This window comes from Pseudomonas sp. PB106, assembly GCF_009764645.1.
GTDB lineage: Bacteria > Pseudomonadota > Gammaproteobacteria > Pseudomonadales > Pseudomonadaceae > Aquipseudomonas.
In genome coordinates this window covers 1-47,003 of the sequence record NZ_RWIM01000121.1, presented here as the reverse complement: position 1 = coordinate 47,003, position 47,003 = coordinate 1, and the positions used below count along the sequence as shown (strand labels likewise).

Annotated in this window: 46 protein-coding genes and 1 riboswitch; of the genes, 37 read left to right on the top strand and 9 right to left on the bottom strand. The window is 59.1% G+C overall.

All coding sequences use genetic code 11. The features are described from left to right. Positions 1 to 504: 504 nt before the first annotated feature. Positions 505 to 1,794, bottom strand: a complete 1,290-nt coding sequence (gene gltA, locus EJA71_RS16625) for a citrate synthase (protein ID WP_007919904.1) — start codon at positions 1,792 to 1,794, stop codon at positions 505 to 507. A 362-nt stretch (positions 1,795 to 2,156) separates the two neighbouring features. Here gltA and sdhC point away from each other — a divergent pair, with 362 nt between their 5' ends. The 12 genes from sdhC to EJA71_RS16565 all read left to right on the top strand — a co-directional run bounded on the left by sdhC (position 2,157) and on the right by EJA71_RS16565 (position 16,529). After that, on the top strand, positions 2,157 to 2,531 hold the full coding sequence (sdhC, locus tag EJA71_RS16620; RefSeq protein ID WP_034156251.1) for a succinate dehydrogenase, cytochrome b556 subunit: 375 nt from the start codon (positions 2,157 to 2,159) through the stop codon (positions 2,529 to 2,531). Beyond that, the gene (gene sdhD / locus EJA71_RS16615; protein ID WP_007919900.1) at positions 2,525 to 2,893 is read left to right on the top strand and encodes a succinate dehydrogenase, hydrophobic membrane anchor protein; all 369 of its coding nucleotides are present in this window, start codon (positions 2,525 to 2,527) and stop codon (positions 2,891 to 2,893) included. The genes sdhC and sdhD overlap by 7 nt, the downstream gene beginning before the upstream one ends. A gap of 3 nt (positions 2,894 to 2,896) precedes the next feature. Further along, on the top strand, positions 2,897 to 4,669 hold the full coding sequence (gene sdhA / locus EJA71_RS16610) for a succinate dehydrogenase flavoprotein subunit (protein ID WP_158958539.1): 1,773 nt from the start codon (positions 2,897 to 2,899) through the stop codon (positions 4,667 to 4,669). Positions 4,670 to 4,680: 11 nt separating this feature from the next. Next, entirely contained in the window at positions 4,681 to 5,385 is a 705-nt protein-coding gene (locus EJA71_RS16605) for a succinate dehydrogenase iron-sulfur subunit (protein ID WP_007919888.1), read from the top strand. Positions 5,386 to 5,636: 251 nt separating this feature from the next. Beyond that, positions 5,637 to 8,468 (top strand): 2-oxoglutarate dehydrogenase E1 component, encoded by a 2,832-nt coding sequence (locus tag EJA71_RS16600; RefSeq protein ID WP_093439917.1) that lies wholly within the window; start codon positions 5,637 to 5,639, stop codon positions 8,466 to 8,468. 42 nt (positions 8,469 to 8,510) lie between these two features. Next, positions 8,511 to 9,746 (top strand): 2-oxoglutarate dehydrogenase complex dihydrolipoyllysine-residue succinyltransferase, encoded by a 1,236-nt coding sequence (gene odhB / locus EJA71_RS16595; protein ID WP_158958537.1) that lies wholly within the window; start codon positions 8,511 to 8,513, stop codon positions 9,744 to 9,746. A 108-nt stretch (positions 9,747 to 9,854) separates the two neighbouring features. Continuing rightward, entirely contained in the window at positions 9,855 to 11,291 is a 1,437-nt protein-coding gene (gene lpdA, locus EJA71_RS16590) for a dihydrolipoyl dehydrogenase (protein WP_034156249.1), read from the top strand. Between the two features lie 182 nt (positions 11,292 to 11,473). Next, entirely contained in the window at positions 11,474 to 12,640 is a 1,167-nt protein-coding gene (sucC, locus tag EJA71_RS16585; RefSeq protein ID WP_007919879.1) for an ADP-forming succinate--CoA ligase subunit beta, read from the top strand. Continuing rightward, on the top strand, positions 12,640 to 13,521 hold the full coding sequence (gene sucD / locus EJA71_RS16580) for a succinate--CoA ligase subunit alpha (RefSeq protein ID WP_008082972.1): 882 nt from the start codon (positions 12,640 to 12,642) through the stop codon (positions 13,519 to 13,521). Before sucC ends, sucD begins: the two co-directional genes overlap by 1 nt. Before the next feature lie 363 nt (positions 13,522 to 13,884). Further along, entirely contained in the window at positions 13,885 to 15,198 is a 1,314-nt protein-coding gene (brnQ, locus tag EJA71_RS16575; RefSeq protein ID WP_158958535.1) for a branched-chain amino acid transport system II carrier protein, read from the top strand. A 192-nt stretch (positions 15,199 to 15,390) separates the two neighbouring features. After that, a complete protein-coding gene (locus EJA71_RS16570; RefSeq protein ID WP_158958533.1) occupies positions 15,391 to 16,128 on the top strand; it encodes a DUF599 domain-containing protein in 738 nt (245 codons plus the stop codon). Continuing rightward, complete coding sequence (locus EJA71_RS16565) at positions 16,128 to 16,529, top strand: MAPEG family protein (RefSeq protein ID WP_158958531.1); 402 nt, start codon at positions 16,128 to 16,130, stop codon at positions 16,527 to 16,529. Before EJA71_RS16570 ends, EJA71_RS16565 begins: the two co-directional genes overlap by 1 nt. Before the next feature lie 77 nt (positions 16,530 to 16,606). Here EJA71_RS16565 and EJA71_RS16560 read toward each other — a convergent pair whose 3' ends face one another. Continuing rightward, positions 16,607 to 16,843, bottom strand: coding sequence for a hypothetical protein (locus tag EJA71_RS16560; protein WP_158958529.1), 237 nt, complete (start codon positions 16,841 to 16,843; stop codon positions 16,607 to 16,609). Positions 16,844 to 17,001: 158 nt separating this feature from the next. Here EJA71_RS16560 and EJA71_RS16555 point away from each other — a divergent pair, with 158 nt between their 5' ends. The 4 genes from EJA71_RS16555 (at position 17,002) to EJA71_RS16540 (ending at position 20,711) form a co-directional block, all read left to right on the top strand. Next, entirely contained in the window at positions 17,002 to 17,478 is a 477-nt protein-coding gene (locus EJA71_RS16555; RefSeq protein WP_158958527.1) for a PaaI family thioesterase, read from the top strand. Further along, positions 17,475 to 17,927, top strand: coding sequence for a PaaI family thioesterase (locus EJA71_RS16550; RefSeq protein ID WP_158958525.1), 453 nt, complete (start codon positions 17,475 to 17,477; stop codon positions 17,925 to 17,927). Before EJA71_RS16555 ends, EJA71_RS16550 begins: the two co-directional genes overlap by 4 nt. Before the next feature lie 82 nt (positions 17,928 to 18,009). Beyond that, the gene (gene htpG, locus EJA71_RS16545) at positions 18,010 to 19,914 is read left to right on the top strand and encodes a molecular chaperone HtpG (protein WP_158958523.1); all 1,905 of its coding nucleotides are present in this window, start codon (positions 18,010 to 18,012) and stop codon (positions 19,912 to 19,914) included. 68 nt (positions 19,915 to 19,982) lie between these two features. Next, positions 19,983 to 20,711 carry a dienelactone hydrolase family protein gene (locus EJA71_RS16540; RefSeq protein WP_158958521.1) on the top strand — a complete coding sequence of 243 codons (729 nt, stop codon included), beginning with the start codon at positions 19,983 to 19,985 and terminating at the stop codon, positions 20,709 to 20,711. Positions 20,712 to 20,870: 159 nt separating this feature from the next. Here EJA71_RS16540 and EJA71_RS16535 read toward each other — a convergent pair whose 3' ends face one another. Together EJA71_RS16535 and EJA71_RS16530 are read right to left on the bottom strand one after the other, a co-directional pair. After that, positions 20,871 to 21,734, bottom strand: coding sequence for a pirin family protein (locus tag EJA71_RS16535; RefSeq protein WP_158958519.1), 864 nt, complete (start codon positions 21,732 to 21,734; stop codon positions 20,871 to 20,873). A 61-nt stretch (positions 21,735 to 21,795) separates the two neighbouring features. Next, the gene (locus tag EJA71_RS16530; protein WP_016986397.1) at positions 21,796 to 22,212 is read right to left on the bottom strand and encodes an OsmC family protein; all 417 of its coding nucleotides are present in this window, start codon (positions 22,210 to 22,212) and stop codon (positions 21,796 to 21,798) included. Positions 22,213 to 22,341: 129 nt separating this feature from the next. On the opposite strand from EJA71_RS16530, the gene EJA71_RS16525 reads away from it, so the two are divergent. Together EJA71_RS16525 and EJA71_RS16520 are read left to right on the top strand one after the other, a co-directional pair. Beyond that, a complete protein-coding gene (locus EJA71_RS16525; RefSeq protein ID WP_158958517.1) occupies positions 22,342 to 23,397 on the top strand; it encodes an amidohydrolase family protein in 1,056 nt (351 codons plus the stop codon). A 129-nt stretch (positions 23,398 to 23,526) separates the two neighbouring features. Next, entirely contained in the window at positions 23,527 to 25,152 is a 1,626-nt protein-coding gene (locus tag EJA71_RS16520) for a methyl-accepting chemotaxis protein (RefSeq protein ID WP_158958515.1), read from the top strand. 153 nt (positions 25,153 to 25,305) lie between these two features. Here EJA71_RS16520 and EJA71_RS16515 read toward each other — a convergent pair whose 3' ends face one another. From EJA71_RS16515 to purM, 3 genes are read right to left on the bottom strand one after another with little or no spacing between them, the layout of a single operon-like run. Further along, positions 25,306 to 26,019, bottom strand: a complete 714-nt coding sequence (locus EJA71_RS16515; protein ID WP_122593510.1) for a DUF3108 domain-containing protein — start codon at positions 26,017 to 26,019, stop codon at positions 25,306 to 25,308. Positions 26,020 to 26,027: 8 nt separating this feature from the next. Continuing rightward, positions 26,028 to 26,678 (bottom strand): phosphoribosylglycinamide formyltransferase, encoded by a 651-nt coding sequence (gene purN, locus EJA71_RS16510; RefSeq protein WP_158958513.1) that lies wholly within the window; start codon positions 26,676 to 26,678, stop codon positions 26,028 to 26,030. Further along, positions 26,678 to 27,736 carry a phosphoribosylformylglycinamidine cyclo-ligase gene (gene purM, locus EJA71_RS16505; protein WP_158958511.1) on the bottom strand — a complete coding sequence of 353 codons (1,059 nt, stop codon included), beginning with the start codon at positions 27,734 to 27,736 and terminating at the stop codon, positions 26,678 to 26,680. The genes purN and purM overlap by 1 nt, the downstream gene beginning before the upstream one ends. Positions 27,737 to 28,108: 372 nt before the next feature. Between purM and EJA71_RS16500 the strand changes: the two genes are divergently transcribed. The 5 genes from EJA71_RS16500 (at position 28,109) to EJA71_RS16480 (ending at position 32,770) form a co-directional block, all read left to right on the top strand. Then, complete coding sequence (locus EJA71_RS16500) at positions 28,109 to 29,167, top strand: DUF2066 domain-containing protein (RefSeq protein WP_158958509.1); 1,059 nt, start codon at positions 28,109 to 28,111, stop codon at positions 29,165 to 29,167. 34 nt (positions 29,168 to 29,201) lie between these two features. Next, positions 29,202 to 30,275 (top strand): AI-2E family transporter, encoded by a 1,074-nt coding sequence (locus tag EJA71_RS16495; protein WP_158958507.1) that lies wholly within the window; start codon positions 29,202 to 29,204, stop codon positions 30,273 to 30,275. Positions 30,276 to 30,480: 205 nt separating this feature from the next. Next, positions 30,481 to 31,185, top strand: coding sequence for a DnaA regulatory inactivator Hda (gene hda / locus EJA71_RS16490; RefSeq protein WP_008082931.1), 705 nt, complete (start codon positions 30,481 to 30,483; stop codon positions 31,183 to 31,185). Between the two features lie 210 nt (positions 31,186 to 31,395). Next, positions 31,396 to 32,013, top strand: a complete 618-nt coding sequence (locus EJA71_RS16485; protein ID WP_122593519.1) for a C40 family peptidase — start codon at positions 31,396 to 31,398, stop codon at positions 32,011 to 32,013. Positions 32,014 to 32,233: 220 nt separating this feature from the next. Next, positions 32,234 to 32,770: a C40 family peptidase gene (locus EJA71_RS16480; protein ID WP_158958505.1), complete on the top strand. Its 537-nt coding sequence runs from the start codon at positions 32,234 to 32,236 to the stop codon at positions 32,768 to 32,770. Between the two features lie 134 nt (positions 32,771 to 32,904). On the opposite strand, the gene EJA71_RS16475 is transcribed toward EJA71_RS16480, so the two are convergent. Continuing rightward, entirely contained in the window at positions 32,905 to 34,218 is a 1,314-nt protein-coding gene (locus EJA71_RS16475) for a sorbosone dehydrogenase family protein (protein WP_158958503.1), read from the bottom strand. Between the two features lie 64 nt (positions 34,219 to 34,282). Then, a complete protein-coding gene (locus EJA71_RS16470; protein ID WP_158958501.1) occupies positions 34,283 to 34,867 on the bottom strand; it encodes a hypothetical protein in 585 nt (194 codons plus the stop codon). Between the two features lie 162 nt (positions 34,868 to 35,029). Further along, positions 35,030 to 35,256, top strand: a riboswitch (cobalamin riboswitch). Between the two features lie 80 nt (positions 35,257 to 35,336). On the opposite strand from EJA71_RS16470, the gene cobO reads away from it, so the two are divergent. From cobO to EJA71_RS16405, 14 genes are all read left to right on the top strand, one after another. Then, the gene (gene cobO / locus EJA71_RS16465) at positions 35,337 to 35,948 is read left to right on the top strand and encodes a cob(I)yrinic acid a,c-diamide adenosyltransferase (protein WP_003223053.1); all 612 of its coding nucleotides are present in this window, start codon (positions 35,337 to 35,339) and stop codon (positions 35,946 to 35,948) included. Next, positions 35,945 to 37,345 (top strand): cobyrinate a,c-diamide synthase, encoded by a 1,401-nt coding sequence (locus tag EJA71_RS16460; RefSeq protein WP_158958499.1) that lies wholly within the window; start codon positions 35,945 to 35,947, stop codon positions 37,343 to 37,345. The genes cobO and EJA71_RS16460 overlap by 4 nt, the downstream gene beginning before the upstream one ends. Further along, positions 37,342 to 37,992 (top strand): 5,6-dimethylbenzimidazole synthase, encoded by a 651-nt coding sequence (gene bluB, locus EJA71_RS16455; RefSeq protein WP_158958497.1) that lies wholly within the window; start codon positions 37,342 to 37,344, stop codon positions 37,990 to 37,992. The genes EJA71_RS16460 and bluB overlap by 4 nt, the downstream gene beginning before the upstream one ends. Further along, positions 37,989 to 38,897 (top strand): adenosylcobinamide-phosphate synthase CbiB, encoded by a 909-nt coding sequence (gene cbiB / locus EJA71_RS16450; RefSeq protein ID WP_064117343.1) that lies wholly within the window; start codon positions 37,989 to 37,991, stop codon positions 38,895 to 38,897. The genes bluB and cbiB overlap by 4 nt, the downstream gene beginning before the upstream one ends. Further along, complete coding sequence (gene cobD, locus EJA71_RS16445) at positions 38,890 to 39,882, top strand: threonine-phosphate decarboxylase CobD (protein WP_158958495.1); 993 nt, start codon at positions 38,890 to 38,892, stop codon at positions 39,880 to 39,882. Before cbiB ends, cobD begins: the two co-directional genes overlap by 8 nt. Then, positions 39,879 to 41,330, top strand: a complete 1,452-nt coding sequence (locus EJA71_RS16440) for a cobyric acid synthase (RefSeq protein WP_158958493.1) — start codon at positions 39,879 to 39,881, stop codon at positions 41,328 to 41,330. The genes cobD and EJA71_RS16440 overlap by 4 nt, the downstream gene beginning before the upstream one ends. Before the next feature lie 122 nt (positions 41,331 to 41,452). Continuing rightward, positions 41,453 to 41,974: a bifunctional adenosylcobinamide kinase/adenosylcobinamide-phosphate guanylyltransferase gene (gene cobU / locus EJA71_RS16435; RefSeq protein WP_158958491.1), complete on the top strand. Its 522-nt coding sequence runs from the start codon at positions 41,453 to 41,455 to the stop codon at positions 41,972 to 41,974. After that, a complete protein-coding gene (gene cobT, locus EJA71_RS16430; protein WP_158958489.1) occupies positions 41,971 to 43,026 on the top strand; it encodes a nicotinate-nucleotide--dimethylbenzimidazole phosphoribosyltransferase in 1,056 nt (351 codons plus the stop codon). The genes cobU and cobT overlap by 4 nt, the downstream gene beginning before the upstream one ends. Beyond that, positions 43,023 to 43,598, top strand: a complete 576-nt coding sequence (gene cobC, locus EJA71_RS16425) for an alpha-ribazole phosphatase family protein (protein ID WP_158958487.1) — start codon at positions 43,023 to 43,025, stop codon at positions 43,596 to 43,598. Before cobT ends, cobC begins: the two co-directional genes overlap by 4 nt. Position 43,599: 1 nt before the next feature. Then, entirely contained in the window at positions 43,600 to 44,331 is a 732-nt protein-coding gene (locus EJA71_RS16420; RefSeq protein ID WP_158958485.1) for an adenosylcobinamide-GDP ribazoletransferase, read from the top strand. Between the two features lie 199 nt (positions 44,332 to 44,530). Further along, a complete protein-coding gene (locus EJA71_RS16415) occupies positions 44,531 to 44,935 on the top strand; it encodes a MarR family winged helix-turn-helix transcriptional regulator (protein ID WP_158958483.1) in 405 nt (134 codons plus the stop codon). A gap of 53 nt (positions 44,936 to 44,988) precedes the next feature. After that, the gene (locus tag EJA71_RS16410) at positions 44,989 to 46,197 is read left to right on the top strand and encodes an MFS transporter (RefSeq protein WP_158958481.1); all 1,209 of its coding nucleotides are present in this window, start codon (positions 44,989 to 44,991) and stop codon (positions 46,195 to 46,197) included. Then, positions 46,194 to 46,316 (top strand): hypothetical protein, encoded by a 123-nt coding sequence (locus tag EJA71_RS27580; protein WP_256671764.1) that lies wholly within the window; start codon positions 46,194 to 46,196, stop codon positions 46,314 to 46,316. Before EJA71_RS16410 ends, EJA71_RS27580 begins: the two co-directional genes overlap by 4 nt. 54 nt (positions 46,317 to 46,370) lie before the next feature. Then, positions 46,371 to 46,931 carry a glutathione peroxidase gene (locus tag EJA71_RS16405; protein WP_158958479.1) on the top strand — a complete coding sequence of 187 codons (561 nt, stop codon included), beginning with the start codon at positions 46,371 to 46,373 and terminating at the stop codon, positions 46,929 to 46,931. Positions 46,932 to 47,003: the final 72 nt, after the last annotated feature.

The following is a 47,003-nucleotide window of genomic DNA, read 5'->3' as shown; positions in this document are numbered from 1 at the left end:
GTAGGAGCTGCCGAAGGCTGCGATCTTTTGATCTGCTTTGGCTTTGGCTTTGGCTTTGGCTTTGGCTTTGGCTTTGGCTTTGGCTTTGGCTTTGGCTTTGGCTTTGGCTTTTGATGTGGCTTTTGATTTTTTGCCCCTTCGGCAGGCCGAGCGAAGGTGTTCATCAGGGGGTGGGAGCGCAGCGACCGTGCGGCGTAGCCGCATACATCGAGAGGAGGTGCAGCGAAGCAAACCGGAGGCGATGCCCCCGGATGGACACCGTAGCGAGGGAACACTGAGCCTAGGCGAAGTGCCGTACGCCGGGGGCAAAGCCTTTTGCTTACTTTTCGCTGGGCCGGCATTCCGGCGTTTGGAAAAGTGAGTCGCTGTAAGAGCGAAACCGCCAGCGGCAGCACCCGCAGCAACGGATATGCCCCCAACCAAAAAACCAGCACAAACAAAACGGCCCCTATATAAATAGAGGCCGTTCCCGGTACAACTTAAGACGTTATCGCAAGACAGGTCTTATTTGCGATCTTCCAGCTTGGAAATATCACGCGACTCATAACCCGTGTACAGCTGGCGCGGACGGCCAATCTTGTACGGGCTGGAGAGCATTTCTTTCCAGTGAGAGATCCAGCCAACAGTACGTGCCAGCGCGAAAATCACGGTGAACATGCTGGTCGGAATGCCGATCGCCTTGAGGATGATCCCCGAGTAGAAGTCGACGTTCGGGTACAGCGAGCGCTCGATGAAGTACGGGTCGGTCAGGGCGATCTCTTCCAGGCGCATGGCCAGTTCGAGTTGCGGATCGTTGTTGATGCCCAGTTCCTTCAGTACTTCGTCGCAGGTCTGCTTCATTACAGTCGCGCGAGGATCGCGGTTCTTGTAAACGCGGTGACCGAAGCCCATCAGTTTGAACGGATCGTTCTTGTCCTTGGCCTTGGCGATGAACTTGTCGATGTTGGAAACATCGCCAATCTCGTCAAGCATGGTCAGTACGGCTTCGTTCGCACCACCGTGGGCAGGGCCCCACAGTGCGGCGATACCGGCGGCGATACAGGCGAACGGGTTGGCACCCGAAGAGCCGGCCAGGCGCACGGTGGAAGTCGATGCGTTCTGCTCGTGGTCGGCATGGAGGATGAAGATCCGGTCCATGGCCTTGGCGAGTACCGGGCTGATCGGTTTGATCTCGCACGGGGTGTTGAACATCATGTGCAGGAAGTTTTCCGCGTACGTCAGGTCGTTGCGCGGGTACATCATGGGTTGGCCCATGGAGTACTTGTAAACCATCGCTGCCAGGGTCGGCATCTTGGCAACCAGACGGATCGCGGAGATTTCGCGATGCTGCGGGTTATTGATGTCGAGGGAGTCGTGGTAGAAGGCCGAGAGGGCGCCGACTACACCGCACATGACGGCCATCGGGTGGGCGTCACGACGGAAGCCGTTGAAGAAGGTTTTCAGCTGCTCGTGAACCATGGTGTGGTTTTTCACGGTGCTGACGAACTGGGCCTTTTGTTCTGCGGTCGGCAGTTCGCCGTTGAGCAGCAGATAGCAGGTTTCCAGGTAGTCCGACTTTTCAGCCAGCTGTTCGATCGGGTAGCCGCGGTGCAACAGAATGCCGTTGTCGCCGTCGATATAGGTGATCTTCGATTCGCACGAGGCGGTCGACATGAAACCCGGGTCGAAAGTGAAGCGGCCCGTGGCCGTCAGGCCCCGAACATCAATAACATCGGGACCAACGGTGCCGGTTAAAATGGGCAGCTCGACGGGGGCTGCGCCCTCGATGATCAACTGCGCTTTTTTGTCAGCCATGTGGCCTCCTATTTATGCTTGAACCATCAGACAGACCCCCCACGCAGGGCCCGCACCACTATAGTGAGATAAATTCGAATGTCAATTTGCCTAAAGTCTTGCTCCAGAAGGCTTTAAGCGGACTTTTTCCTCGAAATTGACTGCCATTTACGCCTTTTATGCAACTTGTGCAATCAGCTATTGGGGGTAGGTGATTGCGTTGTCATTAGTAGCCTAACTGTCTATACTCGGCCACCGACCGCCAAGGGCTTTTGGGCCTGCTTTATTGGGGGTCGCATCCCTGGGTGGTGGTTACCTGACCAGTGCACTCCCCAACAACTTTGCCCTGATTGTTAGGGGCTCTTCAGTGTGAAAAAAAAGCCGTGAAAAGCCAACGACCTGTAAACCTAGACCTAAGGACCATCAAACTCCCCATCACCGGCGTTACGTCGTTTCTTCACCGTGTTTCCGGCATCATCCTCTTCCTGGGTATCGGCTTCATGCTTTATGCATTGGGCAAATCTCTGGGTTCCGAGGAAGGTTTTGCCGAGGTGAAGGCATGCTTGACCAGCCCGCTGGCCAAGTTCGTAGCATGGGGCCTCCTGTCCGCTCTGCTGTATCACCTGGTAGCCGGTGTGCGCCACTTGATCATGGACATGGGCATCGGTGAGACGCTGGAAGGCGGCCGCCTGGGCTCGAAAATTATCATCGCCGTTTCCGTGGTGTTGATCGTTCTGGCAGGAGTTTGGATATGGTAACCAGCGTTACGAACCTTTCGCGTTCGGGCCTCTATGACTGGATGGCGCAACGTGTGTCTGCGGTTGTTCTCGCGGCTTATTTCATCTTCCTGATCGGATACCTTGCAGCGAATCCGGGCATTGGCTACGACCAGTGGCACGGCCTGTTCGCTCACAACGGGATGCGTATCTTCAGTCTGCTGGCCCTCGTTGCCCTTGGCGCTCACGCCTGGGTCGGCATGTGGACCATCGCGACCGACTACCTGACGCCAATGGCGCTGGGCAAGTCCGCGACCGCAGTACGTTTCCTTTTCCAGGCAGTTTGCGGCATCGCGATGTTCGCTTACTTCGTCTGGGGTGTGCAGATTCTCTGGGGTATCTGATTCATGGCTAACATTCCAACGATTTCTTTCGACGCCATCATTATTGGTGGTGGCGGTGCCGGCATGCGCGCTGCGCTGCAACTGGCGCAGGGCGGTCACAAGACTGCCGTGATCACCAAGGTTTTCCCGACCCGTTCGCACACTGTATCCGCTCAGGGCGGCATCACCTGCGCCATCGCGTCCGCTGATCCGAACGATGACTGGCGCTGGCACATGTACGATACCGTCAAAGGTTCCGACTACATCGGTGACCAGGACGCTATCGAATACATGTGTCAGGAAGGCCCGGCTGCAGTTTTCGAACTGGACCACATGGGTCTGCCGTTCTCGCGTACCGAGCAAGGCCGTATCTACCAGCGTCCGTTCGGTGGTCAGTCCAAGGACTACGGTAAAGGTGGCCAGGCTGCGCGTACTTGCGCTGCTTCCGACCGTACCGGTCACGCCCTGCTGCACACCCTTTATCAGGGCAACCTGAAAGCCGGTACCACGTTCCTGAACGAGTACTACGCTGTCGATCTGGTGAAAAACCAGGAAGGCGACTTCGTCGGTGTGATCGCGATCTGCATCGAAACCGGCGAAACCACCTACATCCGCGCCAAGGCCACCGTACTGGCTACCGGCGGTGCTGGTCGTATCTACGCTTCCACCACCAACGCCCTGATCAACACCGGTGACGGCGTCGGCATGGCTCTGCGTGCTGGCGTGCCGGTACAGGACATCGAAATGTGGCAGTTCCACCCGACCGGCATCGCCGGCGCCGGTGTACTGGTTACAGAAGGTTGCCGTGGTGAAGGTGGTTACCTGATCAACAAGCACGGCGAGCGTTTCATGGAGCGTTATGCTCCGAACGCCAAAGACCTTGCCGGTCGTGACGTGGTTGCTCGCTCGATGGTTAAAGAAATCATCGCCGGCAACGGTTGCGGTCCGAATGGCGACCACGTAATGCTCAAACTCGACCATTTGGGCGAGGAAGTGCTGCACAGCCGTCTGCCAGGCATCTGCGAACTGTCGAAGACTTTCGCTCACGTTGACCCGGTTGTTGCGCCGGTTCCGGTTGTCCCGACTTGCCACTATATGATGGGCGGCGTTGCCACCAACATTCACGGCCAGGCGATCACCCAGAACGCCGAAGGCGTGGATCAGATCATTCCTGGTCTGTTCGCGGTAGGTGAAGTGGCTTGCGTATCGGTTCACGGTGCCAACCGTCTGGGCGGCAACTCGCTGCTCGACCTGGTGGTATTCGGTCGCGCTGCCGGCCTGCACCTGGAAAAAGCACTGACCGACGGCATCGAATATGACGACGCTACCGAAGCTGACATCGAAGCTGCCCTGTCGCGTCTGAACGCGCTGAACAGCCGTACCGACGGCGAAGACGTCGCTACCCTGCGTCGCGAGCTGCAAAGCTGCATGCAGAACTACTTCGGCGTATTCCGTACCGGTGAATACATGCAGAAAGGTATCGCTCAGCTTGCTGACCTGCGTACCCGCATCGCCAACGTGAAGATCAACGATAAGTCGCAGGCGTTCAACACTGCCCGTATCGAAGCGCTGGAGCTGCAAAACCTGCTGGAAGTGGCTGAAGCTACCGCCATCGCGGCCGAAGTACGTAAAGAGTCGCGCGGTGCTCACGCCCGTGAAGACTTCGAAGATCGTGACGACGAAAACTGGCTGTGCCACACCCTGTACTTCCCGGGTGACAAGCGCGTCACCAAGCGTGCCGTGAACTTCTCGCCGAAGACTGTTCCGACTTTCGAACCTAAAGTCCGGACTTATTAAGGGTGACCGCCATGTTGAAAGTCAGTGTTTATCGCTACAACCCTGATCAGGACGCTGCGCCGTTCATGCAGGAATTCCAGGTCGATACCGGTGGTAAAGACCTGATGGTGCTGGACGTGCTGGCCCTGATCAAAGAGCAGGACGAAGGTTTCTCCTATCGTCGCTCTTGCCGTGAAGGCGTCTGCGGGTCCGACGGCATGAACATCAACGGCAAGAACGGTCTGGCGTGCATCACGCCACTGTCCGCCGTTGTAAAAGGTAACAAGTTGATCGTTCGTCCGCTGCCAGGTTTGCCGGTTATCCGTGACCTGGTCGTCGATATGAGCATCTTCTACAAGCAATACGAGAAGGTGAAGCCTTACCTGCAGAACGACACGCCGGCTCCGGCCATCGAGCGTCTGCAGTCGCCAGAAGAGCGCGAAAAGCTCGACGGTCTGTACGAGTGCATCCTGTGCGCTTGCTGCTCGACTTCTTGCCCGTCCTTCTGGTGGAACCCGGACAAGTTCCTGGGTCCAGCTGCGCTGCTGCAAGCTTATCGCTTCCTGGCAGACAGCCGTGACACCAAGACCAACGAGCGTCTGGCTTCGCTCGATGATCCGTTCAGCGTATTCCGCTGCCGGGGCATCATGAACTGCGTCAACGTATGTCCGAAAGGCCTGAACCCGACTAAGGCCATCGGTCACATCCGTAACATGCTGCTTTCGAGCGGCGTGTGATTCAGCTGCTGTAACCGCTGTACCGTAGAGGCTGTGGCGCGGGCTTCAACCCGCGTCATGGCTATAACCAGAGCAGTAGTCATAAGCTGCGGCTCTTATTTTGAAGAAATGAGACAAGCAGGGGCATCCGGGCTGGTACCCGGACTATCAGTGTGATCCTAAGTGGCTTGTTTTAGTCGCTGCATTCGGACTTCTGCAAGTTTGCTCGGTGTCGACATCGATGGTGTTCCCCTAACCGAGGGTGACCAAGCATGCAAGAAAGCGTGATGCAGCGCATGTGGAACAGCGCCTACCTTTCAGGTGGAAACGCTGCCTATGTGGAAGAGCTTTATGAGCTCTACCTGCACGACCCTAACGCTGTGCCAGAAGAGTGGCGCACCTACTTTCAGAAGTTGCCTGCCGACGGCAACTCTGCCACTGATGTTTCGCACTCGACAATTCGCGATCATTTCGTGCTGCTGGCAAAGAACCAGCGCCGCGCTCAACCGGTTTCCGCCGGCAGCGTGAGCAGTGAGCACGAGAAGAAGCAAGTTGAAGTGCTGCGATTGATCCAGGCCTACCGTATGCGTGGCCACCAGGCAGCCCAGCTTGACCCGCTGGGGCTGTGGCAGCGTCCTGCACCTGCAGACCTGTCGATCAATCATTACGGCTTGACCAATGCCGATCTTGATACGACCTTCCGTGCCGGCGACCTGTTCATCGGCAAAGAGGAAGCGAGCCTACGCGAAATTCACGAAGCGTTGCAGCAGACATATTGCCGCACCATCGGCGCTGAATTTACGCACATCACCGATTCCGAGCAGCGCCAGTGGTTCCAGCAGCGTCTGGAAAGCGTGCGTGGTCGTCCGACGTACTCCGCCGACATCAAGAGCCACCTGCTTGAGCGCGTGACTGCCGGTGAAGGCCTGGAAAAATACCTGGGCACCAAATACCCGGGCACCAAGCGTTTCGGTCTGGAAGGCGGCGAAAGCCTGATTCCGATGCTCGACGAACTGATCCAGCGTTCCGGTTCCTACGGCACCAAGGAAGTCGTCATCGGCATGGCCCACCGTGGCCGTCTGAACGTACTGGTCAACACCTTCGGCAAGAACCCGCGCGAGCTGTTCGACGAGTTCGAAGGCAAGAAGAAGGTCGAGCTCGGTTCCGGTGACGTTAAATACCACCAGGGCTTCTCGTCCAACGTGATGACCGCCGGCGGTGAAGTTCACCTGGCCATGGCGTTCAACCCGTCCCACCTGGAAATCGTTTCCCCGGTGGTCGAAGGTTCGGTTCGCGCCCGTCAGGATCGTCGTAACGACGCCACTGGCGAGAAGGTTCTGCCGATCTCCATCCACGGTGACGCGGCTTTCGCCGGTCAAGGCGTGGTCATGGAAACCTTCCAGATGTCGCAGACCCGCGGTTTCAAGACCGGCGGCACCGTGCACATCGTGATCAACAACCAGGTTGGCTTCACCATCAGCAACCCGCTGGACTCGCGTTCCACCGAGTACGCCACCGACGTTGCCAAGATGATCCAGGCGCCGATTCTCCATGTGAATGGTGATGATCCGGAAGCCGTGTTGTTCGTGACCCAGCTGGCTATCGATTACCGCATGCAGTTCAAGCGTGACGTGGTGATCGACCTGGTCTGCTACCGTCGTCGCGGCCACAACGAAGCTGACGAGCCAAGCGGCACCCAGCCTCTGATGTATCAGCAGATCACCAAACAGCGCACCACCCGTGAGCTGTACGCTGATCGTCTGACCCAGGGCGGTGTGCTCGACGCAGAGCGTGTTCAGGCGAAAGTCGACGAATACCGCAACGCGCTGGACAACGGTCTGCACGTAGTGAAATCGCTGGTCAAAGAGCCGAACAAAGAGTTGTTCGTGGACTGGCGTCCGTATCTGGGTCACGCCTGGACTGCGCGTCACGACACGCGTTTCGATCTGAAGACCCTGCAGGAACTGTCCGCCAAGCTGCTGGAAATTCCGGAAGGCTTCGTGGTTCAGCGTCAAGTGTCGAAGATCTACGAAGACCGTCAGAAGATGCAAGCCGGCGGCCTGCCGATCAACTGGGGTTACGCCGAAACCATGGCGTACGCGACCCTGGCGTTCGAAGGTCACCCGATCCGCATGACCGGTCAGGACATCGGCCGTGGCACGTTCTCGCACCGTCACGCTGTGTTGCACAACCAGAAAGACGCGGGCACCTACATTCCGCTGCAACACTTGTACGACGGTCAGCCGCGCTTTGACCTGTACGACTCGTTCCTGTCGGAAGAAGCGGTACTGGCGTTCGAATACGGTTACTCGACCACCACGCCGGATGCGTTGGTGATCTGGGAAGCCCAGTTCGGCGACTTCGCCAACGGTGCACAGGTTGTAATCGACCAGTTCATCACCAGCGGCGAGCACAAGTGGGGCCGTCTCTGCGGTCTGACCATGTTGCTGCCACACGGTTACGAAGGTCAGGGCCCTGAGCACAGCTCGGCACGTCTTGAGCGTTACCTGCAATTGTGCGCCGAGCACAACATTCAGGTAGCTGTACCGACCACGCCAGCACAGATCTACCACTTGCTGCGTCGTCAGGTGATTCGTCCGCTGCGCAAGCCGTTGATCGTGCTGACGCCGAAGTCGCTGCTGCGCCACAAGCTGGCCATCTCGACGCTGGAAGATCTGGCCGAAGGTTCGTTCCAGACCGTGATCCCGGAAATCGATGCTCTGGACCCGAAAAAGGTCGAGCGCGTTGTTCTGTGTAGCGGCAAGGTCTACTACGACCTGTTGGAAAAACGCCGTGCCGAAGGCCGTGAAGATATCGCCATCGTGCGTATCGAGCAGCTGTACCCATTCCCTGAGGACGACTTGAAAGAAGTCCTGGCTCCATACACCAACGTCAAAAATGCCGTTTGGTGTCAGGAAGAGCCGATGAACCAGGGCGCCTGGTACTGCAGCCAGCACCACTTGCGTCGCAGCATCGGGAACCTCGACAAGTCTCTCGTACTTGAGTACGCGGGCCGTGAGGCTTCTGCTGCACCTGCTTGTGGTTACGCATCGATGCACGCCGAGCAGCAGGAAAAACTCCTGCAAGACGCGTTTACCATTTAACGCCTTCGCGCACCTGAAACCGAATTTAAGGAACCACAGATAATGGCTATCGAGATCAAAGCCCCCACTTTCCCGGAATCGGTTGCCGATGGCACCGTTGCCACCTGGCACAAACAACCGGGCGACGCCGTCAAGCGCGACGAACTGATCGTCGACATCGAAACTGACAAAGTCGTACTGGAAGTTCTGGCTACCGCTGATGGCGTGCTGGGCGCAATCGTCAAGGGCGAGGGCGAAACCGTCCTGTCCGACGAAGTGCTGGGCTCCATCCAGGAAGGTGGCGCTGCTGCCGCCGCTCCAGCCGCCGCTCCAGCCGCCGCTGCTGCTCCGGCCGCTGCTGCCGCTGCACCGGCTGCCGCTGAAGGCGAAGACGATCCTGTTGCTGCTCCTGCTGCGCGCAAGCTGGCTGAAGAAAACGGCATCAACATCGCTTCCGTTGCCGGCACTGGCAAAGGCGGTCGTGTTACCAAGGAAGACGTGGTTGCAGCTGTTGCTGCGAAGAAAGCCGCTCCGGCTGCCGCGCCTGCCAAGGCTGCTGCTCCTTCGGCCGCCGCTCCTGTGTTCGCCGCTGGCGACCGCATCGAGAAGCGCGTACCGATGACCCGCGTTCGCGCCACCGTGGCCAAGCGTCTGGTTGAAGCGCAGTCGAACATGGCGATGCTGACCACGTTCAACGAAGTCGACATGACTGAAGTCATGGCCCTGCGTTCGAAGTACAAGGACCTGTTCGAGAAGTCCCACAACGGCGTACGCCTGGGCTTCATGTCGTTCTTCGTCAAAGCAGCGACCGAAGCGCTGAAACGCTTCCCGGCTGTCAACGCGTCGATCGACGGCGGCGACATCGTTTACCACGGCTATGCGGACATCGGCGTTGCCGTTTCCAGCGACCGTGGCCTGGTTGTTCCGGTTCTGCGTAACGCCGAACTGATGAGCCTGGCTGAAATCGAAGGCGGCATCGCAACATTCGGCAAAAAAGCCCGTGACGGCAAACTGTCGATGGACGAGATGACCGGTGGTACCTTCACCATCACCAACGGTGGTACCTTCGGTTCGATGATGTCGACCCCGATCGTCAACCCGCCGCAGGCAGCGATTCTGGGCATGCACAACATCATCCAGCGTCCTATGGCGATCAACGGTCAGGTCGTTATCCGTCCGATGATGTACCTGGCACTGTCCTACGATCACCGTCTGATCGATGGCAAAGAAGCTGTGACCTTCCTGGTGACCATCAAGAACCTGCTGGAAGATCCGGCTCGTCTGTTGCTGGATATCTAAAAAACAGCGGCAAGCTTCAAGTTTCAAGCCACAAGCTCAAGCGAGCGGGGTGGGCTTGGAGCTTGTTGCTTGCGGCTTGTAGCTTTATTGCTAAAGAGGATTTTTTGAATGTCGCAGAAATTTGACGTAGTAGTGATTGGTGCTGGCCCTGGTGGCTACGTGGCTGCCATCAAGGCCGCGCAGCTGGGTCTGACCACTGCCTGCATCGAGAAGTACACCGACGCAGAAGGCAAGCAAGCCCTCGGCGGCACCTGCCTGAACGTGGGCTGCATTCCTTCCAAGGCGCTGCTCGACAGCTCCTGGAAATACAAGGAAGCGAAAGAAAGCTTCAACGTTCACGGTATCTCGACCGGCGAAGTCAAAATGGACGTCGCTGCGATGGTTGGCCGCAAGGCTGGCATCGTCAAGAACCTGACCGGCGGCGTTGCCACTCTGTTCAAGGCTAACGGCGTTACTTCGATCCAGGGCCACGGCAAACTGCTGGCTGGCAAGAAAGTCGAAGTCACCAAGCCAGACGGCTCGGTTGAAGTCATCGAAGCTGAAAACGTGATTCTGGCTCCAGGTTCGCGTCCAATCGACATTCCACCGGCTCCGGTTGATCAGAAAGTCATCGTCGATTCGACTGGCGCTCTGGAATTCCAAACCGTACCTAAGCGTCTGGGCGTGATCGGCGCCGGCGTGATCGGTCTGGAACTGGGTTCGGTATGGTCGCGTCTGGGTTCGGAAGTAGTTGTTCTGGAAGCTCTGGACACCTTCCTGATGGCAGCGGACACCGCTGTTTCCAAGGAAGCGCTGAAAACCCTGACCAAACAGGGTCTGGACATCAAACTGGGCGCTCGCGTGACCGGCTCGAAAGTGAACGGCGACGAAGTCGTTGTGAACTACACCGACGCCAACGGCGAACAGACCATCACTTTCGACAAGCTGATCGTAGCCGTTGGTCGCCGTCCGGTGACCACTGATCTGCTGGCTTCCGACAGCGGCGTGACCCTCGACGAGCGCGGTTTCGTGCACGTTGATGATCACTGCGCGACCACCGTACCGGGCGTTTTCGCCATCGGTGACGTGGTTCGCGGCATGATGCTGGCTCACAAAGCTTCCGAAGAAGGCATCATGGTTGTCGAGCGCATCAAGGGCCACAAAGCCCAGATGAACTATGACCTGATCCCTTCGGTTATTTATACTCACCCGGAAATCGCGTGGGTTGGCAAAACCGAGCAGGCCTTGAAAGCTGAAGGCGTTGAAGTTAACGTCGGCACCTTCCCGTTCGCCGCTTCCGGCCGTGCGATGGCCGCCAACGATACCGGTGGTTTCGTCAAGGTCATCGCTGATGCCAAGACCGACCGCGTATTGGGCGTGCACGTGATTGGCCCGAGCGCTGCAGAACTGGTTCAGCAGGGCGCGATCGGTATGGAATTCGGCACCAGCGCTGAAGACCTGGGCATGATGGTTTTCTCCCATCCGACCCTGTCTGAAGCCTTGCACGAAGCTGCTTTGGCTGTGAATGGCGGCGCCATCCACATTGCCAACCGCAAAAAGCGTTAACAGACAATAAGAAACCACGGCGGTAACGGCCCGTCGTGAGCCTTGCGAGCAAGTCTCACCGCGGAATGTCCGCTGGACGCAGTCTTGCGTAGCTCAGCTACGCAAGCAGCAGTCACAGGTGGCGCGGCACTCAAATGAGCGCAGCGCCGAATGCGCAGTACCTAACGAAGACGGTAAAAAGCATGAATCTTCACGAGTATCAGGGTAAGCAGCTGTTCGCTGAATACGGCCTGCCAGTTTCCACTGGTTACGCAGTAGACACCCCGGAAGCAGCAGCAGAAGCTTGCGACAAAATCGGCGGCAGCGAGTGGGTTGTCAAAGCCCAGGTTCACGCCGGTGGTCGCGGTAAAGCGGGCGGCGTTAAGCTGGTTCGCAGCAAAGAAGACGCCAAAGCCTTCGCACAGCAGTGGCTGGGCAAGCGTCTGGTGACTTACCAGACTGACGCCAATGGCCAGCCAGTCACCAAGATCCTGGTTGAATCGTGCACTGATATCGCTAAAGAGCTGTACCTGGGCGCTGTCGTTGACCGTTCGAGCCGTCGCATCGTGTTCATGGCTTCCACCGAAGGTGGCGTGGACATCGAGAAAATCGCTCACGACACTCCAGAAAAAATTCTCAAGGCCACTATCGATCCACTGGTTGGCGCTCAGCCATTCCAGGGTCGCGAGCTGGCATTCCAGCTGGGTCTGGAAGGCAAGCAGGTTGCTCAGTTCGCCAAGATCTTCGTAGGTCTGGCCAAACTGTTCAAAGATCACGACCTGGCTCTGCTGGAAGTGAACCCGCTGGTGATCAAGGCTGACGGCGATCTGCATTGCCTCGACGCCAAGATCAACATCGACGCCAACGCCATGTACCGTCAGCCTAAGCTGAAGACTTTCCACGATCCGTCGCAAGACGATCCGCGCGAAGCGCACGCTGCCAAGTTCGAACTGAACTACGTAGCACTGGAAGGCAACATCGGCTGCATGGTCAACGGTGCTGGCCTGGCCATGGGTACCATGGACATCGTCAACCTGCATGGCGGCAAGCCAGCCAACTTCCTCGACGTAGGTGGTGGCGCTACCAAAGAACGCGTAACTGAAGCGTTCAAGATCATCCTGTCCGACACCAACGTCGCTGCAGTACTGGTCAACATCTTCGGCGGCATTGTTCGCTGCGACATGATTGCCGAAGGCATCATCGGCGCTGTGAAAGAAGTCGGCGTGAAAATCCCGGTTGTTGTTCGCCTTGAAGGTAACAACGCTGAGCTGGGCGCTAAAGTACTGGCAGAAAGCGGTTTGAACATCATCGCTGCTACCAGCCTGACCGACGCTGCTCAACAAGTTGTCAAAGCTGCGGAGGGCAAATAATGAGCGTCCTGATCAATAAAGACACCAAAGTTATCTGCCAGGGTATTACCGGTTCGCAAGGTAGTTTCCACACCCAGCAAGCCATCGAATACGGCACCAAGATGGTGGGTGGCGTTACTCCTGGCAAAGGCGGCACCGAGCACCTGGGTCTGCCAGTTTTCAACACCGTTAAAGACGCAGTAGAAGCCACTGGCGCTACCGCCAGCGTGATCTACGTTCCGGCTCCTTTCTGCAAAGACTCGATCCTGGAAGCGGCATTCGGCGGCATCAAGCTGATCGTCTGCATCACCGAAGGCATTCCTACCCTGGACATGCTGGACGCTAAAGTTAAGTGCGACGAGCTGGGCGTAGTCCTGATCGGCCCTAACTGCCCAGGCGTTATCACTCCGGGCGAGTGCAAGATCGGCATCATGCCAGGTCACATTCACTTGCCAGGCAAGGTCGGTATCGTTTCGCGTTCCGGCACCCTGACCTACGAAGCTGTTAAGCAGACTACTGACGCCGGTTTCGGTCAGTCGACTTGCGTCGGCATCGGTGGTGACCCGATCCCGGGTTCGAACTTCATCGACATCCTGAAGCTGTTCCAGGAAGACCCGAAGACCGAAGCGATCGTCATGATCGGTGAGATCGGCGGTTCGGCTGAAGAAGAAGCGGCTGCCTACATCAAGGCACACGTGACCAAGCCGGTTGTTTCCTACATCGCTGGTGTGACTGCTCCTCCGGGCAAGCGCATGGGCCATGCTGGCGCAATCATCTCTGGCGGCAAAGGCACTGCAGACGAGAAATTCGCTGCGCTGCAAGACGCAGGCGTAAAAACCGTGCGTTCGCTGGCAGACATCGGCAAGGCCCTGGCCGAGCTGACCGGTTGGGCTGTCAAGTAAGCCTCGCGCTTAGCTGACGCTTCACCAAACAAAGGCCACCTTCGGGTGGCCTTTGTCGTTCAAGAGCAGTTGAAAGCGACAAGTTGCTAGCTGCAAGACAAAAGCTTGTCGCTTGAAACTTGTAGCTTGCGGCTGCTTTTCATACATAAACGCGACACGGAAACGTCGCGTATCGGATAGTTCGCCCTCTAACAGTGCGTTTGCACAGCAAATTCGTTAGGCTAGCAGCCATTTTTGCGTCTGCCGCCCACAAGGCATGCAACGCGCTTTAAGGGTCAGTCCCATACGGATCGACAGCATTTCCCTAATTACACAGGGCAATCCCCCTCTAAATTCCGATTTCAGCAGTGTGGTATTACCTTAATGAAAGTTTTGAAAGGTCAGGACATCCTGGCACTTGGCTTTATGACATTTGCCCTGTTCGTTGGGGCCGGCAACATCATCTTTCCGCCTATCGTTGGCTTGCAGGCCGGACCTCACGTCTGGATGGCTGCGCTGGGCTTCCTGATCACCGCAGTAGGTCTGCCGGTGATCACCGTCGTCGCGCTGGCCAAGGTCGGCGGGGCGATGGACGCACTGAGCAGCCCGATCGGCAAGGTCGCCGGTGGCATTCTTGCTGCTGCGTGCTACTTGGCCGTCGGCCCGCTGTTCGCCACTCCGCGCACCGCAACCGTGTCCTTCGAAGTGGGCCTGGCGCCGCTGACCGGCGAGAGCCCGCTGGCGCTGTTCCTCTACAGCTCGGTGTACTTCCTGCTGGTGTTCTTCATCTCGCTCTACCCGGGCCGTTTGCTGGACACCGTCGGCCGTTTCCTCGCGCCGCTGAAGATCATCGCACTGGCAGTGCTTGGCATCGCCGCATTCGCCTTGCCGGCCGGTGACATTGGCCACGGCACACCGGAATACGTCGCTGCACCGTTCTCCCAAGGTTTCATCAATGGTTACCTGACCATGGATACCTTGGGCGCACTGGTGTTCGGTATCGTCATCGTCAACGCGATCCGCTCCCGTGGTGTCGAGTCGCCGAAGTTGATCACCCGTTACGCGATCATCGCTGGTTTGATCGCCGGTGTCGGTCTGGCGCTGGTGTATATCAGCCTGTTCCGTCTCGGTTCCGGCAGCCATGAAGTGGCCGTCGGTGCAACCAACGGCGCGGCGGTCTTGCACGCATACGTGCAACATACCTTCGGTTCGCTGGGCAGCGGTTTCCTTGCGGTGCTGATCTCGCTGGCGTGTCTGGTAACAGCCGTGGGTCTGACCTGTGCCTGTGCCGAATACTTCAGTCGTGTATTGCCACTGTCCTACAAGACATTGGTGATCATCCTCGCGGCATTCTCGCTGCTGGTGTCGAACCTCGGTCTGACCAAGCTGATCGCTTTCTCGATCCCTGTGCTGACCGCGATCTATCCGCCGTGCATCGTTCTGGTCGCGCTGAGCTTCTGCAAAGATTTCTGGCATGAACACGGGCGCATTCTTGGCCCGGTGATGCTGGTGTCGTTTGTGTTTGGCAGCATTGACGCGCTGAAAGGCGCTGGTCTGGCTGACTGGATGCCAACGCAGCTGTCGCACCTGCCGCTGAGCGAGCAGGGTCTGGCGTGGCTGGTGCCGTGCGTGATGACGCTGGTGGTCGCGGTTGTCTGCGATCGCCTGCTGGGCAAGCGCAGCGAAGCGGTAGCCTGACGTTGGCTGACCCGCCACAAGCGGGTCCTCAGCGCTTAAACAGAAATGCCCCGTATCAATCGATACGGGGCATTTTTTATGGGCGTCAGGCAGTGTCTTTTTCCCTGAGCTAACGTCGAAGAGTTGTCATATTTTCACGTGGGAGCAAGCTCGGTCCCACATAGACAGTGTTCACCTCTCACAAGGAATTGCATGTCGTTCATCCAAGCCAATCTGATTCACTTGCTCGCCGCTGTCTGGTTCGTCATCTGTTGGGGCGGTTACACTCGTTACGCCTCATGGAAGGCCCGCGACACCGCGTGTCTGGCCAGCGTGTTGCACCTGTATCGCGAAGACTGGATGCGCCGCATGCTGCTGCGCGACAACCGCATCGCCGATGCCAGCGTAATCGGCAATCTGGAGCGTAACGCCTCGTTCTTCGCCTCCAGCACCTTGATCATTCTCGCCGGTATTCTCACCGTGCTCGGTGCGTCGGAGCGGGCAGTGTCGTTGCTGGCGGATATCCCGATGGTGCAGCAGGCCTCGCAGGGCATGTCAGAGATCAAACTGCTGTGCCTGGCGCTGGTATTCGTCTACGCCTTCTTCACTTTCAGCTGGTGCATGCGTCAGTACAACTTCGCGGCAGTACTGGTGGGCTCGGCGCCGATGGTTGGCGAGCGGCAGGTCTCCGAGCAGGAGCGCAAAGCATTTGCTGCGCGAGCGGCGCGGGTCATTTCGATGGCGGCCAACCAGTTCAACTTCGGCCTGCGCTCCTACTATTTCGGCATGAGCATGCTGGCGTGGTTCGTCAGTCCGTGGTTGTTCATGATGATGAGTGCGGGCGTGGTCGTGGTTCTGTACCGCCGCGAGTTTCATTCCGACGTTCTCGACGTAATGGTCTATACCCCTACTGAGGCGCCCATTCCCGAGGCGAACAAAGAGGCTGCTTGATGAGTATTCCGTTCTGGTGTGTGTTTATCAGTGCTTTGTTGATCTACGTGGCGCGCATGCCGGTGGCCAAGGCCATGAAAGAGCAGGGCGGTTACGACAACCACACTCCGCGCCAGCAGCAGGCGCAACTCACCGGTTACGGCGCCAGGGCGCTGGCGGCGCACCAGAACAGCATTGAGGCGTTCATGTTGTTTGCGGTCGGCGTGCTGATGGCGCACACCACACAAACGGCGGGATGGCTGATCGATACACTGGCGATCATTTTTGTGATCGCGCGGATTCTCTACTTGTGGCTTTACCTGGCTGATCAGCCTTCACTGCGCAGTTTGGTCTGGTTTGTAGGCTTAGTGTGTTCGTTATTGCTGATGATTAGTCCGACTTTTAGAACTGTGTTGCTCTAAGACTGCAGTGCCGATAAATCCCGGACAAAAGAAAACCCGCACTTGGCGGGTTTTCTTTTTCTGCAGCAAAAAGCGAATTATTGCTTCTTGGCAGCTTCGTCTTGCGCGGCAGCGTTCGATTCAGCCTGAGCTTTGGCAGCTTCGGCGTTTTCTTTCGCAGCGTCGTTCACTTTATCCTGAGCTTTGTTCATGTCTTGCTGAGCTTGCTCAGCGTGTTGGTTAGCATCTTGAGCTTTGTCCTCGGATTTTTTATCGCAGGCAGCGAGACCGAGGGAAGCGGTCAACATCAAGGCAACAGCAAAAGTCTTACGCATGGGGTGTTTCTCCTTATGGAAAATAACTACTGGCCTTAAGAACTCTGTGCGGAAGGTTAAGTTCCTCATTTCTTTCAGATATATAAGTTTGTTTTCAGGTGGAACTTTTGCTTTAACCCTTACTACTGGCAAATGGCTCTAACGAGAGTAATTATCAAATGGCCGAAAACCCCGTTTTTGAGCGCGCGACGCGGTTTCTCTCCGCGTTGCGACACTGTCAGGTACTTGGATTGCGCGTGCACAGCGCCTCCAGCGAAGGGCTCACGGTGATCCTTCCGTACAGCACAAAAATCGTCGGCAACCCGCAGAATGGCGTGATCCATGGCGGCGCCATCACTTCGTTGATGGATACCGCCTGCGGTATGTCCACACTGTGCGTTTTGCCGGAATTCGAGGTGTGCCCGACCCTCGATCTGCGTATCGACTACATGCATGCCGCCGAGCCGAATAAAGATGTGTATGGCTTCGCGCAATGCTACCGGGTCACGACGGACGTGATCTTCGCCCGCGGCTTTGCCTATCAGGATGATCCCGAGCGGCCAATCGCCCATGTCGTTGGAACGTTCATGCGCATGGGCAAGGCCCTTAAAGGCACCAAAGGCTTTGGCGGCGCAATAAAAGGAGACCGCCCGTGAGCGAAGACCTGAAACTTCAGTTGCAACAGGCTCACGCTCAGGGTGACTACGCGCCGCTGTTGCAGTTGATTCCCTATGCAGGGCTGATCGGCATTGAATGTTCGCGCGTCGGCGATGAATTGCTGTTCAAGCTGCCGGCCAACAAAGACAACATTGGTAACCCTTTATTGCCGGCGATCCATGGCGGTGTGATTGCCGGATTCATGGAGCTGGCTGCGGCGCTGCATTTGTTGATCTTCACCGAGACGCCGGGCGTGCCGAAGATTATCGATTTCTCCCTCGATTACCTGCGCGCCGGGCAGTTTCGCGACACCTGGGCCAAGTGTCAGGTCTGCCGCCAGGGGCGCCGCGTGGCTAACGTCGCGGTCACCGCTTGGCAAAGCACTGAAAGCGAGCCGATTGCCACCGCTCGTGCGCACTTCAAAATCGATGAGCCCTTGAAATCCTGAACAGTGCCCCAAACTCACAAGACAACCCGCCGCCGACCATTTCGGGTCGCGGCCACTGCCATCTGATTGGAGTTTGATGACCATGAGTGTGGAAACTCAAAAGGAAACCCTGGGCTTCCAGACCGAGGTAAAGCAGCTGCTGCACCTCATGATCCATTCGCTGTATTCCAACAAGGAAATCTTCCTTCGCGAATTGATCTCGAACGCCTCTGACGCTGTCGACAAGCTGCGCTTCGAAGCCCTGGCCAAGCCAGAGTTGCTCGAAGGTGGCGCTGATCTGAAAATCCGTGTGAGCTTCGACAAAGACGCCAAGACCGTCACCCTCGAAGACAACGGTATCGGCATGAACCGTGACGATGTGATCACCCACCTGGGTACCATCGCCAAATCCGGCACTGCCGATTTCATGAAAAACCTCTCGGGCGATCAGAAGAAAGATTCGCACTTGATCGGCCAGTTCGGCGTGGGTTTCTACTCGGCGTTCATCGTGGCCGACCAGGTTGACGTATACAGCCGTCGCGCCGGCACTCCAGCCAGCGAAGGCGTGCACTGGTCGTCGAAAGGCGAGGGCGAGTTCGAAGTCGCCACCATCGAAAAACCAGAGCGCGGCACTCGAATCGTCCTGCACCTGAAAGCTGCCGAAGACGAATTCGCCGATGGCTGGCGTCTGCGCAACATCATCAAGAAGTACTCCGACCACATCGCTTTGCCGATCGAGCTGCCGAAAGAAGCGGCAGCTGCCGAAGGCGAAGAGGCCCCAGCCGTTGAATGGGAAACCGTCAACCGCGCCAGCGCCCTGTGGACCCGTCCGCGCACTGACGTGAAGGACGAGGAATACCAGGAGTTCTACAAGCACATCGCTCACGACTTTGAAAACCCGCTGGCCTGGAGCCACAACAAAGTCGAAGGCAAGCTTGAATACAGCTCGCTGTTGTACGTACCGGCCCGCGCACCGTTCGACCTGTACCAGCGTGAAGCGCCGAAGGGCCTGAAGCTGTACGTGCAACGCGTGTTCGTCATGGATCAGGCCGAGTCGTTCCTGCCGCTGTACCTGCGCTTCATCAAAGGCGTGGTCGATTCCAACGACCTGTCGCTGAACGTGTCGCGCGAGATCCTGCAGAAAGACCCGATCATCGATTCGATGAAAACCGCGCTGACCAAGCGTGTGCTCGACATGCTGGAAAAACTGGCGAAAAACGAGCCTGAGCAATACAAGGGCTTCTGGAAGAACTTCGGTCAGGTCATGAAAGAAGGCCCTGCAGAAGACTTCGCCAACAAGGAAAAAATTGCCGGTCTGCTGCGTTTCGCCTCGACCAATGGCGACGACGGCGAGCAGATCGTCGGTCTGGCTGACTACCTGGCCCGCGCCAAGGAAGGTCAGGACAAGATCTACTACCTCACCGGCGAAACCTACGCGCAGGTCAAGAACAGCCCGCACCTGGAAGTCTTCCGCAAGAAAGGCATCGAAGTGCTGCTGCTGACCGACCGCATCGACGAGTGGCTGATGAGCTACCTCAGCGAGTTCGACGGCAAGACGTTTGTCGACGTGGCACGCGGTGACCTCGATCTGGGCAACCTGGACTCGGAAGAGGACAAGAAAGCCGCAGAAGAAGTCGCCAAGTCCAAAGAAGGTCTGGTCGAGCGTCTGAAAACCGCGCTGGGCGATTCCGTGGCTGAAGTCCGCGTCTCCCATCGTCTGACCGATTCGCCGGCCATCCTGGCCATCGGCGAGCAGGATCTGGGTCTGCAGATGCGTCAGATCCTCGAAGCCAGCGGTCAGAAAGTGCCGGATTCAAAGCCGATTTTCGAATTCAACCCAAGCCACCCGCTGATCGAGAAACTCGATGGCGAGCAGAGCGAAGAGCGTTTTGGCGACCTGTCGCACATCCTCTTCGATCAGGCAGCCCTGGCTGCCGGCGACAGCTTGAAGGATCCGGCCGCCTATGTGCGCCGTCTGAACAAGCTGCTGGTTGAACTGTCGGTTTAACCAAGTCACAGAAAAACCCGCTTCGGCGGGTTTTTTCATTCTGGTGTTTAACCAATCAGGAGTCAGAAATGAGCCAAGTCACTGTACGTTCCGTGGTCTATCAGATCGACGGCCAACCTTATGAAGGTCGTCTGGCGTTTGACGCCGAACACAAAGGCGCGCTTCCGGGTTTGTTGATGGCGCCGAACTGGATGGGTGTCAGCGCCGGTGCCGAAGAGATCGCCAAATCGGTCGCGGCCAAGGGCTACGTGGTGTTGATCGCTGACGTCTATGGTCAGGCAGTGCGTCCGCAAAACGCTGATCAGGCCGGCGCGGCGATGATGCCGTTGAAGGATGATCGTGCATTGCTGCGCACGCGTATGCAGGCAGCGTTCGAGCAGTTGCAGAAGCAGGGCGAGGCAGCGGTTGATACGTCGAAACTGGCGGTTTTCGGGTTCTGCTTCGGCGGTTGCTGCGCACTGGATCTGGCGCGCACCGGTGCGCCGGTGAAGGCTGCGGTGTCGTTCCATGGCACGCTGGATTCGCCGAACCCGGCGGATGCGCAGAACATCAAAGGTTCGGTGTTGGTGTTGCACGGTGCCTCTGACCCGTTGGTGCCAGAGGAGCAGTTGCCAGCGTTTGAGGACGAAATGAACGCAGCGAAGGTCGATTGGCAATTGCTGAGCTACGGCGGTGCGGTGCACTCCTTTACCGATCCGCATGCCAATGTCCCGGGCAAGATGATGTACGACGAAAAGACTGCGAAGCGCGCGTTCAAGTCGATGCATGATTTGCTGGATGAAGTGTTTAAAGGTTGATTGAGGTGTCAGGCACTTATTTATTTGGTGTCTGGCGAGGCCCCATCGCTGGCAAGCCAGCTCCCACAGTTTTCGAGTCGTTTGCGGAATATCCATTCGACGCGAAAAACCTGTGGGAGCTGGCTTGCCAGCGATGACTGACTCACAGGCGACGCAGCACTAAGGCAATTCAATCCGCTCAATTTCCCCCGGCACCGTCGGCCAGTCCCCGGCCGTCCATTTACGCCGTGCCTCATCGATCGCCGCCGGATCGCTCGCCACAAAATTCCAGTTGATCCGCCGAGGCCCGTCCAGCGGCGCGCCGCCAAACACCACGGCGTGAACATCACTCTCGGCAAACAGACTCATCTCTTGCCCTGCCGGTAACACCACCAGCGCATGCGGCTCAATCGTTTCGCCATTCAGCTGCGCATCACCACTCAACACGTAAACCGCCCGCTCTTCATGCTCGGTCGGAACCAGCAACGTGGTCGCTGTTTGCATCTTCACTTCCGCATACAACGTAGGAGAAAGTACTGGCACCGGCGATTCCAAGCAAAAGCCTGACCCGGCAATCATCCGAATCTGCACGCCGAGGTTATCGCTGATCGGCAAGGTCGCCGCCGGATGATGGCTGTAGTGCCCCGGGCCTTGTTCGTGATCCCTGGGCGAGGCCAGCCAGATCTGCAAGCCATGCATCGTGAAACTCTGATTCCACAACGGCTCAGGTGTGCGCTCAACATGCGCGATAGCGCTGCCGGCGGTCATCCAGCTGACATCGCCGGCACTGACCACCTGATCGGAGCCAAGACTGTCCTTGTGCTGGATTTGTCCTTGGAACAGATACGTCAGCGTCGACAGACCAATGTGCGGATGCTGTCGGATGTTCATGCCTTTGCCCGTCGGATAAACCGTCTCGAGCATGTGATCAAAAAACACGAACGGCCCAACGCTGCGGCATTTGGCTGACGGCAGCGGGCGCAGAATCGGCTGGCCTTCGACGTCTTCGGCGCGTGGGCGGATGATCAGAGGTTGCGTGTCCATGGTGCATTCCAGGCTGAGCGGGTGATGCCAGAAGCATAACCCGCCGCTGGCATGAGGAGGGTTACTGGCTGTCGAAGCCCTGTGGCGCGTGGGTTTCGATGGTCACGTCAGTGGTGGTCATGAGTTTGTGAATCGGGCAACGGTCGGCGACGCGTAGCAACTCCTCGCGCTGAGCGTCAGTGAGCACGCCTTTGAGGGTGAGGGTGACGTGCAGGACGTATTTGCCTTTCTGCTCTTCGCTGTTGTCGCGTTTGACGTCGACACCGACGCCGGTCAGCGGGATGTCTTTCTTCTTCGCGTACATCTTCAGGGTCAGCGCTTTGCAAGCACCAAGTGCGGCATCGAAGTAGTCGTGCGGCTCAGGGGCTGAGCCTTCGCCGCCGGCGGACTTCGGCACGTCGGCGAACAATTCGTGATCATCAATCTGTACGGTGTGACGAAAACCTTCAGCGGAGACGGTATTGACGGTAACGGTCATGGGAACCTCACTGGCAGTAGGAAAAGTCGTTCAGTCAAACAAGACCTTGCAGTTATAGAGCATTCCCACCGGGACGCGTTCCACTTTCCTGCGGGGATGAACCCTTGTTGTCGGGGCGCGGTCTAGGCTATGCCTACTTGCCGGAGATTACTTGTGTCCCTGTTTCGTTTGAGTCTTGCTTGCCTTTTAGTATTCGCCGGTGGCGCCAGTGCCCGCGAATACACCTACAGCGACGCGCACCTGCACTACGTGGATTTTTTCCAGGAAAGCGCAGGCATGGCGAAATTGCTGACGGCCATGCAGGACAATTCCATCGAGCATGTAATGATTTCCGGAATTCCGGTGGCGAAGAAGTGGCACGAAGACGAACCCAAGCGTCCGCGCTATTACGCCGGGGATGATGCCGACGCCTATTGGTACAGCGCGACCGATGTGATCGTCGCCGATGCGGTGCAGAAGCTGCCAGCCGATAAGCGTCCGTACTTTCATCCGTTTCTCTCGGGCTTCAATCCCAACGACAAGAACTCCGCCGCGCACATTCAGCGCATGCTCGATCTGTATCCGGGTCTTTGGCAGGGCATTGGCGAAGTGTTCACTCGACATGATGACCTGACGGCGCTGACGTCTGGCGATACGCCGCGCGCCAATAACGAAGCGATGACCAAGATCTATCACCTGGCAGCCGAGAACGATCTGCCAGTGATGCTGCATTCCAATATCACCTCCAAGCGTGAGAAAAATCCGTTGTACTTGCAGGAAGTCGAGGGGTCGCTGCGCAATCACCCGCACACGCGCTTCATTTGGGCGCATGCGGGCACCAGCGCGGAAATCCATCGGCATCAGACGCAACTGAAGTTCTTGCTGCCAACCCTGACCCGCATGCTGGAGGCCTATCCGAATCTGTATATCGACCTGTCGTGGAGCATGCTCACCCCGTATCTGCTGGACGAGCAGGGCAAGCCGCGTTCGGAATGGCTCGCTCTGGTTGAAAAGTACCCAGAACGCTTCATGCTCGGCTCCGACGTGGTAGGACGTTTCAACAAGCTCGGTCAGGAACTGCACAGCTTCAAACCGTTCCTTGATGCGCTGCCGGAGGATGTTGCGCGCAAAGTCGCGCGGGATAACTTCCTGGCGATCTTGCCGCGACCGGAGCTCAAGTCCGGGAAAACCGCGCTGAATCGTTAATGGCGAGTGTTCGAAGTATCCAGGCCTGTTGATATCGCCTTTTCGTCTTACGCAAGTTTCTGCGTGGCCGATACCTTCTAAAGCAACCAGCTGCAGGTTGATGCAGCGCTTTTGGAAGGAACCAGCGCAATGAGTATTCGGAGTCTCAATATTGCCCCGCGCGCCAGCCTCGGTTTTGGCTTGTTGGCGTTGATGGTGTTTGCCCTCGGGACGTTCGCTTTACTGCAAATGTCGAACATGCGCGCGCAGTCAGAGGAGGTCGACAACAACTGGCTGCCGAGCGTGATGGCGGTCGGTGAGATGAGTCAGGACATGCTGCGCTTGCGCGCGTTGACCATGCGCCTGTTGCTCAACCGTGATCCGCAGGCGCTTGAACAGAACGTCGCCAAACTCAACGAATTGCGCGGTGTGCTCAGTGAGGCGCAGCAGCGCTATGACGTGCTGATTGTGCTGCCCGAGGAGCGCCAGCTATTCGACCGCTTCAAAGTTGCCGAGCATCGGTATCTGGAGTTCCAGGCGCAGGTCATGCAGTTATCAGCGCAAAATCTTGTCGAGGAAGCGGCGAGCATTCTCAATGGTCATATGAGTCCGTTGGCGGATGAAATCGCCGTCATCCTGCGCGAACTGGTCGAAATGAATAAACACAATGCCAATCTCGCCACCGAAGCGGCGCGGCTGGTGTTTATCAATTCGCGGGTGTGGGTCGGGGTAATGATCGGCATCACTGCGCTGATCACCATTGGCCTGGCGCTGTTGCTTACGCGCAGCATCGTGCTGCCGCTGGCGCAATCGCTGGGTGTGGCGGAAGTGGTGGCTGGAGGCGATCTGACCGGTGATATCAGCATCTCTGGCAAGGACGAGCCGGCGCGATTGCTGCAGGCGCTCAAGAGCATGCAGCACAACTTGCGCGACACCATTCGCCAGATCTCTGAATCATCCAGTCAATTGGCGTCGGCCTCCGAGGAGCTCAGTTGTGTCACCGAGGACGCCACTCGCGGGCTGCATCAGCAGAGCCTGGAAATCGAGCAGGCGGCCACGGCGGTGAATCAGATGACCGCTGCCGTTGAAGAGGTGGCGAGCAATGCGGTGGCAACCTCTGAAGCGTCGCGCGAGTCTGACCGCATTGCCCAGCATGGGCGCGAGCAGGTTCAGCAGACGGTGACGTCAATCGAATTCCTGGCCGACGATGTCACGTCTAATGCAACGCAGGTGGAAGATCTGGCGCAGAAGGTTCACGGCATCAGCAAGGTGCTGGACGTGATTCGCTCGATTGCCGAGCAGACCAATCTGCTGGCGCTGAATGCGGCGATTGAAGCGGCGCGGGCCGGTGATGCCGGGCGTGGCTTTGCGGTAGTGGCTGACGAGGTGCGGGCGCTGGCGCATCGCACGCAGCAATCGACGCAAGAGATCGAGCAGATGATCGGCGGGATTCAGCAGGGCACCGATTCGGCGGTGAATTCGATGCAGCAGAGTAATGTCCGGGCGCGTTCGACTCTGGAGCTGGCCAAAGCGGCGGGTGTGGCGCTGGAGGAGATTGCTTCGGCGTTTACTTTGATCAACGAGCGCAACCTGGTGATCGCCAGCGCCTCGGAAGAGCAAGCGGCGGTGGCGCGGGAGGTGGATCGCAATCTGATGAACATTCGCGATCTGGCGATGCAGACGTCGGCAGGGGCTAATCAGACCAGTGCGGCGAGTCAGGAGTTGTCGCGGCTGGCGGTGGATTTGAACAGTATGGTCGCCAAATTCTCCGTCTGAAAATACCCCTGTAGGAGCTGTCGAGTGAAACGAGGCTGCGATCTTTTACTGTTGATTTTTTAAGATCAGGATCAAAAGATCGCAGCGTGCCGCAGCTCCTACAGGGCACAAAAAAGCCCCGCATTTCGCGGGGCTCTTTGTTCTTGCAATGGATCAGCTGCCTTTAACGGTTTTGCCGTTGACGGTGCCGTCCTGGAGCATGATGTTGTACTCCTTGCCGTCGGTTTCAACCTGTTGCAGACGGACCAGCAGGTAATCCCAATCCTTGGCGAACCACAGCACAGTGATGCGCTTGCTTTGCGTCGGGTCGCGTACGCGCTCGACCTTGATTGCGTCGATCTTGCCAGCCTTGGTCTCGACTTTTTCCGAACCCAGTACGCGGAAGTCATAGGTATCGACTTCGCCGTCATCGACCACTTGATAGCTCATGGTCTTCTTGCCAGCGGCCACATCATGCTGCAGCGCCAGTTGGTAGGTGGACTTGTCGACCATGCCACGGTTCAGCGGGATCTTCACCGCGTCGCCACGGTCGGTGCCGGTGACCATCTTGCTGTTCCAGTCGAAATCCAGATCAGCCTTTTTCGCTTTGCCCAGACCGCCACGTTCGAAGTGGTAGGACTGTGGCAGCAGGGTGTCCTTGTCCAGGGTCAGGGTGCTTTCTTCATTCAGGCTGGCGATCATCATCGAAGCCTTGAAGCTGAGCTTCCAGACGCCGTTGGCTTCCTTGGTCAGGCTGCGTTCAGCGGTGCCGCTCATGGGCAACTGCTTCCAGTCGGCGGTGTAGCTGGCGGAGAACGGTTGAAGGTCCGCTGCCTGCGCGAAGGGCAGGGCGAGCAGAGCGCAAGCGAAGAGCAGGGCGCGACGCATAATATCTCCTAGTTTCGAATCAAGTGGCCGCTGGCGGCGAGTAACTGGCCATCCAGTGAGGCACCGTGTTCCCCGAGTGCCAGTCTGCCTTCGGCAAACCAGCGTACCGCCATCGGGTAGATCAGGTGTTCCTGTACATGCACTCGCTGCGCCAGACTCTGCGGCGTGTCGTGCAACTCTACCGGTAATACTGCCTGTACGACCAGTGGTCCGCCATCGAGTTCCTCGGTGACGAAGTGCACGGAGCAACCATGCTCAGTGTCGCCGGCCTCCAGCGCGCGCTGATGAGTGTGTAACCCTTTGTATTTGGGCAGCAGCGACGGGTGAATGTTGAGAAGACGACCCTGGTAGTGGCGAACGAAATCAGCGCTGAGAATGCGCATGAAGCCGGCCAGCACCACGAGTTTCGGTTTGAATTCGTCGATCAGTTCGATCAGAGCAGCATCGAAGGCCTCGCGGCCTTCGAATGCCTTGTGATCCAGCGAGCGGGTGGCGATACCCGCATCACTGGCGCGTTGCAGGCCGTAGGCGTCGGCGCGGTTGGAAATCACCGCAGCGATGCGGACCGGGCTGTCGCCGGTCCGCGTGCTGTCGATCAGAGCCTGCAAGTTACTGCCGGTGCCGGACAACAGCACCACGACATCACAGGTTGCGGACATTAATGAGCCTTAAGGTTCTGCAGATCAACCTGGGCGGCACCTTCGGCGGCGGCCGCGATCTGGCCGATGACCCATGGCTGCTCGCCAGCGTCACGCAGGGTGTTCAGCGCGACTTCAACGTCTTCCTGAGCCACGCAGATGACCATGCCAACACCGCAGTTCAGCACGCGGTGCATCTCGGTTTCGTCAACGTTGCCTTGCTCTTGCAGCCAATCGAACACAGCCGGGCGAGTCCAGCTTGCTACGTCAACGACAGCCTGAGCGCCTTTTGGCAGAACGCGCGGGATGTTGTCGAGCAGGCCGCCACCGGTGATGTGGGCCATGGCTTTGACGGCGCCGGTGTCTTTGATCAGCTTGAGCAGCGGCTTCACGTAGATGCGGGTCGGGGCCATCAGCAGGTCGGTCAGCGGTTTGCCGTCGAGCTGGGTGTTTTCGATGTCGGCGCCGGACACTTCGATGATCTTGCGGATCAGCGAGTAGCCGTTGGAGTGCGGGCCGGACGATGGCAGAGCGATCAGCGCGTCACCGGTGGCGACTTTCGAGCCGTCGATGATTTCCGATTTTTCCACGACGCCGACGCAGAAGCCGGCCAGGTCGTAGTCTTCGCCTTCGTACATGCCAGGCATTTCAGCGGTTTCGCCGCCAACCAGCGAGCAACCGGACAGTTCGCAGCCGGCGCCGATGCCGGTTACGACCTGGGTCGCGGTCTCGACATTGAGTTTGCCGGTGGCGTAGTAGTCGAGGAAGAACAGTGGCTCAGCGCCGCAAACGACGAGGTCGTTCACGCACATGGCAACCAGGTCGATGCCGATGCTGTCGTGCTTGTTCAGGTTCAGCGCCAGACGCAGCTTGGTGCCGACGCCGTCGGTGCCGGAAACCAGCACTGGCTGCTTGTAGCCGGCCGGGATTTCGCAGAGGGCGCCGAAACCGCCCAGGCCGCCCATGACTTCCGGGCGCGCAGTGCGCTTGGCGACGCTCTTGATGCGTTCGACCAATGCTTCACCGGCGTCGATGTCTACACCGGCGTCCTTGTAGCTCAGGGAGGGTTGCTTGCTCATGATCCAGGCCTTTAGGGGAGGGGATTCAGGGGTAACGACCGAGTTCAGCGGGAACTTCGAAATCGAGAGGCGATGGCCTCACGCGAGTTTCGAGGGGCCCGGCTGTTGCCGGTCTGCGAAGGCGCGCGATTTTATCAGGCTTGAGGGGCAGCGGCCATCCTCGCACCGACGGGCAGGGCCATATCTCGGGAAATTTTTTGCAATTAAGGCCTGCGGGTGCCTGTATAAGGTGTGGCAATTAACCGTCTATCGTTATCACTGTGCAAAAACTTATCGCCGCCGGGTGAATGTTTGGTGCTGGCAGATTGTCACAGCCTTGCTCAACCGGTTCACGCGGCCTGTTCCAGCCGCTCTTGTCGACGGGAATTCTCCATGCGTTTTTGTAAATTGTTGTTTGTGGGTTGTTTGTCTCTGCTCAGCCTGGCAAGTCACGCCGAAAATCTCAAAGGCCTCTATCAAGTGCGTGAGCCGGTCAACGGTCAGGCCCCGGAGGAACGTGATCGGGCCACGCAGGCAGCGCTCGATACGCTGGTGTTGCGCCTGACCGGCGATCCAAAGGCTGCGCAAAACCCCGGGCTGGCGGCGATTCGCAAGGATCCGCAGCAGATCATCAGTCAGTTCGGTTTCGATGCCGGGCCGCCGGAGGTGTTGAAGGTCGATTTCGATCCGTCGTCCACCGAGCAGGCGCTGCGTCGTGCCGGGTTGTCGGTGTGGGGCGCCAGTCGGCCATCGATTCTGAGTTGGTGGCTGAACGATTCAGCTGAAGGTTCGAGTCTGGTCGGCGACGGTCAAGCCGCTGCGGCGCCTTTGCGTCGAGCTGCGCAACACCGCGGATTGCCGTTGCGTTTGCCGTTGGCGGACCTGAGCGAGCAACTGGTTGCCACCGCGCCAGCGCTGGAGGGCACGGATCCAGCCCCTCTGCGCGGTGCCTCAGAACGTTACAACGCCGACGCCTTGCTGGCGGTGCATGCCCATGAAGAGGGCGGGCAGTGGCAAGCCAAGTGGCATTTGTGGCTCGGCGATCAAAAAGAAGCGGGCAGTGTGCAGGGTGCCGATCAGGCCGCTGTCGCAGACGCGGTCATGCTGGCGGTGGCCGAGCGGCTGGCCCCGCGTTTTGTTGCCAAGCCCGGCGCTTCAGGTCAGCAGACTCTGGAAGTGCAGGGCATGAATCTTGAGCACTACGCGGCGCTGTTGCGGTTACTCGAACCGTTTGGCGTGCGTCTGCAAAGTGTTGATGGCGATCGCATCGTCTATCGGGTCAATGGCAGTGCCGATCAAATGCGTGCGCAGTTGTCGCTGGCCAAGTTGCAGGAGCTGCCGGCGGAAGCCGCAGCGCCGGTTTCAGCGCCACAGCCTGCGGTTGCAGGCGCAGCACCGGTCGCGGCTCCGGCTCCGGCCCCGACGGCGCCGTCTTTGCGGTTTCGCTGGTAAGTCTTTCCTTATATAGAAGCAACAGGAGTGGTACATGGCCGATACGCGGCGTTGGTTCTGGCTCGGTGGGGTAGTCCTGCTTTGCGCGTTTGTATGGTTGCTGCACCCGATCCTCACGCCGTTTCTGGTGGCGCTGCTGCTGGCTTATCTGTTCGATCCGCTGGTGGATCGTCTGGAAAAACTCGGGCTGTCGCGAACCTGGGGCGTGATCGCGGTGTTTGCCTTGTTCACCCTGATCGTCACGGCACTGTTATTGGTGCTGGTGCCGATGCTCGCCAAACAGCTGCTGCGTTTGTACGAACTGGCGCCGCAAATGCTCGACTGGCTGCAGCACACCGCGCTGCCGTGGGCACAGGCGAAGCTGGGGCTTTCGGACGGCTTCTGGAAATTCGACAAGGTCAAAGCGGCAATCAGTGAGCACATGGGCCAGACCACTGACATCGTCAGTGTGGTGCTGAGCCAAGCGACGGCATCCAGCCTGGCGTTGATCGGCTGGCTGGCCAATCTGGTGCTGATCCCGGTGGTGAGTTTCTATTTGCTGCGCGACTGGGACGTGATGATGGCCAAGATCCGCAGCCTGCTGCCGCGTGATCGTGAGGCAACCATCGTATCGCTGGCCGGTGAATGCCATGAGGTGCTGGGTGCATTCGTTCGTGGTCAGTTGCTGGTGATGGTCGCACTGGGGGTGATCTACGCAGCAGGCCTGATGATCGTCGGCCTTGAGCTGGGTCTGTTGATCGGCTTGATCGCGGGGCTGGCGGCGATCGTGCCGTACATGGGCTTTGTGATCGGCATTGGCGCGGCACTGATTGCCGGGCTGTTCCAGTTCGGTGGCGATCTTTACCCAATGGCCGGGATTGTTGCGGTGTTCATGGTCGGTCAGGCGCTGGAAGGCATGGTGCTGACGCCATTGCTGGTAGGCGACCGAATCGGTCTGCATCCGGTGGCGGTGATCTTTGCGATTCTGGCGGGCGGTGAGCTGTTCGGGTTTACCGGCGTGTTACTGGCGTTGCCGGTGGCTGCGGTAATCATGGTGCTGGTGCGCCATGTCCACGACTTGTACAAGGATTCCGAGATTTATAGTGGGGCGGACGAGCCTGAGTTGTGATCGGGGCGGGCAGCCCGGCGCAAGCCGGGTTGGCCCGTGTCCTGCAGGTGCTGGCGGCAAAGAAACTGTCATAAAACCAGTGTGTTAACGCAAACCTTTGATTTTGCTTGGACTCTGTCGCATTGTGCGCTCAGCGTCACGGGTATAAACTTCGCCAACTTTACACAGAGGCCACTAACGGTTCCTTGAGAACCGTTCAGTCAGCATGAAACCGATTCAGCTGCCCCTAGGTGTGCGTCTGCGTGACGACGCCACCTTCATCAACTACTACCCAGGCGCCAATGCCGCTGCACTCGGCTATGTCGAGCGTCTATGTGAAGCCGACGCCGGCTGGACAGAAAGTCTGATCTATCTGTGGGGCAAGCACGGCGTAGGCCGTACGCATTTGTTGCAAGCAGCCTGCCTGCGATTCGAGCAGATGGGCGAACCGGCGGTGTATCTGCCGCTGGCCGAGCTGATGGATCGCGGCGTTGAAATCCTCGACAACCTTGAGCAGTACGAACTGGTTTGCCTGGATGATTTGCAGGTGATTGCTGGCAAGGCTGACTGGGAAGAGGCGATGTTTCATCTGTTCAATCGTCTGCGTGACAGCGGTCGGCGTCTGCTGATCGCCGCATCCACATCTCCGCGTGAACTGCCGGTCAAACTGGCTGACTTGAAATCCCGCCTGACCATGGCGCTGATTTTCCAGATGCGCCCACTCTCCGATGAAGACAAGTTACGTGCCTTGCAACTGCGTGCATCGCGTCGCGGTCTGCACCTGACCGATGAAGTCGGGCATTTTATTTTGACTCGCGGCACTCGCAGCATGAGCGCGTTGTTCGACCTGCTGGAACAACTCGATCAGGCCTCTTTGCAGGCACAGCGCAAGCTGACCATTCCCTTCCTCAAGGAAACGCTGGGCTGGTAACGGCGCGGCGTCCAGCGCATTTCGGCATATTTCAGGCGCCAGAAAATCCGCTTTCCTGCAGGTTGTGCAGGCTGCGTCTCGAGTCAAATGGGCTTAAGCGCTTAGATGTAAACGAGAAACCGAGAAGTCACAAAAAGATCGATTGAATTTGCAAATGAGGCTGATAGCGGGCATAGTCTCGGCTTACAACTATCAACCACGGTCGTGCCCATGCTAAAGCGCTTCGCACCCCTCGTGCCTCTCGCATTTGTTACCCTGTTGTTTGGTTGCGCTGCTCATTCTCCAGTTCAAGAGCAGTCTCAACAGGTTAAAAATTCTGCTACTGCCCAGTCTTCTGTTATTTATCAGGAAGAGCTGGACACCGAAAAAGAACTCAACGAATTCAATGGCAAGAAGCCTTATCAGCTTCCTGTTCTGGCTGACAGCATCCTCGAACGCGGCATGTCCCTGATCGGTACCCGTTACCGTTTCGGTGGTACCTCTGAAGCCGGTTTCGACTGCAGCGGTTTCATCGGTTATCTGTTCCGCGAAGAAGCCGGCATGAACCTGCCGCGCTCGACTCGCGAAATGATCAACGTGGATGCGCCGCTGGTCTCGCGCGGCAACCTTGAGCCGGGCGATCTGCTGTTCTTCGCCACCAACGGTCGCCGTGGTCGTGTCAGTCATGCCGGGATCTACCTGGGCGACAACCAGTTCATTCATTCCAGCAGTCGTCGCAGCGGCGGTGTTCGCATCGACAGCCTGGGTGACAGCTACTGGAGCAAGACCTTCATCGAAGCGAAACGCGCACTGGCAAACGCTCCGACGGTAGTTACTGCTCGCAAGTAATCCCCTTGATGTCGCCGCGTTCGCGGCGACAATCGGGCTCCCGGCAACGGAGTAGACCTATACTTTACAAGGTGAAGTTAAAGTCTTACTTGAAGTTTGTCGTATAGCCGCTAGAATCCTGAATCTATATTGATGGCAAACCGCCTGCGTGCTCCGCAGGCGGTTTTGTTTTCTGTCCATCCGGCAGAAAAAGCCGCAGCCAGATCAGGATGTTCTGCTTATGACCATGTCGGCCCGCCTCGCATTGATGTTTTTCGCAGCGCTCCTCAGCGCCTGTGCCAGCCGCACTCCGCCACCTGCGCCGGTGTTGCGGGCCCCGGTCGTGTTCGGCCCCTCGCAATCATTTTCACCGGCTGCTGAAGACGTGCTGTTCCGCGCGCTCGGGCTGGTGGGTACGCCCTATCGCTGGGGTGGTAACACGCCGGATTCGGGATTTGATTGCAGCGGCCTGATCGGGTTTGTCTACCGCGATGCGGCGGGCATTTCCCTGCCAAGAACGACCCGCGACTTGATCGTGATGCAGGCGCCGAACGTCGGTAAAGAAGGCTTGCAGACTGGTGACCTGGTCTTCTTCGCCACCAATGGCGGCTCACAAGTCAGTCATGCGGGGATTTATGTCGGTGAAGGGCGCTTCGTGCATGCGCCGGCAACAGGCGGCACGGTGAAGCTCGATAGCCTGTCGAAGGCGTATTGGCAGAAGGCTTACCTGAGCGCGAAGCGGGTGTTGCAGCCGGAGCATTTGGCGCATAACCCTTAATTCAAGTTGCCCAAAATCTAATGTGTAGGAGTGAGCCTGCTCGCGATGACGGTGCCACATTCAACATCGATGTTGAATGATCGACCGCCATCGCGAGCAGGCTCACTCCTACAGTTGTTTATGCATGGCAAAAATCATTTGCTGGCCGACACTCGCCACACCTTGTTGCCCACATCATCCGCCACCAGCAATCCACCTTGCTGGTCGATCACCACGCCCACCGGGCGGCCCAGCGCGTTCTCGTCCTTGTCGAGGAAACCGGTCAGCACATCCACCGGCGTGCCATTCGGTTTGCCGCCGTTAAACGGCACGAAAATCACTTTGTAGCCACTGTGCGGTTTACGGTTCCATGAGCCATGTTGGCCGATGAAGGCGCCTTCCTTGAATTGCGCCGGCAGGGTGTTGCCTTCGGCGAACGTCAGACCGAGAGAGGCGGTATGCGGGCCAACGGCGTAATCCGGGGCGATGGCTTTGGCCACCAGATCGAGATTTTGCGGTTCGACGCGCACATCGACGTGCTGTCCGTAATAGCTGAACGGCCAGCCATAAAAGCCACCGTCCTTCACCGAAGTGATGTAGTCCGGCACTAGGTCGCTACCGATTTCGTCACGCTCGTTGACCGCCGTCCACAACGCACCGCTGGCGGGCTCCCACGCCAGGCCGTTCGGGTTGCGAATACCGGAAGCGAAGATCCGGTGATTGCCGGTCGCCCGATCCACTTCCCAAATCGCTGCGCGACCTTCTTCTTTATCCAGACCGTTTTCGCCGACGTTGCTATTCGAGCCGACGGTGACGTACAGCTTGTTGCCGTCCTTGCTGGCGATTACGTTTTTGGTCCAGTGATGGTTCAGCGTACCGCCGGGCAGATCGACGACCTTGATAGGTTGCGTCTTGATCTCGGTCGCGCCGGGCTCGTAATGGAAGCGCAGCAGGCGATCGGTGTCGGCGACGTACAAGTCATTGCCGACCAGCGTCATGCCGAAAGGCGAGTTGAGGTTTTGCAGAAACACCGTGCGGGTTTCGGCCACGCCATCGTGGTCGGCGTCGCGCAGCAAGGTGATGCGGTTCGGGCTCGGCACGCCGGCGCCAGCCTTGCCCATCACGGTCTTCATCACCCAACCCTTGATGCCTTTGCTGTCATCCGGTTTCGGCGGGGCATTGGTTTCCGCCACCAGCACATCGCCGTTGGGCAGCACATAGAGCCAGCGCGGATGGTCGAGACCTTCAGCGAAAGCCGCGACTTGCATACCCGCCGCTGCCTTCGGTTTGGCGCCTTCGGGCCAGCCGACCGCCGGGGCGATATTCACCGTCGGGATCAGGGTTTTATTTGGTTCTGGCAGTTTCGGCGTTGGGCCGGTGCCGTCGGAGACTTGCAGGCTGGAGGTCTCACCGCAGGCGGCGAGCCCTCCGGCGAAGGCGATGACAAAAGCGAGCTGGGACTTGCGCATTGCTGATCTTCCCTATGAATGCATTCTTAATCATAGAGGAGGGCGCAAGCCCGATGGTTCAACCTCAGCCGCGGGCTTCCTTGAACAGCACGGCAATGCCGGGGTGATAGTTGCCGGCTTCGCTGCGCAATTTGCGGTAAGCGTAAGGGAAATACCAGGCGACCGCGCAGGTGTGTTCCTTTTGCAGGTCATCGACCATGTCCTGCAATTCTTCGGGGCTGGCGCTGTGTTGAGCCTTTTGCGGGGCGACAAACAGGCAGCCGAGCTTCAGATCGCTGGCGAAGCTGATACGTTTGGCATCGTTGGTGATGTCGAGAAGGGCTTGGGTCAGATTGAGATTGTTCACCCGTGGCCAGCGCTGCGTGGCCTGGATATACGCCCGATCTTCGGTGCCGGCGAGGAACAGATCGGCGCGAGCATTGCGCTCGCCTTCTTCATTCTGTTTGCGTGTGGCAGTGTCGTTCAAAGTGACCAGTTCGGCCATCCAGGCTGCTGCGCTGAGCAAGCCGAGATTGGCCTTCACGTCATGCCAGTAAGGCGTGTCGCTGTCGCCGCGTACGGCGTTGTAACGGTCGATACAGTCAAACCAGCGTTCAAGCACCGGGCGCAGGAATTCCAGGCGCGGGTTGCTGATGATCATGCCTTGCATCGTCATCATCCTTATTGTTGTAGTGGCTTTTTCGGGAAAAGCATGGCTCTTTGATATCATTTGTATCAGTGTGGCACAAGATTGGCGTCAGATAATTGATCAGCGGCAGTTATTCGCCCGCTGGCCCCCTCTTTAATTGACGCTCCACCCCCAACCCTCTAACCTTCGCGGCTTGTTTCAGGTGCTCTGTGACTGCGGTCGACAGAGTGAAACAGGGAAGCCGGTGAGGGTTGTCTTCAAGCGAAGAACGATCACGATCCCGGCGCTGCCCCCGCAACGGTAAATGAGTGAAAGCTGCGTCGAATGCCACTGCTTAAAGCGGGAAGGCGCGCAGTCAGGCCAAGCGCCGCTCATGAGCCCGGAGACCGGCCTGATCCATCCAGCGGCATCACGGTGGGCGATGCTAGGCTTTTTGCCGTCTATTCTTGTGCCTGCCCGCCGTTATCCAGCCTCAACGGAGAGCTCCCCCATGACTGATTCCCCCGAGCGCGACGAACGCCATCTGGCGCGTATGCAGCGCAAAAAAGCCGTGATCGACGAACGCATCGCCAACTCGCCCGACGAGTGTGGCCTGGTGTTGGTGCTGACCGGCAACGGCAAAGGCAAAAGCAGCTCGGCGTTCGGCATGCTCGCCCGCGCCATGGGCCACGGCATGCAGTGCGGCGTGGTGCAGTTCATCAAGGGGCGCAACAGCACCGGTGAAGAATTGTTCTTCCGGCGCTTCCCCGAGCAAGTGCGCTTCCACGTGATGGGCGAAGGTTTCACCTGGGAAACCCAGGACCGTCAGCGTGACATCGCCGCCGCCGAAGCCGCGTGGGCTGTGTCCCGCGAATTGCTGCGCGACCCATCGATCGGTCTGGTGGTGCTCGATGAACTGAACATCGCCCTCAAGCACGGCTACCTCGATCTCGACCAAGTGCTCAGCGATTTGCAGGCACGTCCGCCGATGCAGCATGTGATCGTCACTGGTCGCGCGGCCAAGCCGGAAATGATTGAAATGGGCGACACGGTCACCGAAATGGGCATGCTCAAACACGCCTTCCAGGCCGGCATCAAAGCGCAGAAAGGCGTCGAACTTTGAATCAACCACGTCACTGCCCGGCGGTACTCATCGCCGCGCCGGCCTCCGGTCAGGGCAAGACCACCGTCACTGCCGCATTGGCCCGATTGCATCGCAATCAGGGGCGTAAAGTGCGCGTGTTCAAATGCGGCCCGGACTTTCTTGATCCGATGATTCTCGAGCGCGCCAGCGGTGCGCCGGTGTATCAATTGGACATGTGGATGGTCGGTGAACAGGAAAGTCGTCGTCTGTTGTGGGAAGCCGCCGCCGAAGCCGACCTGATTCTGATCGAAGGCGTGATGGGCCTGTTCGACGGGACACCGTCCAGCGCTGATCTGGCGCGGCATTTCGGTGTCCCAGTGCTCGGCGTGATCGACGGCACGGCGATGGCGCAGACTTTTGGTGCGTTGGCGCTGGGGCTGGCGAAGTATCAACCGGATCTGCCGTTTGCCGGCGTGCTGGCCAACCGCGTTGGCACCTTGCGCCATGCGCAGTTGCTCGAAGGCAGCCTTACCGAAGGTTTGCGCTGGTACGGCGCGTTGTCCCGCGAGACCGGCATCGAACTGCCAAGTCGCCATCTCGGCCTGGTCCAGGCCAGCGAACTGAATGATCTCGATGTGCGTCTCGACGCCGCTGCCGAAGCGCTCGCCAGCAGTTGCGAGGTAGCGCTGCCACCGGCCGTGGAGTTCGCCGCGCCGGATGTTATCGCCGTCGAGCCGCTGCTGAAAAATGTGCGCATCGCCGTCGCTCGTGACGAGGCGTTTGCTTTTACCTATGGCGCGAGTCTCGATTTGTTGCGGGTGATGGGCGCCGAGCTGAATTTCTTCTCGCCGATCCGTGACACGCAATTACCTGAAGCGGACAGTCTGTATCTGCCCGGTGGGTATCCGGAATTGCATCACGTCGCGCTGTCGCAGAACACCGCGATGGTTGAGGCGATTCGCGCGCATCATGCTGCGGGGAAACCGTTGCTCGCTGAATGTGGCGGCATGCTGTATCTGCTCGACTCGCTGACCGATGTTGAAGGCACGCGCGCTGAGCTGGTTGGGCTGCTCAAGGGCGATGCGGTGATGCAAAAGCGTCTGGCGGCGTTGGCGTTGCAAGCCGTGGATCTGCCGGAAGGCTCGTTGCGTGGGCACACTTATCACCATTCGCTGACGACGACTGAGCTGACGCCGATTGCTCGGGGTTTGAGCCCGAATGGTGGGCGTGGGGCTGAGGCGGTTTATCGGGAAGGGCGGATGACGGCGTCGTACGTGCATTTTTATTTTCCGTCGAATCCTGCGGCTGTCGCTGCACTGTTTGCACCAGGCCTTGAGGCCGCTATCGCTGGCAAGCCAGCTCCCACAATGGGCGGTGTAATGCCTGAAGGTTCGCAATCCCCTGTGGGAGCTGGCTCGCCAGCGATGGGGCTATGACCGACAACGCATTCTCCGAAGCCGAACGCCAAGCGGTTTATCGAGCCATCGCCGAACGCCGCGACATGCGCCACTTCACCGGCGGCACAGTCGAGCCCGAGTTGCTGCGCCGACTTCTGGAAGCCGCCCACCAGGCCCCAAGCGTCGGACTCATGCAGCCCTGGCGCTTCATGCGTATCAGCGATCGAGCCCTGCGCGGCCAGATCCAGCATCTGGTGGAAGAAGAGCGCATCCGCACCGCCGAAGCCCTAGGCGAGCGCAGCGATGAGTTTATGAAGCTCAAGGTCGAAGGCATCAACGATTGCGCCGAAGTGCTGGTCGCAGCGCTGATGGATGATCGCGAAAAACACATCTTCGGGCGCCGCACGCTGCCGGAAATGGACATGGCCTCGCTGTCTTGCGCGATTCAAAATCTGTGGCTGGCGTCCCGTGCCGAAGGATTGGGCATGGGCTGGGTTTCGCTGTTCGAACCGCGGGCGCTGGCCGATCTGCTGAAACTGCCGGAAGGCGCCAAGCCTTTGGCCGTTTTGTGCTTGGGTCCGGTCAAGGAATTCTATCCGGCGCCGATGCTGGTACTCGAAGGGTGGGCGCAGGCGCGTCCGCTCAATGAGTTGCTGTATGAAAATTATTGGGGAGTGAGTCAATGAGTGTGGCGTTGTTGAGTGTCGCCGCGGTTGCGCTGGATGCGCTGCTGGGTGAACCGAAACGCTGGCATCCGCTGGTGGCGTTTGGCAATTTCGCCGGGCGCATCGAGCAACGTTTCAACGCCGGTGGTCGTGGCTGGCGCAGTCATGGCGTCACCGCTTGGGTGATTGCGGTACTGCCGCTGACCTTGCTCGCCACGGCGTTTTCCTGGGCGCCGTATGTGGGCTGGGTCGTCGAGATTCTCGCTTTGTATTGCGCCCTCGGCATGCGCAGCCTCGGCGAGCATGTCGCGCCGGTGGCTGCTGCCTTGCGCGCGGATGATCTGGACGAGGCGCGCAAGCGTGTCGGCTATCTGGTCAGCCGCCAGACCGATGAACTCGACAGCACCGCCGTCGCCCGCGCCGCCACCGAATCAGTGCTGGAAAACGGCAGTGATGCGGTGTTTGCGGCGCTGTTCTGGTTTGTCGTGGCCGGCGCGCCGGGCGTGGTGCTTTATCGCTTGAGCAATACGCTCGACGCGATGTGGGGCTATCGCAACGAGCGTTTCGAGCGCTTCGGTTGGGCGGCGGCAAAAATCGACGACGTATTGAACTACATTCCTGCGCGTCTGGTGGCGTTGACCTACGCGCTGCTGGGCAAAACCCGACTCGCCTTGAAATGCTGGCGCACCCAGGCGCCAAAATGGGACAGCCCCAACGCCGGCCCGGTGATGGCGGCAGGCGCCGGTGCACTCGGCGTGGAACTGGGTGGCCCGGCGATTTATCACGGCGAACTTCACGACCGCCCGCAGCTTGGCGAAGGCGCAGCGGCTGACGCAGATTCCATCGACCGTGGCTGGCAATTGGTTCAGCGCGGGGTATGGTTATGGCTGCTGATTCTCTGCGTGGGGGCTGAATTCTATGCTTGAGCACGGTGGCCGGTTGCGCAAGGCTGCACTCGATTACGGCATTGCCGAGGCCGACTGGCTCGACCTGTCCAGCGGTCTGGCGCCGTGGCCATTCCCGATCCCGGACATCCCGCTGCGCGCTTGGGCACGCTTGCCGGAAACCGATGATGGTCTGGAGCAGGCCGCGTGCGATTACTACGGCGCGGGGCAGGTGCTGCCGGTCGCCGGTTCGCAAATGGCCATCCAATTGCTGCCGCGTCTGCGTCGGGCCGGCAAGGTTGGTGTTCTGTCGCCGTGCTATGCCGAACACGCCGAGGCCTGGCGTCGTAGCGGCTACATCGTGCGCGAAGTGCTGGAGCAGGAAGTCGAGTTCTATCTGGATAACATCGACGTGCTGGTCGTGGTCAATCCGAACAATCCGACCGGCCTGAGCCTGACCCCGGCGCGGCTGCTCGACTGGCATGCGCACCTGGCGCAGCGCGGTGGCTGGCTGGTGGTCGATGAAGCGTTCATGGACAACACGCCGCATCTGAGCCTGGCGGCTCATGCGCATCAGGTCGGGCTGATCGTGTTGCGTTCATTCGGCAAGTTTTTTGGCCTCGCCGGCGTGCGTTTGGGCTTTGTACTGGCCGAGCGCAAGTTGCTCAGGTTACTCGCCGAACAGGTCGGGCCGTGGGCAGTGAGCGGGCCGACGCGGGTGCTGGGTCATGCGTGTCTGCAAGATACTGAAAACCACACACGCCAGCGGATTCGCAGCGAAGAAACAAGCGAACGGCTGGCGATGTTGCTTGAACGTTATGGCTTCAAACCGCAGGGCGGCTGCGCGTTGTTTCAGTGGTTGATCACCGATCAAGCGCCAGCGCTGTACGAATTCATGGCTCGGCGCGGCATTCTTCTGCGCCTCTTCACGCATAACAGCAGCCTGCGCTTTGGCCTGCCGGCTGACGCGGCTGAAGAGGCGCGTCTGGAACAGGCTTTAATCGCTTTCACCAAGGACAACCCATGACCACGTTGATGGTGCAAGGCACCACTTCCGATGCCGGTAAAAGCACACTGGTCACGGCGCTGTGCCGCTGGGCAACCCGTCAGGGTGTGGCGGTCGTGCCGTTCAAACCGCAGAACATGGCGCTCAACAGCGCGGTGACGGCGGACGGTGGCGAGATCGGCCGTGCGCAAGCGGTGCAGGCGCAAGCGGCGTTTCTTGAGCCGCACACCGACATGAACCCGGTGCTGCTCAAACCGAACAGCGACACCGGCGCCCAAGTGATCATTCACGGTCGCGCGGTGACGTCGATGAATGCCGTGGCGTATCACGACTACAAAGCCATTGCGATGAAAGCTGTTCTGGCGTCTCACGAGCGACTGAGCGCCGCCTACCCGCTGGTAATGGTTGAAGGTGCAGGCTCGCCGGCCGAGATCAATCTGCGTGCCGGCGACATCGCCAACATGGGTTTCGCCGAAGCCGTGGACTGCCCGGTGTTGCTGATTGCCGACATCAATCGTGGAGGGGTTTTCGCCCATCTGGTCGGCACGCTGGAACTGCTTTCGCCGAGCGAACAGGCGCGGGTCAAAGGTTTCATCATCAACCGTTTTCGCGGTGACATCGCCTTGCTGCAACCGGGGCTCGACTGGTTGGAAGAACGCACCGGCAAACCAGTGGTGGGCGTGCTGCCGTATGTGATGGATCTGCATCTGGAGGCCGAGGATGGCATCGATCAGCGTCAGACCGACAAGGCTGAGCAAGTGCTGAAAGTGGTGGTGCCGGTGTTGCCGCGCATCAGCAACCACACCGATTTTGATCCGCTGCGTCTGCACCCGCAGGTCGACCTGCAATTTGTCGGGCCGGGGCAGGCGATTCCGGCTGCCGATCTGATCATTCTGCCGGGCTCGAAAAGCGTGCGCAGCGATCTGGCGTATTTGCGTGCCAATGGCTGGGACGCGGCGATCAGTCGGCATTTGCGTTACGGCGGCAAAGTGCTGGGGATTTGCGGTGGTCTGCAGATGCTCGGTGAGCAGGTGCATGATCCCCTCGGCCTCGAAGGTGCGCCGGGTTCCAGCGCAGGTCTCGGCTTGTTGGCGTTTGAAACCAGCCTTGAAGCCGAGAAGCAGCTGCGCAATGTGCGTGGGCGGCTGGCGCTGGAAGATGCCGAGGTCAGTGGTTATGAAATTCATGCCGGCGTGACGACTGGATCGGCGCTGGAGAATGCGGCGGTGTATCTGGACGACGGTCGTTGTGACGGTGCGCAGAGTGCTGATGGCCAAGTGTTCGGCACCTATCTGCATGGCTTGTTCGAATCGCCGGCGGCCAGTGCGGCGCTGTTGCGCTGGGCCGGGTTGAGCGATGTGCAGGAGGTGGATTACCACGGCTTGCGCGAGCGCGATATCGAGCGACTGGCGGATCTGGTGGAGAAGCATCTGGATACTGATCTGTTGCGTCAGCTCTGCGGGATTTGAGTTGCCTGCGCCGGCCTCTTCGCGAGCAAGCTCGCTCCCACAGTTGACCGCGTTCCCTTGTAGGAGTGAGCCTGCTCGCGATAGCGCCAGTCGTCTCAACCCATAATTTTCAGGATGTCCCCATGCTCCAACTGATCCTCGGCGGCGCCCGCTCCGGCAAAAGCCGCCTGGCGGAGAAACTCGCCAGCGACAGCAATCTCACAGTCACTTACATCGCCACCAGCCAACCGCTCGATGGCGAAATGAGCGACCGCGTCGCCCATCACCGCGCCCGTCGCCCAGCCGAATGGGCGCTCATCGAAGAACCCCTGGAACTGGCCCGTGTCCTGCGCGAAACCGCCGGCGCCGAGCGCTGCCTGCTGGTCGATTGTTTGACTCTGTGGCTGACCAATCTGCTGATGCTCGACGATGCCGAACGCCTCGCCGCCGAGCGTGAAGCCCTGCTCGAATGCCTGGCGTCGCTGCCGGGTGAAATCATTTTTGTCAGCAACGAGACCGGAATGGGTGTCGTGCCGCTGGGCGAATTGACTCGCCGCTACGTCGATGAAGCCGGTTGGCTGCATCAAGCTCTGGCTGAGCGCTGCCAACGTGTCGTGCTGACCGTCGCCGGCCTGCCCCTGACTCTGAAAGGACCTGCGTTATGACCCAAACCTGGTGGCTCAATCCGTGCAAAGCGGTGGATGCCGATATCGTTGCGCAAGCCGCGGCGCGCCAACAGCAACTGACCAAACCGGCGGGTTCGCTGGGGCAACTGGAGTCGGTGGCGGTGCAACTGGCCGGCCTACAAGGGCAGGTCAAGCCGACGCTCAAAGAAATCTGGATCGCGATTTTTGCTGGCGATCACGGCGTGGTCGCGGAAGGTGTTTCGGCATTCCCGCAGGAAGTCACCGCGCAGATGCTGCTCAACTTTGTCAGCGGCGGGGCGGCGATCAGCGTGCTGGCGCGTCAGCTCGGCGCGCAGCTGGAAGTGGTCGATCTGGGCACCGTTAATCCCGCGCTGAACCTGGCGGGAGTGCGTCACTTGAACATCGGCGCGGGCACGGCGAATTTTGTCCAGGGCGCAGCGATGACCCAGGCTCAGGGCGAACTGGCGTTGCACGCGGGTCGTGATAGCGTGCTACGAGCGCAAGCGGCCGGCGCGCAGTTGTTCATCGGCGGTGAAATGGGCATCGGCAACACCACGGCGGCCAGTGCGCTGGCCTGCGCGTTGCTCGATTGCCCGGTGGCGCATCTGACTGGCCCGGGCACGGGTTTGAATGCCGAGGGCGTCAGCCATAAAGCCCAAGTGATCGAACGGGCATTGGCGTTGCACGCGGCCCAGCGTGGGGATGCACTGCAGACGCTGTTCAACCTCGGTGGTTTCGAAATTGCGGCGTTGGTCGGTGCCTATCTGGCGTGCGCCCAGGAAGGTATTGCGGTGTTGGTCGACGGCTTCATCTGCACGGTCGCGGCGCTGGTCGCGGTGCGTTTGAATCCGGCATGCCGTGAGTGGCTGTTGTTCGGCCATCGTGGCGCCGAGCCGGGCCATCGCCATGTGTTAGAGACCCTGCAGGCCGAGCCGTTGCTGGAACTCGGTCTGCGTCTGGGCGAGGGCAGTGGCGCGGCGTTGGCGGTGCCGCTGTTGCGTCTGGCCTGCGACCTGCACGGGCAGATGGCGACGTTCGCCGAAGCGGCGGTGGCGGATCGCCCGGCATGACTTTGCGCCTGGATCTGCTGCGTCACGGTGAGACTGAACTCGGTGGCGGCTTGCGCGGCAGTCTCGACGATGCGCTGACCGAAAACGGCTGGGCGCAAATGCGTGCGGCGGTGGTGGATGGCGGGCCGTGGGATCGAATTGTCAGTTCGCCGTTGCAGCGTTGTGCGCGGTTTGCCGCTGAGCTCGGTGAGCAACTGAATCTGCCCGTGCAGTTGGACAAGGATCTGCAAGAGCTGCACTTCGGCGCGTGGGAAGGGCAGAGCGCGGTGGCGTTGATGGAGACCGATGCCGAGGCCTTGGGGTTGTTCTGGGCTGACCCGTATGCGTTTACTCCGCCGCAGGGTGAGGCGGTCAGTGATTTTTCCTCGCGCGTCCAGGCTGCCATTGCGCGGCTGCACGCTGCCTATGCTTGCGAACGGGTTTTACTGGTCAGTCATGGCGGTGTGATGCGTTTGTTGTTGGCGCAGGCGCGGGGGTTGCCGCGTGAACAACTGCTCAATGTCGAAGTCGCTCACGGTGCGCTGTTTGCACTGACGGTCGAGGTTGACGGTTCGCTCAAGGAAGGTCACTGACATGTTGCCGCTGTGGATCGCCCTGCAATTTCTAAGCAGTTTGCCGATTCGTCTGCCGGGCATGCCTGAGCCGGAACAGATGGGTCGTTCGCTGCTGTTCTATCCGCTGGTTGGCTTGCTGTTCGGCGTGATTCTCTGGGCGCTGAATCTTGCGCTGGCCGGCGCGCCGTTGTTGTTGCATGCGGCATTGCTGTTGACGGTGTGGGTGTTGCTCAGCGGCGCCTTGCACCTCGACGGTCTGGCCGACAGCGCCGATGCCTGGCTCGGTGGTTTTGGTGACCGCGAGCGCACCCTGACGATCATGAAAGATCCGCGCAGCGGGCCGATTGCGGTGGTGACGCTGGTGCTGGTGTTGCTGCTCAAGTTTGCGGCGCTGTTGGCGTTGATCGAGCAAGCGCATGGGCTGATGTTGATTATCGTGCCAGTACTTGGGCGGGCGGCGTTACTGGGATTGTTTCTGACCACGCCGTATGTGCGTGCCGGTGGGTTGGGGCAGGCGCTAGCCGATCATCTGCCGCGTAAGACTGGCTGGCAGGTGCTCGGGGCGAGTGCGCTGGGCTGCTTGCTGATTGCCGGGTTTCACGCGGTTGTGGCACTGGTGATTTCGCTCGCAGTGTTTGTCTGGCTGCGTAGGGTGATGATGCGGCGGCTGGGCGGGACGACCGGTGATACGGCGGGGGCGTTGCTGGAGTTGTCGGAGATGGGGGTGATGGTGGGGTTGGCGCTGGTCTGACCGACTTTTGCTGACTGAGGTGGCCTCATCGCTGGCAAGCCAGCTCCCACAATGATTTGGGTGGATGCAGACTTTGTGGACTCCTCAAATCCCTGTGGGAGCTGGCTTGCCAGCGATAGCGGTATGACAGGCGGCCAATATTCTTGGGTAAACTCATCTGTAACTTGATTTAACACAGTCGCGGGTATATACACGCATCATGCTTGATTCTCAGTGTTTGTGTACCAACCTGCGTCGCGCCGCTCGTGGCGTCAGCAGGCATTACGACGGCGCTCTCGATGGCTTCGGGATCAACGTTGCCCAGTATTCTTTGCTGTGCAATCTGCAGCGTCTCGATCAGCCAAGCATTTCCGAACTGGCCGAAGCCATGGGCCTGGACCGCAGCACCCTTGGGCGTAACTTGCGGGTACTGGAAGGCGAAGGGCTGGTGGCCCTGGCCGAGGGCGAAGACATGCGCAACCGCATTGTCCGGCTCACCGAAACCGGTGCGCAACGCCTGGCGGATGCACTGCCGGCGTGGGAAGCGGCGCAGCAACGGTTGATTGATCGACTGGGCGCCGAGAAGCGTGAAACCTTGCTCAAATTGCTGGATGAACTGGCGTAACCGCCGGTTTTTCCGAGCTCAAGCGGGTATATACCCGCGACTGGAGAATAATAATGACATCGATGTGGCGTACGTGCGGTTGGGTGTTGGTCGGCAGTGCGCTGATTCTTGCGTTGTCCTTGGGCGTGCGGCATGGCTTCGGACTTTTTCTGTCACCGATGAGTGCGCAGTTTGGCTGGGGTCGTGAGGTGTTTGCCTTCGCCATCGCTTTGCAAAACCTGATCTGGGGTCTGGCGCAGCCGTTTACCGGCGCGCTGGCAGACCGTTTCGGCGCCGCGAAAGTGGTTTTGATCGGCGGAGTCCTCTACGCCGTGGGCCTGGTGTGCATGGGCTTGTCGGATTCGGCGGTGACGCTGTCGCTGAGCGCCGGTTTGTTGATCGGTATCGGCCTGTCGGGCACTTCGTTCTCGGTGATCCTTGGCGTCGTCGGCCGGGCCGTGCCGCCAGAGAAGCGCAGCATGGGCATGGGCATTGCCAGCGCTGCCGGTTCGTTCGGCCAGTTCGCCATGCTGCCGGGTACGCTTGGGCTGATCGGTTGGCTCGGTTGGTCGGCGGCATTGTTGGTGCTGGGCTTGTTGGTGGCGCTGATCGTGCCATTGGTGAGCATGCTCAAGGACAAGCCGCTGCCGTTGCTCGGCCATGAACAAACGCTGTCCGAGGCACTGCGCGAAGCCTGCTCGCATTCGGGATTCTGGTTGCTGGCGTTCGGTTTCTTCGTCTGTGGTTTTCAAGTGGTGTTCATCGGTGTGCATCTGCCGGCCTATCTGGTCGATCAGCACTTGCCGGCCAGCGTCGGCACCACGGTATTGGCGTTGATCGGGCTGTTCAATATTTTCGGCACCTACACCGCCGGTTGGCTCGGCGGGCGCATGTCGAAACCGCGCCTGCTAACCGGTTTGTATCTGCTGCGTGCTGTGGTGATCGTGCTGTTTTTATGGCTGCCGGTGACCACCACGTCGGCGTATCTGTTCGGTATGGCGATGGGTTTCTTGTGGCTGTCGACGGTGCCGTTGACCAACGGTACGGTGGCGACCTTGTTCGGCGTGCGCAATTTGTCCATGCTCGGCGGGATTGTGTTCCTGTTCCATCAGCTCGGTTCATTCCTCGGCGGCTGGCTGGGCGGGGTGGTGTATGACCGTACCGGGAGTTATGACTTGATCTGGCAGGTGGCGATTCTTCTGAGCGTGTTGGCGGCTGCGTTGAACTGGCCGGTGCGCGAGCGTCCGGTCGCGCGTCTGCAAGCCGCTGCGAGCGCCGCATGAGTCGATTCTGGCCGCGCATGGTCATCAGCGTACTCGGCGCCGCACTGCTGGCGCTGGTGTGGTGGGGCTGGCAGCGGGGCGGTCTGGCGCTGATGCAATTGGGCATGAGCATTTGCTAGAAGCGAGCGTGGCGAGTAACGTCGAAGCCTGACGACTGCTCAAGGATGTTCGACATGCTCATGCGCTGGTGTGCTGTTCCCGCGTTGCTGATGGCGTTGACTGGCCTGGCCCAGGCCGCTGACTGTCCTGAACTGCTGCAAGGCTCGCTGCCGAAGTTGCGGGCCAAGGACTCGATCGATTTGTGCCAGCAGTACGCTGACAAGCCTTTAGTGGTGGTCAACACCGCCAGCTTCTGCGGTTTCGCGCCGCAGTTCGAAGGTCTTGAGGCGCTGCATAAGCGCTACGAAGGGCAGGGCCTGGAAATGCTCGGCGTGCCTTCCAATGACTTCAAGCAGGAATCCAAGGACAGCGCCGAGACCGCCAAGGTCTGTTACGCGAACTACGGCGTGACGTTCGCCATGACCGAGCCGCAGAAAGTCCGTGGCGATGACGCCACCCATCTGTTCCAGGTGCTGGCGGCACAGAGCAGTGCGCCGAAGTGGAATTTCTATAAATACGTGATCGATCGGCAGGGCAAGGTCATTGCCAATTTTTCCAGCCTGACCAAACCGGATGATCCGGAGTTTATCGCCGCGATTGAAAAGGCTATCGCCTCGAAACCCCTCAAACCCTGACGCGATCCGTGTAGGAGCTGCGGCACGCTGCGATCTTTTGATCCTGTTTATAAAATCAAAAGATCGCAGCGT

Bases quoted from the DNA above. Each gene is read 5' to 3' on its own strand.
- gltA (WP_007919904.1), bottom strand. From the start codon at position 1,794: ATGGCTGACAAAAAAGCGCAGTTGATCATCGAGGGCGCAGCCCCCGTC.
- sdhD (WP_007919900.1), top strand. From the start codon at position 2,525: ATGGTAACCAGCGTTACGAACCTTTCGCGTTCGGGCCTCTATGACTGG.
- sdhA (WP_158958539.1), top strand. From the start codon at position 2,897: ATGGCTAACATTCCAACGATTTCTTTCGACGCCATCATTATTGGTGGT.
- EJA71_RS16605 (WP_007919888.1), top strand. From the start codon at position 4,681: ATGTTGAAAGTCAGTGTTTATCGCTACAACCCTGATCAGGACGCTGCG.
- EJA71_RS16600 (WP_093439917.1), top strand. From the start codon at position 5,637: ATGCAAGAAAGCGTGATGCAGCGCATGTGGAACAGCGCCTACCTTTCA.
- odhB (WP_158958537.1), top strand. From the start codon at position 8,511: ATGGCTATCGAGATCAAAGCCCCCACTTTCCCGGAATCGGTTGCCGAT.
- lpdA (WP_034156249.1), top strand. From the start codon at position 9,855: ATGTCGCAGAAATTTGACGTAGTAGTGATTGGTGCTGGCCCTGGTGGC.
- sucC (WP_007919879.1), top strand. From the start codon at position 11,474: ATGAATCTTCACGAGTATCAGGGTAAGCAGCTGTTCGCTGAATACGGC.
- sucD (WP_008082972.1), top strand. From the start codon at position 12,640: ATGAGCGTCCTGATCAATAAAGACACCAAAGTTATCTGCCAGGGTATT.
- brnQ (WP_158958535.1), top strand. From the start codon at position 13,885: ATGAAAGTTTTGAAAGGTCAGGACATCCTGGCACTTGGCTTTATGACA.
- EJA71_RS16570 (WP_158958533.1), top strand. From the start codon at position 15,391: ATGTCGTTCATCCAAGCCAATCTGATTCACTTGCTCGCCGCTGTCTGG.
- EJA71_RS16565 (WP_158958531.1), top strand. From the start codon at position 16,128: ATGAGTATTCCGTTCTGGTGTGTGTTTATCAGTGCTTTGTTGATCTAC.
- EJA71_RS16560 (WP_158958529.1), bottom strand. From the start codon at position 16,843: ATGCGTAAGACTTTTGCTGTTGCCTTGATGTTGACCGCTTCCCTCGGT.
- EJA71_RS16555 (WP_158958527.1), top strand. From the start codon at position 17,002: ATGGCCGAAAACCCCGTTTTTGAGCGCGCGACGCGGTTTCTCTCCGCG.
- htpG (WP_158958523.1), top strand. From the start codon at position 18,010: ATGAGTGTGGAAACTCAAAAGGAAACCCTGGGCTTCCAGACCGAGGTA.
- EJA71_RS16540 (WP_158958521.1), top strand. From the start codon at position 19,983: ATGAGCCAAGTCACTGTACGTTCCGTGGTCTATCAGATCGACGGCCAA.
- EJA71_RS16535 (WP_158958519.1), bottom strand. From the start codon at position 21,734: ATGGACACGCAACCTCTGATCATCCGCCCACGCGCCGAAGACGTCGAA.
- EJA71_RS16530 (WP_016986397.1), bottom strand. From the start codon at position 22,212: ATGACCGTTACCGTCAATACCGTCTCCGCTGAAGGTTTTCGTCACACC.
- EJA71_RS16525 (WP_158958517.1), top strand. From the start codon at position 22,342: ATGCCTACTTGCCGGAGATTACTTGTGTCCCTGTTTCGTTTGAGTCTT.
- EJA71_RS16520 (WP_158958515.1), top strand. From the start codon at position 23,527: ATGAGTATTCGGAGTCTCAATATTGCCCCGCGCGCCAGCCTCGGTTTT.
- EJA71_RS16515 (WP_122593510.1), bottom strand. From the start codon at position 26,019: ATGCGTCGCGCCCTGCTCTTCGCTTGCGCTCTGCTCGCCCTGCCCTTC.
- purN (WP_158958513.1), bottom strand. From the start codon at position 26,678: ATGTCCGCAACCTGTGATGTCGTGGTGCTGTTGTCCGGCACCGGCAGT.
- purM (WP_158958511.1), bottom strand. From the start codon at position 27,736: ATGAGCAAGCAACCCTCCCTGAGCTACAAGGACGCCGGTGTAGACATC.
- EJA71_RS16500 (WP_158958509.1), top strand. From the start codon at position 28,109: ATGCGTTTTTGTAAATTGTTGTTTGTGGGTTGTTTGTCTCTGCTCAGC.
- EJA71_RS16495 (WP_158958507.1), top strand. From the start codon at position 29,202: ATGGCCGATACGCGGCGTTGGTTCTGGCTCGGTGGGGTAGTCCTGCTT.
- hda (WP_008082931.1), top strand. From the start codon at position 30,481: ATGAAACCGATTCAGCTGCCCCTAGGTGTGCGTCTGCGTGACGACGCC.
- EJA71_RS16485 (WP_122593519.1), top strand. From the start codon at position 31,396: ATGCTAAAGCGCTTCGCACCCCTCGTGCCTCTCGCATTTGTTACCCTG.
- EJA71_RS16480 (WP_158958505.1), top strand. From the start codon at position 32,234: ATGACCATGTCGGCCCGCCTCGCATTGATGTTTTTCGCAGCGCTCCTC.
- EJA71_RS16475 (WP_158958503.1), bottom strand. From the start codon at position 34,218: ATGCGCAAGTCCCAGCTCGCTTTTGTCATCGCCTTCGCCGGAGGGCTC.
- EJA71_RS16470 (WP_158958501.1), bottom strand. From the start codon at position 34,867: ATGCAAGGCATGATCATCAGCAACCCGCGCCTGGAATTCCTGCGCCCG.
- cobO (WP_003223053.1), top strand. From the start codon at position 35,337: ATGACTGATTCCCCCGAGCGCGACGAACGCCATCTGGCGCGTATGCAG.
- bluB (WP_158958497.1), top strand. From the start codon at position 37,342: ATGACCGACAACGCATTCTCCGAAGCCGAACGCCAAGCGGTTTATCGA.
- cbiB (WP_064117343.1), top strand. From the start codon at position 37,989: ATGAGTGTGGCGTTGTTGAGTGTCGCCGCGGTTGCGCTGGATGCGCTG.
- cobD (WP_158958495.1), top strand. From the start codon at position 38,890: ATGCTTGAGCACGGTGGCCGGTTGCGCAAGGCTGCACTCGATTACGGC.
- EJA71_RS16440 (WP_158958493.1), top strand. From the start codon at position 39,879: ATGACCACGTTGATGGTGCAAGGCACCACTTCCGATGCCGGTAAAAGC.
- cobU (WP_158958491.1), top strand. From the start codon at position 41,453: ATGCTCCAACTGATCCTCGGCGGCGCCCGCTCCGGCAAAAGCCGCCTG.
- cobT (WP_158958489.1), top strand. From the start codon at position 41,971: ATGACCCAAACCTGGTGGCTCAATCCGTGCAAAGCGGTGGATGCCGAT.
- cobC (WP_158958487.1), top strand. From the start codon at position 43,023: ATGACTTTGCGCCTGGATCTGCTGCGTCACGGTGAGACTGAACTCGGT.
- EJA71_RS16420 (WP_158958485.1), top strand. From the start codon at position 43,600: ATGTTGCCGCTGTGGATCGCCCTGCAATTTCTAAGCAGTTTGCCGATT.
- EJA71_RS16415 (WP_158958483.1), top strand. From the start codon at position 44,531: ATGCTTGATTCTCAGTGTTTGTGTACCAACCTGCGTCGCGCCGCTCGT.
- EJA71_RS16410 (WP_158958481.1), top strand. From the start codon at position 44,989: ATGACATCGATGTGGCGTACGTGCGGTTGGGTGTTGGTCGGCAGTGCG.
- EJA71_RS27580 (WP_256671764.1), top strand. From the start codon at position 46,194: ATGAGTCGATTCTGGCCGCGCATGGTCATCAGCGTACTCGGCGCCGCA.
- EJA71_RS16405 (WP_158958479.1), top strand. From the start codon at position 46,371: ATGCTCATGCGCTGGTGTGCTGTTCCCGCGTTGCTGATGGCGTTGACT.